The sequence below is a fragment of the Enterobacter sp. kpr-6 genome (assembly GCF_900116015.1).
Classification (GTDB): Bacteria; Pseudomonadota; Gammaproteobacteria; order Enterobacterales; family Enterobacteriaceae; genus Enterobacter_D.
Map to the genome: position 1 here is coordinate 110,282 of NZ_FOYH01000002.1, position 56,340 is coordinate 166,621.

The window sequence follows — 56,340 nt, forward strand, 5'->3', positions numbered from 1 at the left end:
CCCAGCACCACACCGAGCGTGTAACCCGCCACCACGCGGCAACCCCACATGCCGAGCATGGAGACCCACATCGCATAGCGGGCATCACGTGCGCCCTTCTGCCCGGCGGGTAATACCCACGAGGCCGCCCAGATAGGCATAAACGCGGCATTCAGCCAGAGCAGCACCTTAACGACGTCCTGCACATCCTGCTCCGGGGTATAAAACGAGGCCAGCAGACCTGCAAACGGCGCAGTGCCCCAGGCAATAATCGTCAGGCCAATCGTCGCCAGCCAGAACACATGGCGAAGCTGGCGCTCAGCCTGATAAATTTGCCCTTTGCCCAGACGCTTACCGGTGATGATGGTCGACGCCGATCCCAGCGCGTTCCCCGGCAGGTTGATTAAGGCCGCCACCGAGAAAGCGATAAAGTTACCCGCAATCACATTCGTGCCCATCCCGGCGACAAACATCTGCGTCAGCAGTTTGCCGCTGTTAAACAGCACGGACTCAATACTGGCAGGGATCCCAATGCCCATCACTTCCCAGATAATGGCGAAGTTAAGCGGCTTAAAATAACTTTTGAGCGTGATGCGCAGCGCCGGGTTAAAGCCAATCATTAACACCCAGATAATCGCCACCGCACCGATATAGCGTGAAATGGTCAGCCCTAAACCGGCACCGGCGAAACCGATACCCGGCCACGAGAACAGGCCGTAGATAAGAAAGCTACTGATAATAATATTGAGGATGTTCATGCCGCCGTTAATCAGCAGCGGAATTTTTGTGTTACCCGCTCCGCGCAGCGCCCCGCTGCCAATCAGCGCAATGGCTGCCGCCGGATAGCTCAGAACCGTTAATTCAAGATAGGTCAGCGCCAGCGCTTTCACTTCCGCCGTGGCTTCACCCGCCACCACGTTAATAATCTGCTCACCAAAATAGTGGATCACCGCCGCCAGCACCACGGCAAAGAGCGTCATGATCACCAGCGACTGCCGCGCCGCCGCCCTCGCCCGCCGCCGGTCACGCTTGCCCAGGCTGAAGGCGACCACCACGGTTGTACCCAGATCGATAGCGGCAAAAAACGCCATCACCACCATATTAAAGCTGTCAGCCAGCCCGACCCCCGCCATCGCTTCTTTGCCCAGCCAACTGACCAGAAAGGTACTCAGCACGCCCATCAGCAGGACACAGGTGTTTTCAAGGAAGATAGGCACAGCAAGCGGGGTGATTTCACGCCAGAAAAGAACACGATAGCTTTTTCTTTTAGCGCTCCAGGGCGTTCGGTTGGCGGCCTGGCGTAAAGCGGCAGTGACGTTCAAAATTAACCTTACTGAGAAAGTGAAACTTCATTTCAAATGATGAGGGAGAAAGCGCAAACCTGCAAAGTTTTTTCCACACATTTTGTCGGCAAATTCGACAAATCGCTGACGGATTCAGCAAACAAACCGCGCCGGGTAAAATGCCGTTTGACAAACCATTTTTCGCCGCTAGTATTAGCCCCGTTCACACGATTCCTCTGTAGTTCAGTCGGTAGAACGGCGGACTGTTAATCCGTATGTCACTGGTTCGAGTCCAGTCAGAGGAGCCAACTTCTTGTATTCCCCCCCTTCTTGCTTTCACTCGCTTCCTTCTAGCTGTACCCGTTCATTGCCCTCTTTTTTATGATTCTCTTATTCCACAACCGTCATCACAGCATTATTTATTAATACGTTAAGATTCATCTGTAGCTCTGAAATAAACCTGTCAGCCATCCTGCCCTATAAAAACCTCATAAAAACTGCACATCAAAAGAATTGCATATAAATTCGTGTCATTTACATTTATCTAATCAATACCAAACACACTTAATTATGAATTAAATAAATCTAACGAGAGCAAGCTGCTGTTTTCCATGGTTATGTTTTGAAGTGGTTTATTTTAAGGTTTACTTTTCAGATATAAGCTCATACTTTCCATACAAATTTTTAATCGAGATAATTTACGGCATCTATTTTAACTGGCAAAAATTAAGCTCCTCAAACAGTTAGCATTTAAAAGGAATTAATAATGTTAAAACGTTTATTAACAACGTCAACTGCACTTTCATTACTCTCTTTTTCAGCGACAGCCGCCAATACGGGCGTGATCGACATTAGCGGCGTCGTTGCAGATAATACCTGCATAATTGCAATTAACGGCGGAACGCCAACTGCAGGTACCAATGTTGCCAGGGGTTCAGTCATGCTACCCGAGACCTATAGTGCTGATTTTGAGCCCGGCCTGAAGGGGAAAGGAAGCAGTGTCACATTCGATATTCACTTTTCTGGCTGTAATCCTGCCGGAATGAGCGTCTCAACAAAATTTAAGCCAACGATTCTTGATCTCACATTTAGCGATAGCACCGTACTGAAAAATACCTTAAGTGGTAACGGGGCCGCCGAGCATGTGGGCGTGATGCTTTACCGTGGTGATACTATCGCTACGGGCCAGGAAGTGACGTTCGATAACACCGCGCCTAAAGCGGCTAACCTTGCAGACTGGGCCTTTCTCACGAATGGTGCAGGCAGTTTGACCTATACCGCCGCTGTTGTGCGTACCAGCGCGACCCTCGCCCCTACGGTAGGCAGATATGCCGCCAGCGCCGAATTTGAGCTGACCTATAAATAACCTTTTTATTTCAATTCCCGGAATGGCGACAGCTATTCCGGTTTATCAGGGCCTATTATTTTATGAAATTAATTCCTGCCATTCTGCTGGTTGGTTCCTTATTAACTTCTGTCACCGCGTGGGGAGGCATTGTTGTCGGAGGCACGCGGTTAATTTACCCCGACAATAAAAATGAAGTGCAAATTTCCCTGAGCAATAAAGACTTACATTCCCGGCACCTGGTGCAATCCTGGGTAAATAATACCGATGACAGTAAAGCGCCTTTTATTGTTACCCCACCGCTTATTAAACTCGACGAAGGGAAAGAAACCTTACTGCACGTTATTTATGCCGGAGATTCCGGCGCGCTGCCGCAAAATAAAGAATCGCTATTCTGGCTCAACGTTAAATCCGTCGCAGGTGTGCCGGATGAGCTGAAAGATAAAAACCGTTTACAGCTTGCCGTCCATACGCGCATAAAACTGTTCTGGCGGCCCAGTGGATTAGATCATCACGATGCCAGCAGTGCCTATGAGAAATTAACCTTTACCCGCGCGGGCAACACATTACATGTTAATAACCCTACCCCTTTTTATGTCTCTTTCAACGCGCTGAAAGTCGGCGACCGGGACGTGACGCCTGCGGATAAATCCGTTGCCGAAGCTGCAGCGATGATGGCCGCCCCTTTTGCCAGCGCCTCCTTTGTGATTCCGGCTGGTGCCTCAGGCGCGGTGACCTGGTCGGCAATAAACGATTTTGGCGGCGTCACGAAGGTCGCACGTCAGCCGCTGTAAATCTGGCTCTTCAGAACAGGGATGTTTAACGATGAGCCATGGCAAGCAGTTTACCTGGTCGTATCTGGCGCTGGCGGTGATGATTTATTGCGCGCCTGCATGGGCAGATGAGGAATTCGATCTGCAGGCGCTGGGGGCGTTAACCCCACTGGAAAACAGCGAAACGCTGCAAAACTTCATTGATAATAATGCGTTGCACCCCGGCACCTATCTTTCGGTCATTGTTATCGCCCGCGAAGAGGTGGATAAGCGCAACATTCGCTACGTGCTTTCGCCGGATCGTAAAAAACTGCTGCCGGAGCTGACCAAAGCCGATCTGCGTGAGCTTGGCGTCAAGGTGGATGCCGTGCCGGGCCTTCGCAGCCTTGGCGATGAAGCGCTGGTCACTGATATCAGTCAGTACATCGACCAGGCCAGCTATCAATTTGACATCCACTCCCATCAACTGACGATCCGCGTTCCGCACCTCTGGCGCGACGCGCAGGGAATGGCAACGGTCAGCGAAAAATACTGGGATGACGGCCTGCCCGCCCTGCTGCTGGGGTATTACTACAGCGGTTCACGCGATCGTGATGATAAATCGGGCACCAGCGCCGGTCACTATTTCAATCTCTCGCCCGGACTGAACGTCGGCGCATGGCGGCTGCGAAATAACAGCAGCTACAGCGAGGACACCGGCTGGCAAACCATGAGTAGCTGGTTACAGCGTGATATCCGCACGCTGAAAAGCCAGTTCACGCTGGGGGAAACCTGGACCAACGGCGAGCTTTTTGACAGCGTGCAATTTACCGGTGCGAAGCTGGAAACCGACACCAGTATGCTGCCGTACAATCAGCAGGGTTTTGCCCCCACTATTCGTGGCATCGCCAACAGTGATGCCAGAATTACGGTGAAGCAAAATGGTTACACCATTTATCAGACCTGGGTATCGCCCGGCGCGTTTGAGATTAACGATTTAAATCAGGTATCGGCTGGTGGTGATCTGGATGTCACCGTAACCGAGGCCGATGGTAGCGAACATACGTTTACCGTCGCCAGCGCCTCCGTGCCGGTCTTGCAACGGGCAGGCGCGATGAAATACAGCCTCGCCGCCGGGCGATACCGCAGCAGTAGCGACAGCGCCTACGCCCCTGATTTTGCCCAGGCGACGCTTGTGTACGGCCTGCCAGCGGGCCTCACTGTCTATGGCGGTGCGCTGGGGACCAACAGGTATCAGGCCGGTTTGCTGGGAATGGGTAAAGATCTCGGCACATGGGGCGGCTTCTCTTTTGACGTCACGGCGGCGGGTGCGGAACTCGGTGACAGAGACGGAAAATCCCGCGGAACCTCTTACCGAATGCAATACGCAAAAAACATTCTTGCCACCAATACCACCCTGACGCTCGCCAGCTATCGCTACTCCACCGCCGGGTTTTATACCTTTCAGGAAGCGATCGATCACCAGGCGCAGGCGGACGATAACGACGATTTTTACCGCTATCGCCGCAGCAATAACCGCCGCAGCCGCATCCAGGTGAATCTCAATCAGGCGCTGGCAGACTGGGGATCGATCTACTTCAATGCCTGGCAGCAGGATTACTGGGATCTCGACGGCCAGGAGCGTAATCTGAGCGCCGGGTACAGCACCAGCTGGCTGGGCATGTCCTGGTCATTTAACTACAGCCAGACGCAAACCCCGAACAGCGACACCGACCGGCAGTTATCTCTGAATCTCAGCATCCCGCTGAACCAGTGGCTGCCTGATACCAGTGCAAACTACAGCATGAACAGCGCACCGCATAACACCACCAGCCATCAACTGGGTCTCTCCGGTACCGCGCTGGAAAACCACGCGTTGAGTTATGCCCTCCAGCAAAGCTACAGCAGCCAAAACAGGCAGTACAACGCCAGCGTAAGCGGGAATTATCACGCCTCATGGGGACAGTTAGGCGCGGGTTATAGCTACACCCAGGAGAGCCAGCGTTTAAATTACAGTTTGCAGGGCGGCGTGCTGGCGCATCCCTATGGCGTGACCCTGACCCCGTCGCTTAACGGCGCGGTGGCGCTGGTTCACGTCGAGGGCGGCAAAAACGTGAAAGTTCAGTATGGCCAGAGCCTCTACACCGATTATTTTGGCAATGCGGTTGTCCCCTGGATCTCAGAGTACCGGCGTAACCGCATTACGGTGAATACCGAAAGCGCAGAGAATGTTGAGATCCCCGAAGCCACCAGGCAGGTTGTTCCCACCGATGGCGCGGTCGTCCTCGCTGAGTTCGCATCCCATGTCGGCGCGCGTGCGCTGGTGACGCTCATCTATCAGGGTAAGCCCGTCGGATTTGGTGCCATGGTCAGTTACGGCAGCAACAACAGCGCGATAGTGGGCGATCAGGGTGAGGTTTACCTGGTGGGCATTAATGGCGATACCCCGCTTTCCGTGCAGTGGGGCACGAAACCGGACCAGCGTTGCACCGGCCTTCTTCCCGAACCCCAACTAGCGAAAAAGATCATGACCGCAACGGTGCAGTGTCATCAGGGATGACGTGCACCTGAACCGGCGTTGCTCACTTTACAGGCGTAAAAAATGAAACCAAAACACCTAACCTGGCCGGTTATTATTGCCGGTCTGCTTTTCAGCCCCCTGTGCCATGCCTGTTATTACATCAATGGCACTACGGAAAATGACGCCTGGGTCAATATCAATTTAAGTGCTGTCAATACGATGGCGACCGAAGAGAGTCATGCCACTACTTCATCCCGGCGGGTTTTAGCCTTCAGGCAGGTGATGATCCCCGATAAAATGCACATCAGATGCGGCATTAATGAAGGCGGTAAACCCGCGACAGGCGCTAAAGGCTACCGCGATATGTCACTGATGCCGGTTTCCGCTGAACATCCTCACTACTATCAGCTTAAAGACATCACCACCGGGAAAGTTATCGATAATTTAGGTCTGGCCGCCGGGTGGAGTAACAGCCCCACCACAATGACGATCGCTGATTATCCGGTAAAACCCTATGCCCCTTCCGATCTCAGCGGCATTGCCGCCGGTGATTACCGTTTAACGCAGAATGTGGCAGTGGAAATTGCCGCCTTCGGCCCGCTGAAGCCTGGCCGTTACCTGGTGGATTTAAGTCGCTTTAATGCAGACTGGTTTTATGGGGATAAGGGGAAATTCGCCGCCCATACGGTGCCATTTATCTACCTGCGGTTTAACCCGCTCACGATTAATGTCAGCGTCACAGGCTGCGATTTGATCACGGAAAATCAGCAGGTGAAGCTCGATACCCTTTCAACATCGGACTTTACCGGCAACTATTCGACCAGCAACGTTGGGCATTTTTCACTTGATTTCAGCCATTGCGACCGGAATATCGGCATCTATTATCGTTTCACCAAAGCCCGATCCAGCGACGTAGAAAACGATCCCGCAGGCCTCGCCAGTTCCGTCCTCAAAAATCAGGACGGCGATCAGTTTGCCAAAGGGCTGGGCATTCAAATTTTACCCAAAGACAGCAACACCCCGGTTATCTTTGATGGGGCAGAAAGCGTCGGCGTCGCCAGAACCACCGGCGATCTCGCCTCTGTTCCGTTCGAGCTTCGCTATGTAAAAACCGGTGGCAAAGTGGAAGGCGGAATGGTGAAAGCGACCGCCGCGTTTGAGGTGTATTACCGCTAAGCCCCGTTACAGTTTCGTGGCGATAAAACTGTCCAGATCGATAGGCTTGCTGAACAGATACCCCTGTAAATAATCCACCCCAAGCTGTTGCAGGCGCTGATGCTGCTCCGGGGTTTCGACGCCCTCGGCGATGGTCTTCATGTGGAGATCGTTGCTGCACGAAATCATATTGCGGATGATGTATTCCGAGGTTTCATCCACCAGCACTTTTGAGACGAAACAGCGATCTATCTTAAGCAAATCTACCGGCAGCGTTTGCAGCGCGCTCATGCCGGAATAGCCGGTGCCAAAATCATCAATGGCAATTAACGTCCCCAGCGCTTTCAACTCTTGCACCCGCAGGGCCACCTCATCTTCCATCAGTCGTTTATCCCGCTCGGTAAGCTCCAGCACCAGCGTCACCGGGCAGCCTTCAAAACGGGAAAGAAAATAGCGGCAGGCATCATCCAGCGTCGGAGCCAGAAGATGCGGGGCGGTGACGTTAATGCTGAAATGGAACCCCTCCGGCAGCCGGTGCTTCAGCGCGGCAAAACGGTCCACCACGGTTTTAACCAGCGCTTCGGTCATGGGAATGATTAACCCGCTCTCTTCGGCCTGCGGAATAAACTGCATCGGGGAGATCACGCCACGAACCGGATGCTGCCAGCGCATCAAAATCTCGCAGCCTTTTATTTTACCGGTACGACTGTCGTTAAGCGGTTGCAGATAAGGCACAAATTCGCCCCGCGCCAGACCGTTTCTCATTTCTGCCAGCGCGGAATTGTACCGGGAGAGATAACGGTAAATCAGGCGATACGCCACCACGCCAATGGCGATAAGCGCAATAATAAAGCCCTTCGAATACTGCCAGACTACGCTCCACGCCGGGAACCAGGGCACCACGGTGGCGATGCGAAAACCGTATTCCGCCGACACCAGCTCAATCTGCGTGCCGCTCATTGCTGACAGCGGATTCGTTGCAAGACGGTTGCCTGCCGCATCCATCCATAACTCCCCGCTGGAAAAATAGAGCGCAGAATGCCCGTCAAGGGTGGTCAGAATGTGAGCGATATGCCAGACCCCAAAGACGCCCATCACCTGCTGATGTTGCTTAGAGAGCGTGTATAACCCAATCGGCGTGTGGGGCGGGAAATACCCGCTTTCCGGGAAAGAGAGCATGGCTGGCTGACTTTTGCCTACCGGCACCGAGACCGCCCCGTGCTGGACGGAACAATAAATCATGCCGTCACGGGCAAAGAGAATGTTACGCACGTAGGGGAAGCCCGCCATTCGTAGCTGTAGCTCGCGCAGACTGTTTTTAGAGCAGTCGGTCGGCGCGTCCTGCAACTCCTGACTGACAAAGGTTTCCACGTAGCGGATTTGCTGGTCGAGCTGTTCAACGCCAAAACGCACCCGCTGCCGGCCATCGTTACGCAGATCCGACTGCACCTGCCAGAAAATAGCCAGGCTGCACAGCAGCAGCGTGACGAACAGCGCGCTGAGGCTTAACAGCAGCAGGCGGTGGCGCAGCCAGAAATTCATCACTTCACCTCTTCCTCATCAGGAACCCCGGAAAAGGTGACGACACAGTTACGTCCCTGATTTTTTGCCCTGTACAGCGCGCGATCGGCGAAATCCGCAAAGGTTTCTACCGCAAGGTTGCGGTCTGTTGAGCAAAACACGCCGAGGCTTATGGTGATCGCGCGCGGAAAATCGCCCCCGGTGGAATCCGGCGTCGCCCCTTCCACCTGTCTGCGCATCCGTTCGGCAATCTCCGTCGCCGTTTGCGCATCGGTATCAGGCAGCAGAACCGCAAACTCCTCGCCGCCAATGCGCGCCACGATATCCGTGCTGCGCACCGCGCTCAGCATCATTCCGGCGAGCTTAATAATCACCCTGTCGCCCTGAATGTGGCCCCAGGTATCGTTCACGGATTTAAAATGGTCGATATCGCAAAAAATCAGACTCAGGGGGTGAGCATCATCAACCCCTTTCAGGGTGCTGCCGAGGCCGTTATAAAAGTAGCCCCGGTTATAAAGCCGGGTCATGGGATCGCGGACGGAGTTTTCATAAGAGAGTTCATAGGCCTGACGGGATGCCTTGTAACGGCGGAAAATATCGGACATCAGGGCGATCATCACCGCCATGGCGCTCAGACACTCGATCCCCCGCGCCAGATACCAGCCAACAGAATCCATCCGCGCATAGCGCAACATAATGACCAGGCTGACCAGATTAGCCAGCGCGACGAGAGACATACTGAACCAGAACTGATTTTTCAGGCGCGTCTGTTTAATCAAACAAAAAACAATGCCCGTCCACAGCACGATCAATAAAAAAATAAGCGCCCCATGCCAGATGAATACCCACTCAGAAGTTTGATTATTAATGGGGAGGGGAATATTACCGCAGCAGAATACGGCTACGGCAAACACACTTATGCAGCCGGTTAACAGGCCAAAGAACAGTCGTCGCGCGGCCTGCTTTTTAATTTCCTCTTTACGATAAAGATACAAGGCGGCCATAAATAAAAAGGTTAATAAAATGTGGCGAAAGAAATACAAAATAGCAATGTCGTGATAAAGCGTCGTGCGAACCGCATCGTTGGTGTAGTAAATATCCAGCGCCATAAAAAGAAACAGGCTGGAAAACGTGAACGCGCACGCCAGCGGAAGCAGGTAGCTTTTATTGCGGTAACACCAGTAGTTCATCACCATAAAGCAGCCGATCTGGAGGTGCAGCACCCCGGTAAAGGTGACAATCACCGGGTAAAGCGAGAGGTCATAGTGGTCATTGTTATGCGGTACGCGCCATAAAAATATCATCATGATCAGAACAAGCAGCAAAAAAGCCACTATATTCACCGTGTGAATCTTTTTATTCGAAAGTATCATTTTGGCAATTTATTCGCACTTAATATTCAGGTGAATTATTAATTAACCCGTAATACATTCACCTTAAAAATAAATAACGCACATCAGAATTATGCGTGAGAGAGACGACAGCAGGCTGGCGTGATTAACACGTGAGTCATGCTTACGAAAGACCCCGAATAATACACTCAAGCAGCAGGACAACCTATAAATTTAATAACCGTTTCGCCATTCACTTTCGCATTACGGCCAGACCATTCCGCTACGAAATTCGCTGACGATCCTGCCAACATATTGATCCAAAAATAAATGCCGGGGCGATTTACACCGCTCCGGCACGCTATTATCCGCATGGTGAAGTTACCTTCACTTAAGCATTATGCGCCCCCCAGATAAGCCCGGCGCACTTCGGGGTCCACCAGCAACGCCTGTCCGCTTCCGGTCAGACGAATTTCACCGTTCACCAGCACATAAGCACGATCCGACAGCCTGAGCGCGTGATTGGCATTCTGCTCCACCAGAAACAGCGTCATCCCCTGCGCGGTCAGCGTTCGCAGCGTGTCGAAGATTTGCCTGACCACCAGCGGGGCCAGACCCAGGCTTGGCTCGTCGAGCAGCAGGAGTTTTGGCCGACTCATTAACGCGCGGGCGATCGCCAGCATTTGCTGTTCGCCGCCGGAAAGGGTCATTGCCCGCTGTGCGCGCCGCTCCTCCAGGATAGGGAAAAGCTGATACATGCGCGCTTTATCCTCTTTTTGATAGCGATCGCCAATGGGGATCGTGCCCATCAGCAAGTTTTCCTCGACCGTCATATCCGGGAAAATACGCCGCCCCTCCGGGGCCTGGGCAATGCCGTTGCTGGCAATAAAATGGGTCGATTTGTGGCTTATCGCCTCGCCCCGGTAAAAGATTTGCCCGCGCGCAATGCGCGGCTGGCCGAAAATAGACATCAGCAGGGTGGATTTCCCCGCGCCATTAGCGCCAATCAGCGCCACGGTTTCTCCTTCATTCACGGTCAGCGAAATGCCCTTTAACGCCTGAATGGGGCCATAAAATACGTCCACATCGCGAAACTCCAGCAGCGGCACACTCATCCGGCGATCTCCTCTTCGTCAGTCCCCAGATAGGCGGCGATCACCCGTGGGTCATGCCGGATCTGCACAGGCTCCCCCTGCGCAATCACATCCCCGTGATCCAGCACAATCACATGGTCAGAAATCTTCATCACCATGCTCATGTCATGCTCGATAAGCAGCACCGTCACCCCGTGCCGCTCGCGCAGCACGCGCACAATATGGCTTAACGCTTCGGTTTCGACCGGGTTAAGCCCGGCGGCGGGTTCATCGAGACAAATCATCTCCGGGCCCGTACACATGGCGCGGGCGATCTCCAGCCTGCGCTGCTGCCCGTACGAGAGCGTTCCGGCAAGACGGTTCGCGCAATCCACCATATCCACCACCTCCAGCCAGTAAAACGCGCGATCCAGCGCCTGATTTTCAGCCCGCCGGTAGCCGGGCGTATTGAAGATCCCGGCCAGCAGATTGCGATTGGCCTGCATATGCTGCGCCACCATCAGGTTTTCAATCACCGACATTTCACGGAATAAGCGGATGTTCTGAAAGGTGCGGGCGAGCCCGGCGCGGTTAACCAGATGCGTGCCGCCGAACATTTTGTAGTACAGGCGCGAGCCGAAGCGCGCAGGGTTGAGAAAGTCGCCGCGCTCAAAATTCTGCCCCAGCACCTGAATCACATCCGTGGAGCCGGAGCGGGCGTTGAGCCGGATCGCGCCGCCGGTCGCCCGGTAAAAGCCGGTCAGACAGTTAAAAACGGTGGTTTTACCCGCGCCGTTCGGGCCGATTAACGCGGTAATCGATCCCCGCTCCACGCTCAGATTGACGTCGTTAAGGGCTTTGATACCGCCAAAGCGCATCATCAGATGCTCAACACGTAAAATCGCGTCACTCATGGCGAGACTCCCTTACGCACGGCGACACCCATGCGGCTGGTGCGCACCAGTCCCCGGGGCCGCCAGATCATCATCAGCACCATTAACATGCCAAACAGCAGCACCCGGTACTCGGCAAAATCGCGCAGCAGTTCCGGCGCGACGGTCAGGACAAACGCCGCCAGCACCACACCGAGCGTCGAGCCCATTCCGCCCAGCACCACAATGGCGAGGATCAGCGCAGATTCAAAAAAGGTGAATGACGTGGGGTTCACAAAGCCCTGGTATGTGGCGAAAAACACCCCGGCGATCCCGGCAGTGGACGCCCCGAGCATAAACGCCGACAGCTTCACCAGCACATGATTTAACCCCAGCGAGCGGCAGGCCACTTCATCTTCACGCAGCGCTTCCCAGGCGCGTCCGATGGGCATCCGCGTCAGCCGGTGCTTAATGAACAGCACCAGCAGCACCACCAGAACCAGCACCGTATAGATAAAAATAAACTTCAGATTGGGGTTATAGCTCAGGCCGAAAAACTCATGGAACGGTACGCCGCCATCGCGGGCGCGGCGGCCAAACTCCAGGCCAAAAATCGTCGGCGCGGGCACCGAGACGCCATTCGGCCCGCCGGTAAAACTGAGCCAGTTATTGAGCACCAGCCGGATGATCTCCCCGAAACCGAGGGTCACAATCGCCAGATAATCGCCGTGCATGCGCAGCACCGGGAAACCGAGCAACGCCCCGGCGAGCGCGGCGAGGATCGCACCGGCGGGCAGCATCACCCAAAACCCCAGCCCCAGATACTGATAGCCCAGTGCCAGACCATACGCACCGATGGCATAGAACGCCACATAGCCCAGATCCAGCAGCCCGGCGAGGCCAACCACAATGTTAAGCCCCAGTCCGAGCAGCACGTAAATCAGTCCCAGAATGGCGACGGTGAGAAAATATTTGGTCGCCACAAACGGAAAACAGGCGGCCAGCACCAGCAGCAACGGGATGATCCAGCGCAACCGCGAACGGTAGCCTGGCGCACGCACATACACCCCGTCGTCTGAGCGTTCAAAACGCCCGACGAAGCGCCGCCCGGCAGGGGTTTGCAGCGCCAGGCTTAACAAAAATCGCCCGGCCATGACCGCTAATACCAGCCACGCCACGCGCGTTGGCTCCAGTGTGAAGCTATACCCTTTTAAAACGACGCCGACAATCGGCCCGAACACCACCAGCGCGCACAGTCCGGCTAATAGCGTATCCAGCAGGCATTGTTTGATATCAATGCCCGGTTTTATTCCCGCATCTGCCATTGTTAACCCCTTAAACTTTCACCACCATCGGACGTCCCAACAGCCCCTGCGGGCGGAAAATCAGAATGACCACCAGCAAAGCAAACGAGAACACATCCTTGTAATCGGAGTTAACCAGGCCCGCGAACTGCGCCTCCGCCACGCCCAGCAGCAGGCCGCCGAGCATCGCGCCGGGCAGCGAACCAATCCCGCCCAGCACTGCGGCAGTAAAGGCTTTAATGCCGATAATAAAACCGGCGTAAAAATCAAAGGTGCCGTAGTTCATGGTGACCAGCACCCCGGCAAGCCCGGCCATGGCAGCTCCCATCACAAAAACCAGCGAGATCACCCTGTCGGTATTGATGCCGAGAATGGACGCCATGCGCCGGTCCTGCTGTGTCGCGCGGCAGATGCGCCCAAGCCGCGTAAACTGGATGATCCAGGTCAGCACCGCCATGCCCACCAGCGCGGCAAACAGAATGAAGATTTTGGTCCAGGTGATTTGCACCAGTCCGTCGCCCACATCAAAGCGCAGCACGCCGCTCATCAGCGTCGGGATGCCCTGCTGATTCGGCCCCTGGCTGATTTGCACATAGTTTTGCAGGATCAGCGACATGCCGATGGCAGAGATTAGCGGTGCCAGGCGCGTGGAGTTCCGCAGCGGCCGGTAAGCGATGCGCTCAATCACCCAGCCATACACGCCCGTGATGATGACGGTAAAAATCAGGGTGCCGAAAATCAGTAAGGGAAAGGAGTGAATACCAAAGAATGAGAGCAACCCCAGGCCAATGGCGCAGAGGTAAGCGGAGATCATATACACCTCGCCATGGGCGAAGTTGATCATCCCGATAATGCCATACACCATGGTGTAGCCAATGGCGATAAGGCCATACACCGCGCCCAGCGTCAGGCCGTTGACCAGTTGTTGTAGAAAAAATGCATCCATCAGACCGTCCCGCAAGTGATGAGGCGGCCGGGCAATCCGGCCACCTCCAGTGTCAAGTCAGTATCCGTTCACGCTGTTAAAGCTGGTGATACTTGCCTTTGTCATCCCACTGATAAACCACATAATCGGAGACTTTCAGATCGCCTTTGCCGTCCCAGGATTTGGGTCCCATCACGGTATCGACGCTGTTTGACTTCAGCCATTCGCTGGCCTTTTCGTTGTCCTTCCCGGCGGCGTTATAGGCTGCTGCAATGGCCTGAATTGAAGCGTAGGCGTAAAGGGTATAGCCCTCTGGCTCAAAGCCGCCGGCGCGGAATTTTTCAATGACCGATTTGCCGGCCGGAATGGTGCGCGGATCGCTGCCAAAGGTCATCAGCACGCCGTTGGTGTATTGCGCGCCGCCCGCTGCGGTCACCATCTCTTCCGTCACCACACAGTCGCCGGAGAAGAATTTCGCCGTCACGCCCTGCTCCCGCATCTGGCGCACCAGCGGCCCGGCTTCAGGATGGCAGCCGCCGAAATAGACGACATCCGGCTTCAGCGCGCCGATTTTGGTCACCAGCGCGTTAAAGTCTTTTTCACCCCGCGACAGCCCTTCGTAAATCACCTCTTTGACGCCGCGCTTGCCCAGTTCCGCTTTGGTCGCGTCCGCCAGCCCCTGGCCGTAGGTATCTTTGTCGTGAATGATGGCGATTTTTTTCGCTTTCAATACATCGAGCATATAGTTTGCTGCCACCACGCCCTGCTGATCGTCACGGCCGCACATGCGGAACATGCCTTTCATGCCGCGCTCGGTGATCAGCGGATTGGTGGAACCGGGGGTGATGGTCAGCACGCCCGCTTCGTCATAGACCTCAGACGAGGGCATGGTGGACGACGAGCAGAAGTGGCCGACGACGGCGGAGACCTTGGATTCATCCACCAGACGGTTGGCGACGCTCACCGCCTGTTTTGGCTCGCAGGCGTCATCGCCCTGCACCAGCACGATTTTTTCACCTTTGATGCCGCCTGCCGCGTTGATATCGGCGGCGGCCTGCGAAGCACCTTTCCAGTACTGCGAGCCATAGGTGGCATTCGGCCCGGTAAAGGGTCCCGCCACGCCAATCATGACATCCGCCTGCGCATAAAACGCAGCACACAAACTTCCGAGAACGGCAACCTGAAACGGCAACTTCATTATTTTCAAAGACATTCGGATATTCCTCAGCACAGTTAAGAACCAGGCACCTTGCGGTGCGGGAAAAATCACGGACTTCGACAGAACGTTGGGTTTACGAGCGAACCGGGAACGGCTGCTCTGGTTCAAGCAATAATCAGGCCTGATTCGTTGTTAAGGGGGAAGTTTTTGCCATCACGTGGCTGGCTGGGAAACGCGGTATCCGAACCGTCCAGAAATTTAAACATAGCTGGCGGCGTGCCGGGATGCGCACCCTGCTGGTGCAAAATTGCGGAGAAGATCACCAGCGGGCGTGAGTTTTGCACTGTAACCCCTCACCCCGGCCCTCTCCCCAGGGGAGAGGGGGAAGGGCAAGTCGGTGCACCAACCGTCCCCTCTCCCTAAGGGAGAGGGTTAGGGTGAGGGTGCTTTAATCCCCTCTCCCTCAGGGTGAGGGTGAAGGTATTTTAGTCCCCTCTCCCTGTGGGAGAGGGCCAGGGTGAGGGGAAAACTACGACTTCGTACGACTGGCGATAATCGCCTCGGCCACATTGCGCGGCGCTTCGGCGTAGTGGTGAAACTCCATGCTGTAGGTCGCGCGGCCCTGGGACATCGAACGCAGCGTGGTGGAGTAGCCAAACATTTCCGATAGCGGCACATCGGCCCGGATAATCTGGACACCAAAACGCTCTTCCATGCCCTGAACCATGCCGCGACGTGATGACAAATCGCCCATGATATTTCCGGCATAGTCATCCGGCGTTTCCACCTCGACGTGCATCATCGGCTCCAGAATCACCGGATCGGCACGGCGCGCGCCCTCTTTAAAGCCAAAAATCGCCGCCATGCGGAAGGCCATTTCTGAGGAGTCGACGTCATGATACGAGCCAAAGGTCAGCGTCACTTTAACGTCCACCACCGGATACCCGGCCAGCACGCCGCTGTTCAGCGCTTCACGAATCCCCTTTTCCACCGACGGAATGTATTCGCGCGGAACCACGCCGCCTTTGGTGGCGTCTTCAAACACAAAGCCTTTGCCCGCCTCAAGCGGTTCAAGCGTCAGCACCACATGACCGTACTGACCTTTACCGCCTGACTGACGCACAAACTTGCCTTCCACCTCTTTCACCGTTTTGCGCAGCGTTTCACGGTAGGTCACCTGTGGCCGTCCGATATTCGCGTCAACGCTAAACTCGCGCTTCATGCGGTCAACGATAATTTCCAGATGCAGCTCACCCATACCCGAAATAATGGTCTGCCCGGACTCTTCATCCGTATGCAGGCGGAACGACGGATCTTCCGACGCCAGCCGTTGCAGCGCGATGCCCATTTTTTCCTGATCCGCTTTGGTCTTCGGTTCAATCGCCAGTGAAATCACCGGTTCCGGAAATTCCATGCGCTCAAGGGTAATGATGGCCGACGGATCGGTCAGCGTGTCGCCGGTGGTGACATCTTTAAGCCCCACGCAGGCGGCGATATCTCCCGCGCGCAGTTCATCCACTTCCAGCCGATCGTTGGCCTGCATCTGCACAATGCGACCGATGCGCTCTTTTTTCCCTTTGACCGGGTTGTAAACCGAATCGCCTTTTTTCAGCACGCCGGAATAGACGCGGATAAAGGTCAACTGGCCGACGTACGGGTCGGTCATCAGTTTGAACGCCAGCGCCGAGAACGGCTCGCTGTCATCTGCATGGCGCTCAATGGTTTCGCCTTTTTCGCCCACGCCTTTAATCGACGGAATGTCGAGCGGAGACGGCATCAGTTCAACCACGGCGTCGAGCATGCGCTGCACGCCTTTGTTTTTAAACGCGCTGCCGCACAGCATCGGCTGAATTTCACCGGCAACGGTGCGCGCACGCAGCCCGGCGATAATATCGGCTTCGCTGAGTTCACCGGTTTCCAGATAGCGATCCATCAGTTCATCGGTGGCTTCGGCCGCCGCAGAAACCATTTTCTCGCGCCACTCGGTTGCCGTTGCGAGCAACTCTTCCGGCACCGGCGCATAGCTGAACGTCATGCCCTGCGTCGCGTCGTCCCAGATAATGGCGCGCATCTTAATCAGATCGACCACGCCGCTAAAATGCTCCTCACTGCCAATCGGGATAACAATCGGCACCGGGTTGGCTTTCAGGCGATCAATCATCATCTGCACTACGCGGAAGAAATCCGCGCCGGGGCGATCCATTTTGTTGACGAATGCCAGCCGTGGCACGTGGTATTTATTCGCCTGACGCCAGACAGTTTCCGACTGCGGCTGCACGCCGCCCACGGAGTCATACACCATCACCGCGCCGTCGAGCACACGCATGGAACGTTCCACTTCAATGGTGAAATCAACGTGTCCGGGGGTGTCGATAATATTGATGCGATGCGGCTCAAAGCTGTGATCCATGCCGGGCCAGAAGCAGCTTACCGCCGCCGACGTAATGGTAATTCCGCGTTCCTGCTCCTGCGCCATCCAGTCTGTAATTGCTGCGCCATCGTGAACCTCACCCAGTTTATGGCTCACGCCGGTATAAAACAGGATGCGCTCGGTAGTAGTGGTTTTGCCTGCATCGATGTGGGCAGAAATACCAATATTGCGATAGCGTTCAAGGGGGATGGGTCGGGGCATGATGCGTCCTTAGTCAGTTTGACAGTAAGCGACCCGAATGGCCGCGTTAAGATAACAGGAATATCTTAGTCCAACTGTACGAGTATATTCGAACTATTTTAGCTATAGTTATAGTTGATAATCCCGCGGCACGGGCGCATGGCGTAACCCGTTTACTTTAAGTATATTACCCGGCCCGTCCGTCAGCCTTTAAAGGAGCACTATGATTGCCCATCACCCCGACCGTGAACAAATCCGCCTTGAGAATGTCCTCTTCGCGCTGGGAAACCCCCTGCGACTCGACATTGTGAAAACGCTGGCGGATGAGGGCGAACAGGCGTGCGGCGGACTGCGTAAAGATGTGGCGAAATCCACGATGACCCACCACTGGCGCGTACTGCGCGACAGCGGTGTGATCTGGCAGCGTCCACAAGGCAGGGAAAATCTCATCTCACTGCGCCGCGACGATCTCGACGCACGTTTTCCGGGCTTAATGGATATTCTGCTTAACGTGATGCACGCGGAGTAAAACGCGGCTCAGAGACGAAAGCCATAGTGGGTGCCGTCCGGTAATTCAATGTCCAGGTGCAGCTTGCCCCCTGCCGCTTCAACATAGCGCTTAAGCGAGGAAAGTTTCAGATCGCGCCCCGGTTTTTCCATCCCGGCAACCGTCGGCTGTTTTATGCCAAGTGCCTGTGCCATTTCATTTTGCGTTTTCTGAACTTTTTCGCGCAGTTCGGCAAGGTGGATATTCAGCAGAATGTCCGCCGCCTGAGCCTCAGCATTGGCGACGACATCAGGATTTTCCTGCGCCAGGATTTGCGCCAGCGTTCTTCCCATCAGATCACTCCTTCTTGTTAATTCGCTTAAGATGGTCAGCATATTCCTGCTCTGCAATCGGTAGCATCACATCGTAAAATCGCTTCTCACACACTGACTTGTCGCCCGCACAGAGAATGATGCCGGTGCGTTGCACGTCAAAAGCATAAAAAGCGCGTATCGGTTTCCCCCTACACTGAATGCGTAATTCTTTCATGTTGGGATAGCGGGAACCTTTGATCGTATCAGCCCAGGGTCTGGGCAACTGAGGCCCTTTAACACCCAGTACCAGCAACGATGCCAGCACACATTCCCGTTCCGTCGTATTTAATGCACTGTACCAGGCATCAAACCTGTCCGTTGTTTCAATCCGCCACACATTTGCTCCTCAGTAATATAGGTTAAAAGCAATATAGGTGCAAACCTATATTCAGGAGTGTGCAAAAAAAGACATTGCAATGCAGCAGGGAGAATGAGGGATGGCGAGAAGGCTTCAGAAAAATATCAGCGTATTGCAGCCGTGGCAGAAAAATGTGGAAGCACGATCGCACCCCGTAAATCCGGGGTGCGGTTGCTGATTACTTCGCTTCCGGCAGCACGATATTACTCGCGGCCAGCGTACCCATCTGATTGTGCATCGCGCAGGCGGCTTCCACTAACTGCATGGCCAGTGCCGCGCCGCTGCCTTCACCGAGGCGCATGTCCATATTCAGATACGGCTCCAGACCCAGGTGCGCCAGCGCAATTTTCGCCCCCTTTTCCGCAGAGAGATGCGAGGGAATGAGATACGGCTTCACGCCTGGTGCAATGCGACAGGCGGCCAGCGCCGAGGCGTACGAGAGAAAGCCGTCCAGCACCACCGGCAAGCCGCACGACGCCGCGCCCAGCATCACGCCGGTCATGCCGAGCAGGTCAAATCCCCCCACTTTGATCAGCACATCCAGGCCATCGTTAGCGTCCGGCTGATTAACAGCAATCGCCCGGCGAACCACATCGGCTTTATGCTGCAACTGCGTGACGGGCAGATTCGCGCCAATCCCCACCACCTCTTCCGGTGGCGCGCCGGTCAGGACGCTGACCATTGCCGCCGCAGGCGTCGTGTTCGCCATACCCAGCTCGCCAACGCCGAAAAGCGTCACCCCTTCGGCCACACGTTCACGGGTATAGCGCACCACTTCCAGCAGCAGTTCCTGCGCCTGCTCCAGACTCATTGCCGGTTCAACGGCGATGTTGCCGCTACCGTGCGCGACCTTCATCGCGATCAGACCGTCGATGGGATCGCTGTCGATGCCTACGTCAATCACATGCACATCAGCCCCGGCCTGCGCCGCAAACACACAGACGCCGGTGTTTTTGCGCGTCATGTTTGCCGCCTGGATTGCGGTGACAATTTGCGGAGAAACCGACACACCTTCATGCCAGACGCCGTGATCGGCGCACATCACCATAATCGCTTTTTTGCACACATCCAGTCGCCCTTTCAGGCCGGGCATACCCGCAAGCTGCACCGCCAGCGATTCCAGTCGCCCCAGGCTCCCCACGGGTTTGAGTAAACCGTCAATGTGCTGCTGGGCCAGGCGCATGGCGTCCCGATCCGGTTCCGGTATTTCACTTGCTAAAAACGCTGTCAGTGTCTGCATGTTATTTCTCATCAATCAGGGCTGCCAGAGCAGCGCCAGCAGGAATATCACTTCACCCAGTTCAATCGCCGCCCCCAGCGTGTCGCCGGTTTGCCCGCCCAGCGTGCGTTTTAAGAGCAGGCCAAGCAGATAAATAACCAGTATCGTCACGCCCGTTGCCATCAGGCCGTGCATCCCCAGGAACGCCGTAGCCAGCACTGCCGTGAGGCCCAGCGTAACGGTGGTTTGCCAGAGGCTGATTTTGCCGATAAACAGGTTGCCCAGCCCCTCTTCGCGGGCGTAGCGATGACCGTACATCAGCAGCGCGGCGCATCCACGCCCGGCGGCACAGGCGCTCGCCATCACCGCAATCATCGGTAATCCGCGCAGAGAGAGTTCACTGATTGCGAGGATTTTGGCCATCAGCACAAACACCAGCGCCAGCCCGCCGTGAGTGCCGAGGCGACTGTCGCGCATAATCTCCAGCATCCGCTCGCGGGTTCGCGCAGAAAATACGCCATCGCAGGTGTCCGCAAGGCCGTCGAGGTGAAAGCCACCGGTCAGCAGCGCCAGTGCCAGTACGCTAAACAGCGCCGCCAGCGGTGCGCCGAAACCGCTCTGTAAACCGAGAAAAACCAGCCCGCTGAGTACGCCCAGCACCACGCCGACCAGCGGAAAACAGACGATGCCGCGCACATACCGATCGATAGAAAGCCCCTGCACCCAGCGCGCCGGAACCGGCAGGCGGGTAATGAATGACAGGGTGGCGAAGAAGATTTTGCTCATTTAATTTTGACTCCAATCCCCGATACCACCAGCCAGACCTCGTCTGCCGCCTGCGCCAGCCGCTGATTCACCCGTCCGGCGATATCGCGAAAATGCCGCGCCAGCCGGTTCTCCGGCACAATGCCCATTCCCACTTCGTTAGTCACCAGCACCACCGGCGACGGGCAGCGCTGGCAGGCGCTGATCAGCCCGGCAATCTCCTGCTCCACGGCGGATTCCAGCGCGGCGTAATCCCAGTCGTCGGGATCGCTGTCGCCGCCATATGCAAACAGCAGGTTGGTGACCAGGGTGGTGATGCATTCCAGCAGGATCGCCTCCTGCGGATCGTTATTCGCGGTGATGATCGCATCCAGTTTTTGCCAGCGCTCCTCGGTGCGCCAGTGCGCCGGGCGGCCTTCCCGATGGTGCGCAATCCGCGCCGCCATCTCCTCGTCAAAAATCTGCGAAGTGGCGATGTAAAGCACGCGCGGGCAGGCGTTGACCAGCGATTCGGCGTGGCGGCTTTTCCCGCTGCGCGCGCCGCCGGTCACAAGCGTTATCATGCTGGCTCCTTATGCTCACGCATAATCTGGTAAAGTTTTTCAATATCAATGTGTTCACGCATGGCGTCAGCCAGCAGGTCAAATTGCTGCGCTTTGTAGCGGGCATAGTTGACCGTTGCGTCATGGGGCGGTAACCCTTTGCGGACGCGCAGAGCGTTGATCACCGTGCGGGTAAAGCGATCGCTGTCAAACAGCCCGTGCAGATAGGTGCCGAACACCTGCCCGTCGTCGCTGACCGCGCCATCGGCTACCCGCAGCCCCTCTTTTTCCAGCCACAGCGCCGGGCGGCATCCGGCGTTCAGCGTGGTTTCACCCATATGGATCTCATAGCCGCGCAGGGGAATGTCGCCTGCACCGGCCAGCCAGCCCGGTAAATCCGCCTGCATCGCCGCATCCACCAGCGTGGTGGTTTTTGACGGCGCAAACCGGGTCACCACGTTAAGTAATCCCAGTCCCGGCTGAGTACCTAGGCCGGATTCCACCTCGTCGATAATGGTTTCACCGAGCATCTGGTAGCCACCGCAAATGCCAGCCAGCGGCACGCCCGCGCAATGCGCCTGTAACAGCGCCTGCGCCAGCCCGCTTTCACGCAGCCATTGCAGATCGCCCAGGGTATTTTTACTGCCGGGAAGGATAATCAGATCGCTGTATTGCAGCTCGTCAGGGTGACGCACATAGTGCACCCGCACGTCTGGCTGGGCGGCGAGCGCGTTAAAATCGGTGAAGTTGGAGATGTGCGGAAGCTGGATCACCGCGATATCAATTTCTCGCGCGCCGGTGTGCAGATACTTTCCGCGCTGCAAAGCCACGCCGTCTTCATCTTCCAGATCGACCTCAAGCCACGGCATCACGCCCAGCACCGGCACGCCGGTCAGTTCTTCAATCTGCTTAATTCCCGGCGTTAACAGCGCCACATCGCCGCGAAATTTATTGATAATGACGCCTTTCACCCGCCAGCGTTCATGATCCTGTAGCAGCGCCAGCGTGCCGTAAATAGCGGCAAACACCCCGCCGCGATCGATATCCGCCACCAGCACCACCGGGCAGGCGGCCATCTCCGCCATGCCCATATTCACAATATCGCGATCGCGCAGATTGATTTCCGCCGGGCTGCCCGCCCCTTCCAGCACCAGCACGTCGTACTCGCTCGCCAGACTCTGATAAACGCTGATGATCTGCTCGCGCAGGCGCGGTTTGTACTCGTGATAACTGACGGCGTCCATGCTGGTGGCCACTTTGCCCATCAGCACCACCTGCGCTTTGCGATCGCTGGTGGGTTTGAGCAGCACCGGATTCATGCGCACATCCGGCGTGATGCCTGCGGCTTCGGCCTGGAAAATTTGCGCCCGGCCCATCTCCTGGCCGTCCGGCGTGATACCGGAATTGAGCGCCATATTTTGCGATTTAAAGGGCGCGGTGCGCTGACCATCCTGATAAAAAATCCGGCACAGTCCCGCCACCAGCACGCTTTTACCCACGTCCGACGCAGTGCCCTGCACCATAATCGCCAGCGTCATGACGCCTCCTTAATTTGCGTTGCCCTTATCCGGGCGAAGAATTCAGCCTCGCTTTTGCACAGCGGCAGGCCCGCTTCCGTGTGCAGCTTCACCAGCCAGGGCTGCGTCAGCCCCGCCTGAGCCATCGTCGCTTTCTGGCTAAACACCGCCTGCGGCGTGCCTTCGGCCAGCACCTCGCCCCGATCCAGCACATACAGGGTGTCGCACACTTCGTACATTAAATCGATGTCGTGGCTTGAGATCACCACATGATTTCCCTGGGCGACAATGCGCGCAATTATCGCGATCATTTGCGTCCGCCCGGAAGGATCCAGCCCGGCGGTCGGTTCGTCCAGCAATAAATAGCTCGTCTGCATCACCAGCGCACCGGCAAGGGCGACGCGCTTTTTTTGTCCGTGACTCAGGCACTGGATTGGCTGATGGCGAAACCCCTGCGCATCCACCAGCGTTAGCGCGTCGTCAACGCGCCGGGCGATCTCATCGGCGGCCACACCGAGATTGCGCAGGCTGAACGCGAGATCGCTGTCGATATCGGTGTAAAAAATTTGCTGATCGGGGTCCTGAAAGACCGTCGCCACCTCCTGACGCAGCGCCAGCAGCCCGCGCTTACTGTAATCGAGCGGCTTGCCCTGCCACAGCACCGCGCCTTTTTGCGGGCGCAACAGGCCGTTGAGATTCATAAACAAAGTGGATTTTCCGCAGCCGTTCGCCCCCACCAGCCCGGTGACCGGCTGGCGGGAGAAGTCGAGCGTCAGGCCCTTCAGCACCGGTGCATCCTGGTAGCGAAACCAGAGCCCTTCGGTTGCCAGCATGGTGATCCTTACAGGTGAAAATCACCCTGATAAAGTTTGATATCCAGCGTCGTCGCCATTTGCTGATAGCGGATCAGCACCCGGTTAAAGAGCAGCCCGACCAGCATCGCCAGCGAGCGGTATCCGATCGGCACGCTACGATAACCAAATCGCAGCGTTTGCGCGCGATGGATAGCCATCGCCTCGTCCAGCAGGATAAAAATAAAGCGCCAGGTGAGCAGCACCTGCTCGGCGATCAGACGCGGAACGCGGGCGCGGCGCAGCAACATAATGAGCTGCGGAAACGGCAGATTCAGCACCAGCCAGAAGGTGGCCGCCAGCGCCGCCAGGCTTCTCCAGAAGGTTTCATTCGCCGTGGTCACGCCCGCCTGGGTCACGCCAAACCAGTAGCCGCCCACCGGCACGCCCGCCAGCAGCGCCTGCGGATCGTCGGTGAGGCTAAAAATAATCGTCAGCACGCCAATCAGCAAAAACGAGAAAGGGATCGCCATCCAGCGCAGCCAGCGGATAAGCGATATGCGCGCGGTCCAGCAGGTCAACGCCGCCAGCCCACACAGCAACATGCCCTGCCCCAGAGGAGGCAGTGAGAAGGCGAGGATCATCATCGTCAGCCAGAGAAAAAACTTCCGCTCCGGGGCCACGCCATACCAGCGGCTCTGGTAACTCAGGCGATCAAGGCCGTTCGTCACGCTGTCTGCCTTTCATGTAGCCGAGAATGTAAAAAATGACCGCCGCGCCCAGCGATCCCTGCAACGTAAAAAGCAGGCTTTCGATCTCGCCGCTGGCCGGTTCATAGAGCGGCTGGAACCAGGGCTGGTAATCGGGTGCCACTACCTGAATCTGGCTTTCGGCTTCGCCATCCGATCCGCCATATTCCCCGCCGTGATTGATGAAGAACGGCAGGATCACAAGCGCAATCACCATGGCGAGTAAGATCAGTGTTTTTTTCATTGGGCGTGTCCTGGGGTGGTAATCAGTTGCCGTTTGCTGAGCTGGTCGTAAATCATCACCGTCAGCAGCCCTTCGGCAATGGCAATCGGGATCTGCGTCAGACAGAAAATACTCATAAATTTGACCACGGAACCGGCTGCCCCGGTTGCGGGGTCCGGGAAGGCGACGCCCAGTTGCACCGAGGTCACAAAATAGGTCACCAGATCCGCCAGCATCGCGCACAGAAAGACGCAGACATCCCGGCGCAGACCGGCGCGGGTCGCCATTTTCCACACCAGGTAACCGACTACAGGCCCGATGACCGCCATCGACATGCCGTTCGCACCAAGGGTGGTCAGCCCGCCGTGCGCCAGTAACAGCGCCTGAAAGAGCAGCACGATTGCGCCGAGGATCGCCACCACGCCCGGACCAAAGAGGATCACCGCCAGCCCCACGCCGGTAGGGTGAGAACAGCTTCCGGTGACCGACGGAATTTTCAGCGCCGAGAGCACGAAAATAAACGCCCCGCACAGCGCCAGCAGCACTTTCTGATGGCTGTCGTCCTGTACGATCTGGCGCAGTCTGACCAGCCCGTACCACAGGCACGGCAGGAACAGCACCCACCACGCCAGCGCCCACAGCGGCGGTAAAAAGCCTTCCATGATGTGCATGGCAAATGCCTCCTGCGGGACAACCATCAGCAGCAAGGCTGCCAGCAGCCCGCTCAGTGACAGCCGTTTAAGCTGTTGCTCCCGTTTCATCCCCTCTCCCACGCTTTATTAATCAGAATCGTTGAAAAATAGGGCAGCGGCTGAGTGTCGCTCACCTCACTTAACTGCCGCCAGCACTGCTCGCCGGGCAAGGTCGCCTCGACCATCATCAGCGCGTGGTCGATAACGCCCGCCTCGGTCAGCAGCGCTTTGATGCGGGCAAAACGGCCATAAACTTTCATCAGCACCAGGCTTTGATGCTGCGCCAGGGCCTGGCGGATCTCCTCTTCCGGCGCGGTGCAGGAGACAATCGCCAGCGACTGTTGCTCCACCGCCAGCGGCGTCAGGGCGCGCGCGGCAATCGCCGCAAACGAGGTGACGCCGGGGACGATCTCAAGCCACGCCGGGCGACCCAGCCGTTGCAGCAAATAGACCCAGGTGCTGAAGAGCATGGCATCGCCAAGGGTGATGAACCCGACCTGTTTGCCCGCCGCGACCTCAGCGGTCAGCGCGGTGGCAACCTCATCCCACACCGCCTCTTTCTCGGCGTTGTCGGCGCTCATCGGAAAGTGGCAGCAGCGCACTTCGGTCTGCGCCCCCAGGTATTCGCGCACGATGGACAGCGCCAGGCTGTCACCGCCCTTGCGTCCTGCCGGGGCGTACAGCACATCAAGCTGGCCTAAGATGCGCGCCGCGCGCACAGTGATTAAGTCGCTGGCTCCGGGTCCGGTGCCCAATGCGTAGAGTTTGCCGCTCATGCCGCCACCTCCAGTTGTTGCGCCAGCGCCTGGTGCAGATGGCTGACGAACATCGCCCGGATCGCCGGGTTTTCCCCCAGGCCCTGCAAATGCGGCGTGGCGCGAATGCCCACCTGCTGGAACTGCGTTTTCCAGGAGTCGTCTTCGTCGGACGCCATGTCGTTGATCGCGTGATCGCCCGCCACCAGCATCAGCGGCATCAGGTGCACGTGGGTGATCGCTTCCCGTTGCAGGCTTTCAATCACCAGGTCAACTTCCGGGTAGCTTTCTACCGCCCCGACCCGCGCCGGGAAGCGGTGTGCCGCCATCATATGATCGAGGCAGGCGTAGGCGGCGAAGGCGTGATGGCTCGCGCCGTGGCCCATAAACACCACTTTTTCCCCTGCCGACAGCACCGGCATTTGCCACGCCAGCGCCTGCATCAGATGCTCATAATCCGCGTGACTGCTGAGTAGCGGTGCGCCGAGGGTGAGACGGGTAAACAGGGGGCGCAGGCTCTGCACCTCGCGGACGATTTTCTCGTACTCATCCCCGTTGATAATGTGCAGCGACTGGATCGCCACGTCCTGATAGCCCTGCTCCGCCAGCTTTTTCAGCGCGACGAGCGGGGTGTCGATGTGCAGGTTATCGCGCTGTTTCAGCTTGCGAATGATCATCCCCGAGGTGAAGGCGCGAAACAGCGTGCGATCCGGGCAGCTTTCCGCCAGCGCCTGTTCGCAGGCAACAATGTTTTTCTCACAGGTATCGGGATAGCTGGTGCCGAAGCTCACCACCAGAAGTGCTTTTTTCATCTTCTTCTCCTTTATTGGGCGGCAAGCCAGCGTGCCAGCCGCTGGCTGAAGGCCTGTTGGCTTTCCAGTAATTCGTCCCCCGCCACCGCTGGCGCAGGGCGGGCGATCACGATGCAGGGAATACCGGCATCAAGGCAGGGCTGGACTTTTTCCTGATAGCCCCCTTCCGCACCGGAGGCTTTGGTGATCACCACGTCGGCCCGGCACTGGCGGTAAAACGCGGCGTTAAATTCCGCGCTAAACGGGCCGCAGAGGGCGAAAATCTCGCCCACGCCAAAGCCCAGTTCAGCGCACTGCGTCATTACCTCCGCGACCGGCAGCACACGCGCCATCAGCACTTTTTCAGGAAGCCCCGCACGCCAGGCCGCCAGATCTTTACTGCCGGTGGTCAGCAGGATGCGGTCGCCCAGAGGCCGCGCCACTTCGCAGGCTTCGCCGATGGAATGCACGTAATGCAGCAGCGGGTGCGTCAGGCCCGCAAGCTGCTCCGGGCGCTGGTAGCGGCTGAGCAGAACGCCCGCCTGTTCGCAGGCGCGCTGAATATTGCGGCTCACCACCTCGGCGTAGGGGTGCGAGGCATCAATCACCCAGCGGGTTTGCCCCGATTTAAGCCAGGCCACCATCTCATCCCAATCCAGCCGACCGCAGCGCACCGCGCCGCGAAGCGTGCCCGCCAGTTGCTCGCCGGTTGGCGTGGCGACAGAAAGCGTGTAGCTCACCTGCGCCGCATCAAGCTGCTGGCAAATCGCCCGCGCGTCGCTGGTACCGCCGATGACCAGCACGTCAGTCTGGCTCACAGTACGTAACCACGCGGGGTGATCATCAGGCCGTCCTGCACATAGGTGGCGCGGTTGCCGACAATCACCAGGCTTGTCATGTCCACCGGCGTAAAGTCCATCTCGCCCAGCGTGGTCACCCATTTTTCCTCTTTTTTGCGCCCGGCGGATTTCACCACGCCCACCGGGGTTTGCGCGCTTTTGCTGGCCGCCAGCAGTTCGAAAGCGCGGGCCAGATGCCCTTCGCGGCCCCGGCTGCGCGGGTTATAGAAGCAGATGACAAAATCCGCCTCGCCTGCGGCAACAATGCGTTTTTCAATCACCGGCCACGGGGTTAAAAGATCGCTCAGGCTGATGTGGCAGAAGTCGTGCATCAGCGGCGCGCCTAACAATGCGGCCGCTGCGATGCTGGCGGTCATGCCCGGCACCAGACGGACTTCCACATCGATGTTTTGTTTGCCGACCAGCTCCAGCACCAGCCCGGCCATGCCGTAAATCCCCGCGTCGCCGCTGCTGATCAGCGCCACGTTATGCCCGGCCTGCGCCAGTTCAATCGCCGCCTGGCAACGCTCGATCTCTTTGCACATGCCGGTTTTGATCACCTGCTTATCGCCGGTGAATGCCTTGACCAGATGGGTGTAGGTTTTGTAGCCCACCACGTATTCCGCCGCCTGCAACGCTTCAACGGCTTCCATGGTCATCATCGCCTGCGAGCCGGGGCCAATTCCGATAACAGTTAACATCAGTGTGAAACTCCCAAAGTTATGGTGACGCCCTGCTCGCGCAGCGTGTCGCCCACCAGTTGCCCCTGGCTCATCAGCCAGGCGGCGGGACCGGATACGCTACCCACCCCGGCGGTCTGACGGACAAACGCCGACGCGGGAAAATGGTGCTCATGCTGGCGCAACGCGTCAGCGCTAAAAATCTCAAAGGCGACGTTCAGGTTTTCGGCTAACTGAAGCAGCGCTTTTTCATCCTGTTTTAAGCTGATGCTGCCGATGGCCCGCAGCGCCAGCGGATCGAACTGCTGCGCCCGAAGCTGCCTGTCGAGCAGGGACGACACCACCGCATACGGCGTATCGCGCCGACAGCCGATCCCGGCGACCACGCGCCGGGGCACCAGTTTGTACACCGGGACCGGCAGCGCGGGCAGTTCAGCGCGCATGCTGATGCACACCAGCGCATCGAGCGGCGGCAAGGCAGTGAAATCGTCGACCGGAATAAATCCGCGCGTGTCACAGCGCGCTGCGTCATCACGCAGGTTTTCGTCGCACCACAGCCCGATGCGCTGCCCGCTGACCAGCATCTGATTGATGCGTTTGACCGCCGCGCGAAAATGTTCCATCCGCGCATCAAGCTGGCGCGCCAGCACGTCCAGCGCCGCCAGACCGTTAACGTCGGTGGCGGTGGTAATCACCGGATCGGCCCCCAGAAGGCCCGCCAGGTAAACCGCCATCGCATTCGCGCCGCCCAAGTGACCGGAGAGCAGGCTGATCGCGTGCTGCCCGTGCTCATCGATCACAATGACCGCCGGATCGTGCAGTTTGTCGTTGACCAGCGGAGCCAACACGCGCACGGCAATGCCCGTCGCGCCGATAAACACCAGCGTGGAATAGCGGCAAAAGGCATCGCGCAGCGCGTCCGCAAAGTTGCCGTCGAAGGGTGAGAACCCGTCGGTGACCAGCTTTTCGCTGGTAAAACAGCGCACCGGGAGCGCCGTTTGCAGCCGTTTCGCAAGCTGTACGCCGCCCGGCGTCAGGCAGAACAGCGCAATGGCGTCAGGCTTTACGGTATTCATGGCTGAAATCCGCCGCGTAGAGGCGCGAGTAGTGGTACTCCTCGCCAAGAAATTTCCCGACCAGGATCAGCGCCGTTTTGCGAATGCCCGCCTCGCGGACTTTGTCGGCGATGTCTGCCAGGGTGCCGCGCACCGTCTGGCTTTCCGGCCAGGTGGCTTTATAAATCACCGCCACCGGGGTATCCGCCGGGTAACCCCCTTCAATCAACCGCTCCGCCACGCGGTGAATGCGCTGCACGGAGAGGTAGATCGCCATCGAGGTCTGATGCGCGGCAAACGACTCCAGTTGCTCCAGCGGCGGTACCGGGGTACGGCCCTCAAGACGGGTGATCACCAGACTCTGCGACACTTCCGGCACGGTGTATTCCACGCCCAGTTCGGCGGCGGCACCGAGAAAGGCGCTGACACCCGGCACCACTTTCCAGGCGATGCCGCGCGCGGTGAGCACTTCGCCCTGCTCACGCACCGATCCGTAGAGCGAAACGTCGCCCGTTTGCAGTCGCACCACGGTTTTCCCCGCTTTCACTCCGGCTTCCATCAGGTCGATGATCTGCTCAAGATGCAGTTCAGCGCTGTCGTGGCACTGGGCATCGGGTGGGCAATAGTCCAGAAGCTCGGTGTTGATCAGCGATCCGGCATAAATCACCACCTGCGCCCGCTGCAACAGCCGGTAGCCCTTCAGGGTGATCAACTCCTTATCACCCGGCCCGGCCCCCACAAACCAGACGGTTTGCGCCTCAGTTGTGTCTGGCATCGCTGGTCTCCTTCTCGCAGGAAATCACAAAGACGGGGTTATTTGGCTTGAAGTAATGGCCTGTGCCGAGTGCGGTGAGGGTGGAAACCTGCAACTGCTGGCAGTCCAGCGCTCTGACCCGGCACAAAGCCAGGTGCGTAAGCGCGGCGCTGAGGTTTTCCTGCAAAATAAAGGTCATCACCAGACGCCCGCCGGGGTGCAGTTGCGCCAGCGACCAGTCGATAAGCTGGGTGAGATTGCCGCCGCTGCCGCCGATAAACACCGCGTCGGCGAGTCTTGGGATGGAGACAGGCGCAACGCCTTCGAGGATGGTGATGTTCGGGCAGTCAAAGCGCAGGCGGTTATCTTCCAGCAAACGCAGCGCCGCCGGGTTGCGCTCCACCGCAGTGATGGCGAGGGAGGGATTAAGCAGCGCCGCTTCGATGGAGACGCTGCCGGTGCCCGCGCCGATATCAATAAAATGCGTGGCGCGGTGCAGCGCCAGCCGGGAGAGCGCCAGCGCCCGGATCGGCTCTTTGGTCATCGGCACTTTTTCACCGCGTAAAAACAACTCATCTTTCATTGAGGATCACCACCACGTTCATGTCGTATTGCTCCCGCACTTCAGTGGCCCGCAGCCAGTGAATGCGTTCGTTGTCCTGGGCGAGGTTTTCGCCAATCACCAGCCAGCGGTGGCCTGCGCCGCGCGTGATCAGTTCAGCGGCGATTTCACGCGGGCCGCAGCGGGCGTCGGTCACCATCGCCACTTTGTCGTGACGGACGATCGTGTCGAAATCCACTTCGCGCCCGTGGCTGCTGGTCAGCCAGATATCATTCATGTCGATGCCGGTTTTCGCACACAGATACTGCACTGCGCTGATGCCAGGAATGACGCGCACCTGCGCAATGCCAAAATGCGCCACCAGCCGTGTGCCAATGCCAAAAAACAGCGGATCGCCGGAGGCCAGCACCACGATATGTCGATGTTGCTGGTCGGCAAGCCACGCCAGCAGCGCCGGAATATCCGCGTCAAGCGCGCGGATTTCACCTTTAAAAGCGACAAACTGGGCGAGGTGTCTTTTGCTCCCCACCAGCGCATCGGCGTACTGCACGGCCTGCAGTGCGGCGGGCGTCATCAGCGACAGCGTGCCAGGCCCCATTCCCACGACGGTCAGCATTGCAGATCCTCCGCAATGGCGGTGAGAGGACGGTTCACGCCCAGCACCTGGTTATCAAACGAGAATAAAATGGCGTCGCACTGGGGCGGATTCTGGCTAAAGCGCAGCGTCTGCCCCACGCGCTCGCAGATCCGCCGGGCGAGGTGATCAAACAGATGGCTAAATCCGGCGGCCTGAACAGGTTCCAGCGCCGCTTCGGTGGTGTCGCACTCGCTTACCGCCAGCAGCAGATCGTGCGGCGCGCCGAGAAGCGCCAGGTGCGCCACCAGGATTTCCATGCGTGCATCGGCGATGTGGCTGTGGGTGTGAAAGATCCCGGCGGCAACTTTCACCAGTTTGCCGGGGTGCCCCACCAGTACGATTTGCGTAAAGCCCAGTCGCACCGCCTCTTCAATCATGTAGCCGACGAAGTTGCTCATGGTCACTACCGCGTCTGTTGAGACGTTAAGCTGTTCACGCACAAACCGCTCGCCGTGATTACCGGGCACCAGAATGACGCGGCGCAGCCCGGCGGCGTGTTTGATCTCAAGCTCCAGCGCCAGCGAGCGCTTCCAGCTCTCCTCAGACATGGGCGTGACAATGCCGGTGGTGCCGATAATCGAAATGCCGCCCACAATGCCTAATCTGCCGTTATAGGTTTTTTGCGCCCGCGCCTCGCCTTCCGGGGCGAAGATTTCAACGTCAGCCCCGCGCGCCGGGCCGATGGCTTCCCGCACGGCGGCTTCGATGGTCTGGCGCGGCGTGCGGTTGATGGCCGCGCTGCCAATGGGTAAGCCGATGCCTTTACGGGTGACGGTGCCGACGCCTTCCCCTCCGCGCAGCACAATCTCCGGGCTGTCGGTCAGGGTGACACGGGCAAAAATCAGCATTCCGTGCGTGGCGTCCACGTCATCGCCGCCGTCTTTACGGATCGCCGCGATAGCCTGCTGGCCCTCGATGTGCGGCGACTCGACGTTCAGACACAGGGTGACGCCGGACGGGGTGACAATCGACACCTGATGGATCAGGTGCTGGCGCAGCACCATCAGCGCGGCTACTTTCGCCGCCGCCGTGGCGCAGGAGCCGGTGGTGTAGCCTTTGCGTAAGGCTTTACCGTTATGCCAGACCGGGGCGTCAAAGGCGGAATCGCTCATTGCGCCTCCCGCAGGTGGTAGAGCATGGCGTTAATAATCGCCGCCGCGACGTTGCTGCCCCCTTTGCGCCCGAGGGCTGCAATCGCCGGAAGCTGACTGGCCGCCAGCGCATCTTTTGACTCTTCGGCCCCGACAAAACCCACCGGTACGCCCACCACGCCGCGCACGTCGCATTTATGCTCCAGCAGGCGGAACAGCGCGGTAGGCGCGTTGCCAAAGACAAAGATTTTGTCGCCCGGCTCGGTGAGCGCCAGATCCACCGCCGCCATGGAGCGCGTGATGCTCTGCGCCTTCGCCTGGCGCACCACGCGCGGATCGCTGATAAAACAGCGCACCTCACTGCCGAAGTGGGCGAGCAGGGTTTTATTAATGCCTGAGAGCGCCATGGTGGTATCGGTGTACAGCGTGCAGCCGTTGCGTAGCGCGGCGCACAGACTGGTCAGGGCGGTGTCGGAAAACCACAGAATATCCAGCCAGTCGAAATCGGCGGTGGTATGGATAACGCGCTTGATCACCGCCTCATGCAGCGGGCTGGCAAAAACATAGTCGGGCCGCGTCTGGCGAATAATGTCGCTGATGATGACAAAACTTTTGGCTTCAATGGCCTGAGGTTGCTGCAAATACTCCATGGTTTTCATCCTGTGAACGTGCCCGCAAGCGCGATGTGCACCAGCGCAAATAAGATCAGCGCCAGCGTCGAGGCGACCCACATCAGTTTCAGGGTTCGGGAAATGTCATCGATATGGATCGCGCGGTGCTCATCGCCGATCCACGGCTTGTCCACGCGCTGTCCGAAATAGTCATTCGGCCCGCCAAGGCGCACGCCGAGCGCGCCAGCGACGGTTGCCTCCGGCCAGGCGCAGTTCGGACTGCTGTGATTGCGGCGATCGCGAAAGCCAAGCCGGAATGCCCGTTTAGCATCGAAACGGCACAGCCAGGCGGCGGCGGTGAGAAGCAGCCAGCTCAGGCGCGCCGGAAGGTAATTCGCCACATCGTCCATGCGTGCGCTGACCATGCCGATGGCGCGGTATTTTTCATGTTTGTAGCCGACCATCGAATCGAGGGTGTTCACCGCTTTGTAGGCCATCGCCAGCGGCGCACCGCCGATCAACAAGAAAAACAGCGGGGCAATGACGCCATCGACGGTGTTTTCGGCGACGGTTTCCACGACCGCGCGGCTGATTTGCGCGGGCTCCAGCGCCGAGGTATCGCGCCCGACAATCCACGACAGCTTTTCTCGGCTTTCCGCCAGCGTGCCGTGACGCTGGGCATTTTCGACCGCGCGGGCGCTGTCATCCAGGCAGCGCGCGGCAAGCAGCGTGTAAATCATCCACACTTCAACGCCGAAGCCGATCCAGGGGTGAATGGCGCGGGCCAGAGCGAGAAGACCCCAGGCCACCCCGCCGGTGGTACCGACCACCACCAGCCACATCACGCCACCGCCGATTTTTAGCGTCGCTTCACGCTTGCACGCCTTGCGCACCAGACGCTGCGTCAGATTAATCAGCGCGCCGATCCAGCGCACCGGATGCGGCCAGTGGGGAGGATCGCCCAGCCAGCGATCGAGGAGCCATGCGGTAAACCAGGCAAGCAGCGTCATCGGGCGCTCCTTGCGGCGGCAAACCAGTGGTTGAGCATCGTTGGGCGCTGGGCAAAATGCAGGTGCAGGTAGCTGCCGAAGGTGTTACCCACCTGCCAGCCCCCTTGCCAGCGCTTAAGCATTTGCCCGTCGCGGGTTTTATGGCAGTCGAACGCGGCCTGGCGCGCCGGGGTGAAATCGGAATAGTGAAATTCATGGCCGCGCAGCCGCTCGCCTGGGGCGGTAAACAGGGTGTGCTCCCGCGCCTGCGCCTCGCAGTAGCCAAACCGGGTGAGCGTTTTACCCATCTGGCTGTGGCCGGGAATAATGTCGAGCATGTTGTGCACCGCGCCACGGGCATCGGTCAGCGTGGTGCCGAGATACATCAGCCCGCCGCATTCGCCATAGATCGCCACGCCACGCTGATGGGCGGCGCGGATTTGCGCCCGCATGGTGTGGTTTGCGGCAAGCGCCGGGGCGTGCAGTTCCGGGTAGCCGCCGCCGAGCCACAGCATCTGGCACTCTGGTAAGTGGCTGTCGTGAAGCGGGCTAAAACGCACGATGCGCACGCCCGCCTGCTCAAGCAGCATTAAGTTATCGGGATAGTAAAAGTTAAAGGCTTCGTCATCGGCCAGCGCCAGGGTTAACCCTTCGCCGGACGCGGGCATCTCAGGCCATTGACCGGGCGGCAGCGTTTGCAGGCGCGTCAGGTCGAGCAGGCGGGCGATATCCAGGGTCTGTTCTAAACGTGCGGCAAAATCCTGCCAGGCGTCGGACTCCACGACGGACTCCCGCGCCGTCACCAGGCCTAAGTGTCGCTCTGGCAGCGCCACGCCCGCACTGTGCGGAACATAACCCAGTACCGGCAGCGGGCAGTATTTTTCGACAGCCTGCTTAAGCAGTTGAAAGTGCCCTTCGCTGTTGACCCGGTTGACGATTACACCTGCGATATTCAGCGCCGGATCAAAGTGCCGGAAGCCCATCACCGTGGCGGCAATGGAGGTGGAAACGGCTTTGCCATCGACCAGCAAAATCACAGGCACGCCCAGCTGTTTTGCCAGCGCAGCGCTGCTGCAATAGTCAGGATCGGTGCCGTAGCCGTCATACAGTCCCATTACGCCTTCGATGACGCCTATATCGGCCTGCTCCAGGTGCGCAGTAAACAGGGCATTGAGGGTGGCGGTGGGGAGCATAAAACTGTCGAGATTGCGGGAAGCAACGCCGGTCACCGCCGTATGCCAGGCGGTATCCAGATAGTCAGGGCCGACTTTGAAAGGCTGAATGCGTAAGCCGCGCTGCGTCAGGGCGCGTAACAACCCAAGCGTAACGGTGGTTTTGCCACACCCGCTGCCGGTGGCGGCGAGGATAAAGGCACTACGCGCTGCTGACATATCCGTTCCCGTTGCGGGCGGAAAAAGGATGCAGTCAGGCTGTACGCGCAGCCCGGCTGCACGTTGCTGACCAACCCACTTCCCACCGAAGTTGTTGGTGATACCGTAAGGTCGGTCTTCTGGCTTAGCGTCGTCCTCGCCCGTCCTTCCCGATCGGATGATCAGTGGTAATACGGGGTTGTCAGCATTACAGCAGCGGGGGCTGCGGGGGATTCACACCCCCTTCCCTGCCACATTTTCTGTGGCGAACCTGTCGGTATTATTTGGTTTTATGCCTGATGAGCCTAAAACGGGTAATTCAAATTCTTACTCTATCGCATCTGATATATAAAAACGGAGGCAGTTTATCCTGCCTGAGAGATTATTTTGTTGCGCTATAACAATTTCTTGCGTGAGCTACGCCAGCGCCCGTGGATCCACGCTTTCAGATAAAAGAATAAAAAATTGCGAATAACAAAATATTGCCGTTTGAGATTGAGCCTATGCGCCCATTTCATTTCTTTTTCCGAATGGTGTTAGCGGCAAGCCTGGCGTTTGCCGCGCGGCGGTGACACTATCTGCTTCCCGAACACCGATAAGGAAAAACCGTGGCGCTGGCAACCTGTCCCGCATCCTGCGGCGAGATTATTCAGGGCTGGATTCTGGGCGGTGAGAAATTAGTCTCCTGTCCGGTCAACTGGTACAGCGCCGTTGAGATATCAAGCGGTACCCCCCTGCCTCAGGAGCGCCCGCTGGTGCGCGCGATGGTCGATCAATTGCTGGCGTTCTGGCACCTGCCGCCGGCACTCAGCCGTGAGATCCGCATCGACTGCCATTCAACGATCCCGGTGGCGAAAGGGATGGCCAGCAGCACGGCGGATATTGCCGCCACCGCCGTGGCCACCGCGCGGCATCTCGGGCACGCGCTTGATGAAGCGACGCTGGCAACGCTCTGCGTGGCGCTTGAACCGACCGACAGCACCGTGTTCCGCGCACTGACCCTGTTCGATCATCACGCCGGGACTACGCGTATCGCCTGCGAAGCACCGCCTGCGGTGGATATTTTGCTGTTAGAAAGTCCGCTGACTCTGCGCACCGCCGACTATCACCGGATGGCGCGTGAGCGGGCGTTACAGGATAACGCCAGCACGCTCGATCGGGCCTGGCAAAAGCTCCAGCTCGCCTGCCAGCAAAAGAGTGCGGCGTTACTGGGTGAAGCCGCCACCTTAAGTGCGATTGCCAGCCAGACGGTGTTACCGAAGCCAGGTTTTACTGCGCTGCTGGATATCGTGATGCGCTGCGATCTGTATGGCATAACGGTGGCGCATAGCGGCAGCGTGGTCGGTCTGCTGTTAGATACCCGGCGTCACGATGTGGAACAAATCAGTGGGTGGGTGAAAGAGAAAACGGAGGCGGAACAGTGGCCGGTGCAGCATCTGCTGCGAATGGTAGAAGGTGGGGTAACAGAACGGTGAGAGCAAGGCCCTCACCGTCAGAGAATTACTCGCCTTTCGGCTCGTGGGTTTTCATCTCACCCATGGTTTTGAGCTTTTTAGAAATCTCGCGGCGCTCTTTGGAGATCTCAGCATTCTTGATGATGTAGTCATCAACGCGATCTTCGTAATCGCTTTTCATGCTGGCAATGATGCCCTGGATGGCTTCAACGCTCATACCCGGCTTGATGTAGTCGCTCAGGTTGTCCAGCAACAGTACGCGCTTTTGGTTATCACGGATCTTTTTCTCGACGTCCTGGATTTCGCGTTGCAGCTTGTTTTTACGACGGAACAGACGGACAAATTCCAGTACATCCTGGAACGAAGGCTTAGTGATTTCCATTTTTACACCCCTGCTAATATAAGATTCGGATTCGTTAAAGCAATCGCCGCGGACTCAACATTACTGATAGCGACGACTGATGACAATGGTTTTATCCTTTACGGTATCATAACCCTAAATCGTGCTGAATCGAAACAACGCGCTGAATTTGCCCGTACAGGTGCGGCTTATTTGCGCAGCGCCCGGCAGATTAAATGCGACAGAATTTCAAGCTGGCGGGCAAGTTCCAGACTTAACCACACGTAGCTGTGAATGGGCGTTTCAGCGAGCGTCTCCCCTTTATGATCCTGAATCAACTGCCGCAGTTCAGCGACGATTTCATTCAGCTTTTCGTTGTTCGCCAGCACCGGCTGCGGATTGCCTTCGTACAGCGCATGGGCAATCGTCAGCAACGTTTGCTGGGTCATGTTTTGCGTTTCACGTAGCGTTTGCGCGTTCAGCATGACGAAGTGGCTGGCACGGGACGCCCAGTAAGCGTTGATTTGCAGCTCCAGCATACAGACCAGGTTGCGGTTCACCGTCTGGATCGCCTCAAAAATCGCCTTCTGGATGTGGGTCTCTTTACTGGCAGGCACAATCAGCCCGCGCATTTTTACCACGTCATTGAGTATTTTTTGCAGGTGCTTTTCAAGGCGCGGGCGTTCGACAAGATTAGGGGAAAACCCGGCCTGATAGACGCGGTTAAACGCCGTGACGTAATTCGCCATCTGGATGCGCCAGTGCAGAAACGCCCGCTGCGGCCAGATACCGGTAAACAGCATCGCCAGCAGGGAGCCCAGGATCACATCGCCGCCGCGCCACAGTGCGATATGCATGTCGCCCGCGGGTGCGCCGACCACAACCGACAGGGTGATACCGATTAACAGCGCCTGATAAGGTTTCTTGCCCAGCGCCAGCCAGCCGCAAAGGAACATGGCGGCGAAACACCACAGCAGCATCAGCGGCAGCGATATCAATTCCAGCCTGAGCGCAATCAGGCCAAGCAGGGAGCCAAAAATGGTGCCGCCAATACGATCGAAGGCGCGGGGGACGACGTTGCCCCAGAAGGAGATCGGCCCCATGATCACCACCAGCGTGATCAGCGGCCAGGTCCCTTCGGGAATATTCAGTAAGCGCACCAGTAAAAAGGTCAGGATAAACGCCAGCGCAATGCGCACACCATGCACAATGCGGTAGTGGCGATAAAGGCGAATTTCAAAAGGACTGAGTGATTTGTCGGGACGCACACCCGCTCTCCGGCTAAAACGACAAAGGCGCAATTGTATCTGTTTTTCTGGCCGGGGCATCGGGATTGTCGCCTGCGCCCCGGCGAAAATGCGCATTTATTACACAAACAGCAGCATCAGCCCATCAGGATCAACTCTGCGCGTCCTCAGAGCGTTTTGGGTTCGACCGGGATATACATCTCAATATCCCAGTGGCCTTCCCCGCTGTCGGCATTGAGGTAAAGCTCAAAACAGGGGCGTAAGGCGATCTGATGGTCGGGATCAGCCAGAAGGCTGCCGAAAAAGGAATCCCACGCCTGCTGGAAGGCTTCGTTTTCTACGTGCGCACGGGCCACCGCGTAGGTGCCACCGGGCAGTTCACTGAGCATCACGCCTTCGCTGTTTTCAGGAATGGTAAAACCGTCGGCCACGGTGATAACCGTATCGGCCCGCAGTTTTTCTGCCGGCACTTCATCCGGGTTATCGTAATAGACCGCGAGCCATTCCTGCGGCTGGATCTGCTTGCTTTTCACCCACATCGTCAGTTGTTCAAATCCCTGTTTAACCGTTTTTTCCCACGGCCCAACCAGATGAAACCCGGCAATCTTACGCTTGTTTACTTCTCTGATGCTGTAATCCATAGGAGCCTCCGTTGGTGATGATTATCTACAGTATGTGAGCAGGCTGGCTGACTCGCCAGCCAGCCTGTGGCAAAAGGTTATGCTTTATGGTGCAGGTAATCAGACAGTCGCGAGAACATACCGCCCTTCCCTACGCTTTCGAGGGTGACCAGCGGCCACTGCGCGATGACCCGGTCGCGATCGTAAAGCTCAATTTCCCCTACCTGCTGATGGGCCGCTATCGGTGCTTCGAGTGATTTTTTGGATAACGTGTATTTTGCTTTGATATGCGGCATTTCACTTTTCGGTAGCGCCAGCCAGTAATCCTGCTCGATACCGAGCGAGATTTTTTCTTTGTCGCCGTACCAGATGCGCTCGCTGCCGACCTGCTTACCTTTACGCAGGATTTGCACCGTATCAAAGTTCTGCTGGCCCCAGTGGAGCAGTTTGCGCGCCTGATCCTCACGCGCTTTCGGGCTTTCAGCACCCATGATCACCGCAATTAAACGCCGCTGACCGTCAACGCTTGAGGCGATGAGGTTGAAGCCCGCACCGGAGGTGTGCCCGGTTTTCAGACCGTCGACAGCCAGCGATTTGTCCCACAGCAGGCCGTTACGGTTCTGCTGGGTAATGCCGTTCCAGGTCAGGCTTTTCTCACTATACATATGATAAAACGCAGGCTCGCCGTGGATAATCGCGCGGGAGAGCACCGCCAGATCGTAAGCTGAACTGTGCTGGCCAGGCGCATCCAGCCCGTGCACCGTTTCAAAATGGGTGTCGCGCAAATTCAGCTTTTGCACGTAATCATTCATCATCGCCACAAACTGCGGCTGACCGCCCGCCACATAATCGGCGAGTGCCACACAGGCGTCATTACCGGAGTCAACAATCAGCCCCCGGCTTAAATCGCGCACCGTGACCCGGTCGCCCGGCTTGATAAACATCAGGGACGATCCCTCAAACACCGGGTTCCCCTTCGCCCACGCATCTTTGCCAACGGTAACAACATCGTCCGGCGTAATGCGATGGCTGTCGATGGCCCTGTCCACCACATAACCGGTCATCAGCTTGGTGAGGCTCGCCGGGTTACGTTGTTGATGTTCATTGCCCGCCGTTAAGAGTTGCCCCGTGGTGTAATCCATTAAAACCCAGGCACCGGCCTGAATTTGCGGCGGCTGCGGGGTATAAGGTAGATCCTGGGCCTGCGCTAAATTCACGCAAACAGCAAGAAGTGAAGTGGCAATAAACAAACGGCGTTTCAACGGCATATCCTCTAAGTCATATAAAATCGATGCCCTTTGTACGGAAATTCTTATGTCGTAACCTGGCATAATTGCAAAGAAATGTGACAGCGGGGGATCAGGACAGGAAGAACGCTCGCAAAAGCAGCGTTAAAAAGGCTTTTATTTCGGAAGAGAGCCTGGGATGGTTTACCATAGGAGGGTGACTTTAAAACAGGATGATCTCTGGTGTCTGAAACCGCTGCGTTGCCTACCTTTCTCTTCCACGACTACGAAACCTTCGGTACCAGCCCGGCGCTGGATCGTCCGGCGCAGTTTGCCGCCCTGCGCACTGACGCCGACTTTAACGCCACCGGTGAGCCGGATATTTTTTACTGTAAACCTGCTGATGACTATCTGCCGCAGCCGGAAGCGGTGCTGATTACTGGCATCACGCCGCAGCTTGCCCTCGAAAAAGGCGAGAATGAGGCCGCATTTGCCCGGCGTATCCATGCGCTGTTTACCGTTCCGGCCACCTGCGTGGTGGGCTATAACAACGTGCGCTTTGATGACGAAGTGACGCGCAATATTTTTTATCGCAACTTTTACGATCCCTATGCCTGGAGCTGGCAGAACAACAATTCACGTTGGGATCTGCTTGATGTGATGCGCGCCTGCTACGCCCTGCGTCCGGAAGGGATCAACTGGCCGGAAAATGATGACGGCCTGCCGAGTTTTCGCCTTGAGCATCTGACCCGCGCCAATGGCATCGAACATGCCAACGCGCACGATGCGATGGCCGACGTGTATGCCACTATCGCCATGGCGAAGCTGGTGAAAGAGAAGCAGCCGAAACTTTTCAGCTATCTGTACAACTACCGCAGCAAGCACAAGCTCGCTACGCTCATCGATGTGCCGCAAATGAAGCCGCTGGTGCACGTCTCCGGGATGTTTGGTGCCGCGCGTGGTAATACAAGCTGGGTCGCGCCGCTGGCCTGGCATCCTGAAAACCGCAACGCGGTGATTATGGTCGATCTGGCGGGCGATATGACGCCGCTGCTGACGCTTGATGCCGATGCGTTGCGTGAACGGCTGTATACCGCCAGAACCGATTTAGGTGATGATGCCGCCGTGCCGGTGAAGCTGGTGCATCTGAATAAATGCCCGGTGCTGGCGCAGGCCAATACGCTGCGGGCAGAGGACGCCGAACGTCTGGGCATTGACCGCCAGCGCTGTCTGGACAATTTAAAAGTGCTGCGGGAAAACCCGCAGGTGCGGGAAAAAGTGGTGGCGATTTTCGCCGAAGCCGAGCCGTTTGTGCCTTCAGAGAATATTGATACCCAGCTTTATAACGGCTTTTTTAGCGATGCGGATCGCGCGTCGATGAAAATTGTACTGGAAACCGAGCCCCGCAATCTGTCGGTGCTGGATATTACCTTTGCGGACAAACGCGTTGAAAAACTGCTGTTTAATTACCGGGCGCGTAATTACCCCGGCACGCTCGATGAGCAGGAGCAACAGCGCTGGCTGGCGCACCGGCGTGAGGTATTTACCCCGGAGTTTTTAGAGGCGTATGCGCAGGAGCTTGAAGCGCTTTATCACCAGCACGAGGGAGACGGCGGGAAACAGGCGTTGCTGAAAGCGCTGTTTCAGTATGTGCAGGAGATTGTGTGATTGACCCTCACCCCGGCCCTCTCCCTCAGGGAGAGGGAGAAAGGCAGGTGAACCCCTCTCCCTGAGAGAGAGGGAGAAAAGCGGGCGATCCCCTCTCCTAGGAGAGAGGGAGAAAAGCGGGTTATCACCTCTCCTGAGGGAGAGTCTGCGCACAATCGATCCCCTCTCCTGGGGGAGAGGGTTAGGGTGAGGGCGAAAGTTTAAATCCAGCCCATAAAAAAACCGGAGGCTGATGCCTCCGGTTTTTTATTACCGCTCGCAGGGATTACTGGGCGATATCTTCGTACTGTGGTACCGGGTTGCGGAAACTTTTGGTCACGCAGGCCAGATACAGCAGACCAATCGCACCCCAGATGAGGCCCAGAATCATGGAGCTCTCTTCCAGGTTCACCCACAGCGCACCTACCGTCAGCGCGCCACACATTGGCAGCACCAGGTAGTTGAAGTGGTCTTTCAGCGTCTTGTTGCGCTTCTCACGGATCCAGAACTGCGAGATCACGGAGAGGTTAACGAAGGTGAAGGCCACCAGCGCACCGAAGTTAATCAACGCCGTCGCGGTTACCAGGTCAAAGTTAATCGCCAGCAGCGCAATTGCGCCAACCAGCAGCACGTTCCATGCCGGGGTGCGCCATTTCGGGTGCACATAACCGAAGAAACGGGTCGGGAACACACCATCACGGCCCATCACGTACATCAGACGAGAAACGCCCGCGTGTGCCGCCATACCGGAAGCCAGCACGGTAATGGTGGAGAAAATCAGCACGCCGAACTGGAACGCTTTACCCGCAACGTAGAGCATGATTTCCGGCTGAGACGCGTCCGGCTCTTTAAAGCGGGAGATGTCCGGGAAATAGAGCTGCAGGAAATAGGACGCCATGATAAACACCAGGCCGCCGATCAGTGCAGTCAGGAAAATCGCTTTCGGGATCACGCGCTCAGCGTCTTTGGTTTCTTCAGACAGCGAAGAGATGCCGTCAAAGCCCAGGAACGAGAAGCACAGGATGGTTGCACCGGTGATCATCGGCACCACATGCGCGCCTTCAGACCAGAACGGACGGGTGCTGGTCAGCGTGCCCGCGCCTTCACCGTGCGCCACACCGTAGATGATGAGGCCCACAATCACCGCCACGATACCCATTTGCAGGATCACGATCAGGGTGTTGAAGTTCGCCACCGACTTGATGCTGCGCAGGTTAGAGATGGTCATAAAGGCCACCAGCGCAACCACGAACAGCCATGACGGCACGCCCGGCACCAGCGCTTCAAAATAGATTTTCGCCAGCAGAATGTTGATCATCGGCATGAACAGGTAGTCCAGCAGTGATGACCAGCCCACCATAAAGCCAACAACCGGGCTGATGGATTTCTGGGCGTAGGTATAGGCGGAGCCAGCGGACGGGAAACGACGCACCAGTTTACCGTAGCTCAGCGCAGTAAAGAGAATGGCAACCAGCGCAAAGGCATACGCCGTTGCAACATGGCCATCGGTTAAACCAGAGACAATGCCGAACGTATCGAACAGCGTCATCGGCTGCATATAGGCAAGACCCATCATTACAACCGGAATCAACGTAAGGGTTTTACGCAATTCCACGCGAGAGGTTTTTGGAGTAACGTTATGCGACATGGTTAAACCCCCATTACGGCGAATGCCGTCGCAAAAGCAAAAAATTGCCCCATCTGTTTTCTTTCCTCAGCGACAACGACTGTCGGTTTTTAAATGTGTATCTATCCGGTACGAAGCCCGGCCTCTTTGATTTAAATGGCGTTTTTGTTGCAAAAAAATAACCGACGCAGTGAGCGTCGGTTAATATCATTTTTTGCAGGCGGCATATTTTGCACCAAACTAAGGCGCGATGACAAGACAGTGAGAAGCCGATCACGAGAAATTTTTCATAAAGCGCGCGGTATTGCGGCATCTCCGGAATTGTAAACGTTAGCGATCGCACGATTTGTTAATATTTCCTGGCACCACCAGGCGCTTGCCAGCCCCGCCGTTTGCTCGTTCCAGCCAATCCAGACCGACTCCGGCGAGCTACCGACGACCACGCGTTTTTCCACCAGCGCCCCGCTTTCCAGAAACCGCTGCGCCAGATAGCGCGGCAAATAACCGCAGCCGAGGCCGCCCATTTGCAGTTCCAGTTTAGTTTTAAAATCAAAGACGGTGATCGCTTCCCGATCGTCGGTAAGCGGCTGCGATAACGCGCCTGCGGCGGTGCCGCTGCCAACGATAATGGCGCGATGGCTTTTGATTTCGCGGCGGGAAAGCGGCTCGGCCTCTTTCGCCAGCGGATGATGAGGAGCGACGGCAAACACCTGCTCCAGCGTGCCCAGACGGGCGAAACCGAAACCACTCATCATCGGCGGATCGCGCAGCGCGCCAACGATCATATCGGCCCGCCCTTCCGTTAACGCCTCCCACGATCCGGACATCACGCCGTTGATAAACTTCAGCCGGGTGACGCTGTGATCTTTATAAAAGGCTTCAATCAGCGGAACGAGCAGCGAAAACGGGAAGGTATCATCCACACCGATCACCAGATCGTTTTCCCACCCCTGATGAAGTTTGACCGCCTGCTTTTCCAGTTCCCGCACGGAATGCAGCACTTCGCGCCCTTTTTCCAGCAGTAACTGGCCGGTTCGGGTGAATTTCGCCCGATGCCCACTGCGGTCAAGAAGCTGAATATTGAGGTCGCTCTCCAGTCGGTGAACGGTGTAACTCAGCGCCGAGGGAGTTTTGTACAGCTTTGCCGACGCCGCAGCAAAGCTCCCCTCTTTTTCAAGCGCATCAAGAATGACAAGAACATCCAGCAATGGTTTCATGCTCGCTCCCTCGCGGTGCGCGACCAGTCCCCCCTGCTGACGCCTCTATTCCATCGGCATGAGCAGTGGATCGGGATATTGATAGTCAAATCCCAGCTCTTTGGTGATTCGACTGCCGTCTATGATTTTCCCTTTGTCATCATGGCTGGCATCAAGAAAATGCGGGGCCGCTAAATTCAGCTGACGGGCCATGACAGGGTAAAACGTTGCCCGCGCCGGGTGTAGCGGCGCACAGATATTATAGATGTGCCCGCCTTTCGGGGCCTGCAACAATAGGGTGATTGCGTTAACCACATCTTCAAGATGCACAAGGTTAACGCCGTGCTGACCGTCAGGTGCGGTTTTCCCGGCAAAGAAGCGCCCGGGATGACGCCCCGGCCCGACAAGCCCGGCCAGGCGCAGAATATCAACAGAGGTTCCCGGCAAATTATGCAGCCAGTCTTCAAGCTCCTTGAGCACGCGCCCGCTGGCGGTGACCGGATTGCGCGGCGTGTTCTCTTTGGCAATGCCGTTAAATTCGCCATAAACCGAGGTGGAACTGGTGAAAATAATACGCGGAATGCGATGCGCCAGCGCGCTGTCGACAATCTCCTGCATCGCCTGCAAATAGAAGGTTTCCCCCGGCCCGGTGCGCCGCGCAGGTAGCGTAATCACCAGCGCATCGACGTTCATCAGCTCATCCAGATCGTCGGCATCGCAAATAAGTTCGGGTTCCAGACGCAACAGATAGCTGTTTATGCCGCACATGCGCGCCGCCTCTACCCCGTCCTGTGTGGTTTTACTGCCCGTGACCTGCCAGCCTCGTGCCGTTAATGACAATGCCAGCGGCATCCCCAGCCATCCCAGTCCGACAATGGCGACCTTCTTCATGCGTTTTCTCCCGACGTTCACGCGTAAGCTTTAAGGCTACGCCAGGCTCGCGTAACTGACAATTCATACGATGAATATGAAATGAATTAATGATTAAAAAAAGCCCTTGCCTTCGGTAGTCAAAGTGGTTTAGGTTAATTGCCAACATATGAATAATCATTCATCGAGAATTTTATGACACGCGTTCAATTTAAACACCACCATCATCACCATCATCCTGACTAGTCTTTCAGGCGATGTGTGCTGGAAGACATTCAGATCTTCCAGTGGTGCAAGAACGCATGAAAAAGCCCCCGGAAGATCGCCTTCCGGGGGCTTTTTTTTGAACCAAATTCAGGCAGGTTAAGAGGATAAAAAGAATGTTAGATAATACCCGTTTACGCATAGCTATTCAGAAATCCGGGCGTTTAAGCGATGATTCACGCGAATTACTCGCCCGCTGCGGCATAAAAATCAACCTGCACACGCAACGGCTGATCGCGCTGGCGGAAAACATGCCCATCGACATTCTGCGCGTGCGTGATGATGACATTCCGGGCCTGGTGATGGACGGCGTGGTCGATCTGGGGATTATCGGGGAAAACGTGCTGGAGGAAGAGCTACTGACCCGCCGCGCACAGGGCGAAGATCCGCGCTATTTCACGCTGCGTCGCCTGGACTTCGGCGGTTGCCGCCTGTCGCTGGCAACGGCGGTCGATGCAGTCTGGGACGGCCCGGCCGCGCTGGATGGCAAGCGTATCGCCACCTCTTACCCGCACCTGTTAAAGCGTTATCTCGACAAAAAAGGCGTGTCGTTTAAATCCTGCCTGCTGAATGGTTCTGTCGAAGTCGCTCCCCGCGCGGGCCTTGCCGATGCGATTTGCGACCTGGTCTCCACCGGTGCGACCCTTGAAGCCAACGGTCTGCGTGAAGTGGAAGTGATTTACCGCTCGAAAGCCTGTCTGATCCAGCGCGACGGCGAGATGGACGAGGCCAAACAGCAACTCATCGACAAACTGCTGACCCGTATCCAGGGCGTGATTCAGGCGCGCGAATCCAAATACATCATGATGCACGCGCCAACCGAGCGTCTGGAAGAAGTTATCGCCCTGCTGCCGGGCGCTGAACGTCCGACCATCCTGCCGCTGGCGGGCGATCAACAGCGTGTCGCTATGCACATGGTCAGCAGCGAAACCCTGTTCTGGGAAACCATGGAAAAACTGAAAGCGTTGGGTGCCAGTTCGATTCTGGTGCTGCCGATTGAGAAGATGATGGAGTAAGGCCATGAGCTTCAATACCGTAATCGACTGGAACCGCAGCACGCCTGAGCAACAGCGCGATTTGCTGATGCGCCCGGCAATCGCCGCCTCGGACGCCATCACCCGCACGGTGGTGGAGATTCTGGACAATGTGAAGGCCAACGGCGACGCGGCGCTGCGTGAGTACAGCGCGAAGTTTGATAAAACCACCGTGACTGAACTGAAAGTGACGGCGCAGGAAATAGAAGAGGCCAGCGCGCGTCTGGGCGATGACCTCAAGCAGGCGATGGCCGTGGCGGTAAAAAATATTGATACCTTCCACACGGCACAGATTCTGCAAACCGTTGATGTGGAAACCCTGCCCGGCGTGCGCTGCCAGCAGGTGACGCGTCCGATTGCGTCGGTCGGCCTGTATATTCCCGGCGGCTCCGCGCCGCTGTTTTCCACGGTATTGATGCTGGCCACGCCTGCACGCATTGCGGGCTGCAAAAAAGTGGTGCTCTGCTCTCCCCCGCCGATTGCCGATGAGATTTTGTATGCGGCGAAACTGTGCGGCGTGCAGGACGTTTATAAGGTTGGCGGCGCGCAGGCGATTGCCGCCCTCGCGCTCGGCACCGAATCCATCGCCAAAGTGGATAAAATTTTTGGCCCCGGCAACGCGTATGTCACCGAGGCGAAACGCCAGGTCAGCCAGCGTCTTGACGGTGCGGCGATCGACATGCCCGCCGGCCCGTCTGAAGTGCTGGTGATTGCCGACAGCGGCGCGACGCCCGATTTTGTCGCCTCCGATCTGCTCTCCCAGGCCGAGCACGGCCCTGATTCACAGGTGATTTTACTGACCCCGGATGCGGCAATGGCGCAAGCGGTCGCCGACGCGGTTGAGCGCCAGCTGGCCTATCTGCCGCGCGCTGAAACCGCCCGCCAGGCGCTGGCGGCAAGCCGTCTGATCGTGGCGCGCGACCTGGCGCAGTGCGTGGAGATTTCCAACGCCTACGGCCCGGAGCATTTGATCATTCAGACCCGCGATGCCCGTTCGCTGGTGGATGACATCACCAGCGCCGGTTCCGTCTTCCTCGGCGACTGGTCGCCGGAATCCGCCGGGGATTACGCGTCAGGCACCAACCACGTTCTGCCGACCTACGGCTATACCGCCACCTGCTCAAGCCTCGGGCTGGCGGATTTCCAGAAGCGCATGACCGTGCAGGAACTCTCCCGTGAAGGCTTCGCCTCACTTGCCGCGACCATTGAAACCCTTGCCGCCGCTGAGCGTCTGACGGCCCACAAAAATGCCGTTACCCTGCGCGTTAATGCCCTTAAGGAGCAAGCATGAGCATTGAAGAATTAGCGCGCGAGAACGTGCGCAATCTGACGCCCTATCAGTCTGCGCGTCGTCTGGGTGGCAAAGGGGATGTGTGGCTCAACGCCAACGAATTTCCAACCGCCGTTGAATTTCAGTTCGGTCAGCAAACGCTGAACCGCTACCCGGAATGCCAGCCGAAAGCGGTGATTGAGAATTACGCTCAATATGCCGGGGTCAAACCGGAGCAGGTACTGGTCAGCCGTGGCGCAGATGAAGGCATCGAGCTTTTGATCCGCGCGTTTTGCGAACCGGGCAAAGACGCAGTGCTGTTCTGCCCGCCGACTTATGGCATGTACAGCGTCAGCGCCGAAACCTTCGGCGTGGAAACCCGCACCGTGCAGGCGCAGGAAGACTGGCAGCTCAATTTACAGGGTATTGCCGATAAGCTCGACGGCGTGAAACTGGTCTACGTGTGCAGCCCGAACAACCCGACCGGGCAGATTATTAACCCGCAGGATATGCGCACCCTTCTGGAAATGACCCGCGATAAAGCGCTGGTGGTGGCCGACGAAGCCTATATTGAGTTTTGCCCGCAGGCGACGCTGGCGGGCTGGCTGGCGGAGTATCCGCATCTGGTGGTGCTGCGTACCCTGTCGAAAGCCTTTGCGCTGGCGGGTTTACGCTGTGGCTTCACGCTGGCGAACGAAGAGGTGATCAACCTTCTGCTGAAAGTGATCGCCCCTTACCCGCTTTCCACCCCGGTTGCTGATATCGCGGCGCAGGCGTTGACGCCGCAGGGCATCGTAGCAATGCGCGAGCGCGTGGCGCAAATTCTGGCGGAACGTCAGTATCTGGTGGCGAATCTGCGTGAGATTGCCTGCGTGGAGCAGGTGTTCGATTCGGAAACCAACTATATTCTGGTGCGCATTACGGCATCAAGCGCCGTCTTTAAATCTCTGTGGGATCAGGGCATTATCTTACGCGATCAGAATAAACAACCCTCTTTAAGCGGCTGCCTGCGGATCACCATCGGCACTCGTGAAGAAAGCCAGCGCGTCATTGACGCCTTACGTGCGGAGCAAGTATGAGCCAGAAGTATCTCTTTATTGACCGTGACGGGACGCTGATTAGCGAGCCGCCGAGTGATTTTCAGGTCGATCGTTTTGACAAACTGGCGTTTGAGCCAGATGCCATCCCGGTACTGCTGGCGCTGCAAAAAGCAGGCTTTAAGCTGGTGATGATCACCAATCAGGACGGTCTGGGGACGGCGAGCTTCCCGCAGGATGAATTTGACGGTCCGCACAATCTGATGATGCAGATTTTCACCTCGCAGGGCGTGGTGTTTGATGAAGTGCTGATTTGCCCGCATTTGCCTGCTGACGAGTGCGACTGCCGCAAACCGAAAGTGAAGCTGGTGGAACATTATCTGGCGGAAGAGGCGCTGGATAAAGCCAACAGCTATGTGATTGGCGACCGCGTAACGGACATTACGCTTGCCGAGAATATGGGCATCACCGGTCTGCGCTACAACCGCGAAACCCTGAACTGGGCGATGATTGGCGAACAACTGACCAAACGCGATCGCTATGCGCATATTGAACGCAACACCCGCGAGACGCAGATCGACGTGAAGGTGTGGCTGGATCGCGAAGGCGGCAGCAAAATTAATACCGGCGTCGGCTTCTTTGATCACATGCTCGACCAGATTGCTACCCACGGCGGCTTCCGCATGGAAATCGCTGTTAAAGGCGATTTGTACATCGACGATCACCACACCGTTGAAGACACCGGGCTGGCGCTGGGTGAAGCGCTCAAACTGGCGCTTGGCGATAAACGCGGCATTAACCGCTTTGGTTTTGTGCTGCCGATGGATGAATGTCTGGCGCGCTGCGCGCTGGATATCTCCGGTCGTCCGCATCTGGAATACCGCGCCGATTTTACCTATCAGCGCGTGGGTGATTTAAGCACTGAGATGGTCGAGCACTTCTTCCGCTCGCTCTCTTACACCATGGCGGTGACGCTGCATTTGAAAACCAAAGGCAAGAACGATCACCACCGCGTTGAAAGCCTGTTCAAAGCCTTTGGTCGCACGCTGCGCCAGGCCATTCGCGTTGAGGGCGATACCCTGCCCTCCTCGAAAGGAGTGCTGTGATGAACGTGGTGATCCTCGACACCGGCTGCGCCAACCTGAACTCGGTCAAATCTGCGATCCTGCGCCACGGCTACGAGCCGCTGGTCAGCCGCGACCCGGATGTGGTTTTGCGCGCCGATAAACTGTTTTTACCGGGCGTGGGCACCGCGCAGGCGGCGATGGATCAGATCCACGAGCGCGAACTGGTGGAGTTAATCAAAGCCTGTACTCAGCCGGTGCTGGGCATTTGCCTTGGGATGCAGCTACTGGGCCGCCGTAGTGAAGAAAATAATGGCGTCGATCTGCTCGGCATTATTGAAGAGGATGTGCCGAAGATCCCCGATGCGGGCCTGCCGCTGCCGCACATGGGCTGGAACCGCGTTTACCCGAAAGCCGGGAATCGCCTGTTTAATGGCATTGAAGACGGCTCCTGGTTCTACTTTGTGCACAGCTATGCGATGCCGGTGAACGCCTTTACCATCGCCCAGTGTCAGTACGGCGAGGCGTTTACCGCCGCCGTGCAGAAAGACAATTTCTACGGCGTGCAGTTTCACCCGGAACGATCCGGGGCGGCAGGCGCGCAGTTGCTGAAAAACTTCCTGGAGATGTGATGATTATTCCGGCTTTAGATTTAATTGACGGCACGGTCGTGCGTCTGCATCAGGGGGATTACGGTCAGCAGCGCGACTACGGCACCGATCCGCTGCCACGGTTGCAGGATTACGCCGCGCAGGGCGCGGAAGTGCTGCACCTGGTGGATTTGACCGGGGCGAAAGATCCGGCGAAGCGCCAGATCCCCCTGATTAAAACCCTGGTGGCGGGCGTGAACGTGCCGGTACAGGTCGGCGGCGGCGTGCGCAGCGAAGAAGACGTGGCGGCGCTGCTCGACGCAGGCGTGGCGCGCGTGGTGGTTGGCTCAACGGCGGTGAAATCGCCTGAAGTGGTTAAGGGCTGGTTTACGCGTTTTGGCGCGGAAGCACTGGTGCTGGCGCTGGATGTGCGCATCGATGAAGCGGGCAACAAACACGTTGCGGTCAGCGGCTGGCAGGAAAACTCCGGCGTGACGCTGGAAGAGCTGGTTGAAACCTATCTGCCGGTGAGCCTGAAGCATGTGCTGTGCACGGATATTTCCCGCGATGGCACGCTGACAGGCTCTAACGTTTCACTCTATGAAGAAGTGTGCGCACGTTTTCCGCAGGTGGCGTTCCAGTCCTCCGGCGGCATCGGCGGTATTGATGATGTTGCCGCCCTGCGCGGTACGGGCGTGCGCGGCGTGATCGTGGGTCGTGCGCTGCTGGAAGGAAAATTCACTGTAACGGAGGCCATCCAATGCTGGCAAAACGGATAATCCCTTGTCTTGACGTGCGTGACGGCCAGGTGGTGAAAGGCGTGCAGTTCCGCAATCACGAAATTATTGGCGATATCGTCCCGCTGGCAAAACGCTATGCCGACGAAGGCGCGGATGAGCTGGTATTCTACGATATCACCGCCTCCAGTGATGGCCGCGTGGTGGATAAAAGCTGGGTGGCGCGCGTGGCGGAGGTGATCGACATTCCGTTCTGCGTGGCGGGCGGGATTAAATCCGCAGAAGATGCGGCGAAGATCCTCACCTTTGGCGCGGACAAGATTTCCATTAACTCCCCTGCTCTTGCCGACCCGGAGCTTATCACCCGTCTGGCAGACCGTTTTGGTGTGCAGTGCATCGTGGTGGGCATTGATACCTGGTTTGACGAGGCCACCGGGAAATATCACGTTAATCAGTACACCGGGGATGAAAGCCGCACAAAAGTGACGACCTGGGAAACCCTCGACTGGGTGCAGGAAGTGCAAAAGCGTGGCGCGGGTGAAATCGTTCTTAACATGATGAATCAGGACGGCGTGCGCAACGGTTACGATCTGACGCAACTGAAAAAGGTGCGTGAGGTCTGCCATGTGCCGCTGATCGCCTCGGGCGGTGCCGGCACCATGGAACACTTCCTCGAAGCCTTCCGCGACGCCAATGTCGACGGCGCGCTGGCGGCGTCCGTGTTCCACAAACAGATTATTAATATTGGCGAACTGAAAGCGTACCTGGCAGAACAGGGCGTGGAGATTAGGGTATGTTAACAGAGCAACAACGCGCCCAACTGGACTGGGATAAAACCGACGGACTGCTGCCTGCGGTGGTGCAACACGCGGTATCCGGCGAAGTTCTGATGCTGGGCTATATGAATCAGGATGCGCTGGCGAAAACCATTGAAAGCGGTAAAGTGACCTTTTTCTCACGCACAAAACAGCGTCTGTGGACGAAAGGCGAAACCTCCGGGCATTTCCTTAACGTGGTCAGCATGACCGCGGACTGCGACAACGATACGCTGCTGGTGCTGGTGAACCCCATCGGGCCAACCTGCCATAAAGGAACCTCCAGCTGTTTCGGCGACACCAGCCACCAGTGGCTGTTCCTGTATCAGCTTGAACAACTGCTGGCTTCGCGCAAAAGCGCCGATCCCGAAAGCTCATACACCGCGAAACTCTACGCCAGCGGCACCAAACGCATCGCACAGAAAGTGGGTGAAGAAGGTGTGGAAACCGCGCTCGCGGCAACCGTGCATGACCGGGATGAGTTAACCAATGAAGCGTCGGATTTGATGTATCACCTGCTGGTGTTACTCCAGGATCAGGAACTGGACTTAACGACGGTGATTGAGAATCTGAGAAAGCGGCATAAATAAGGCAAAAAAACCGGGCCTGAAAGGTACCCGGTTTTTTTATGTCTGACGTTTAGGTTCTTGGCTGATAATTACGGATGGCGTTTCGTACCAGGACGGCACCTGCTCCGAACATAGCTCCCAACAACGCCGCAATTAACACTGTCAGGGAGCGTTTCGGGCTGTCGCGGAACAAGGGATCAGTTGGTTTCATGACATAACGATATGCATGCATATTTGCCGGATCAGGTTTGATACGCTGAATATCCAACAAATTTTGCCAGGTTCGATAATAATCCCCTGAGAACACCAGCGGTCGTGAGGCTTCGTTCTTGATCATAGACTCAAGTGCATCACTGCCGAGCAGGAATAAGGTATCTTGCGTGACATCCTGGGTTTGCTGCACCTGGGGTTGGTTGATACCCGCATCCTTAGCAAATGTTAGCGCCTGCGTAATCTGCTTGATGCGCAGATTTTTTTGCTCCTGGGCCACTTTTCGCTGGGTCTTCAGCGAGTCCTGAAGCTCTGTGAGACGTGATTTAATGTTGGTTGCCAGATCCTGATCCAACTCATCAGCTATTTGTTCATCAACCTGCTGAATATATTTCGCCAGTTGCTGCTGTGCATGTTTGGCTGAATCACCCTGATAGGTGACCTTAAGCGGTAAAGGCTGGCCTTTTACTGTGGAATCAATGGTCAAGGCTTCTGGTGCTGATTGGTTTTTAAGCGTTTCAGCCAGTGCAGAAAACGCCCCGCTAAAGCGAGTGATTACCCGCTGTTGAATGTCAAGATTGTCGACTTTTCCCCCACCATAAATCAGTGTCATTGCATTGGTATAGCCTGCAATTTGACCGGCATCTGGCATGGTAATAACAGCCGTTGAGGTCCATTTCTCTTTTACTACCGACACATAGATTCCGGCGATCACAACTGCAATCACCATGAAAATGGCAATAAGCCACTTCCCACGCCACAGCTGCATTAAAATATCAATTAAATCAACTTGTTCAGAGTTGTTATTCCCTCTGACAAAATTATTATCGTTGTGCGTCATAGCAACCTTAAGAAGAAGATTCCAGTCTAAGATTAAAAATTCAGTGTAGTGTACACTTTCCATAAAATCCTGGAATCAGAATCCGTTTAATTTTGTTACCACTTGAAACTACACATGAAGGTCATCCACGCTGGTAGCAACGCCACGGCCATCGGCATACAATAGCGGGCATGTTGCACCCCAGGTGAAAAGGACAAGTATGAAATTCTTAGTGACTGGCGCTGCCGGTTTTATTGGTTATCACGTTAGCGAGCGCCTGTTACAGGCAGGGTATCAGGTGACAGGGATTGATAATCTGAATGATTATTACGATGTCAGCCTTAAGCAGGCACGTCTGGATCGTCTCCAGTCGTCAAAGTTTGTTTTTAAAAAGCTGGATCTTGCGGATCGAGAAGGTATGGCACAGCTTTTTAGCGAAGGACAATTCGATCGGGTGGTCCATCTTGGTGCGCAGGCTGGCGTGCGTTATTCGCTGGAAAACCCCCTCGCCTATGCCGATTCAAATCTTATTGGTCACCTAAATGTGCTGGAAGGTTGCCGCCATAACAAGGTGAAGCATTTGTTATATGCATCCTCCAGCTCAGTCTATGGCCTTAACCGCAAGATGCCGTTCTCGACGGACGATTCCGTGGATCATCCGGTCTCGCTCTACGCTGCGACCAAAAAAGCCAATGAGCTGATGTCCCATACTTATTCACACCTGTACGGTTTACCCACCACCGGCCTGCGTTTCTTTACGGTATATGGCCCATGGGGCCGTCCGGATATGGCGCTGTTTAAATTTACCAAAGCCATGGTGGAAGGTAAGAGCATCGACGTATATAACTATGGCAAGATGAAGCGTGACTTCACTTATATTGATGATATCGTCGAAGCCATTATTCGTTTGCAGGACGTTATTCCTGAAGCGGATGCCAACTGGACAGTTGAGTCAGGCTCACCAGCGACCAGTTCTGCACCATACCGCGTTTACAACATCGGTAACAGCTCACCCGTAGAGCTGATGGATTACATCACCGCCCTGGAAGAGGCTCTGGGCATTGAAGCGCAAAAAAATATGCTACCGATCCAACCGGGCGATGTACTGGAAACCAGCGCCGACGCTAAAGTGTTATATGATGTTATCGGTTTCCGCCCGCAAACCTCAGTTAAAGAGGGTGTTAAGAACTTTGTGGACTGGTACAAAGCATTTTATAAAGTTTAAAAAAAAGGCCCTCATTTGAGGGCCCTCTTATCAGTCACTGCCAAACAGGTCACGGGTATAGACCTTATCCGCAACATCCGCCAACTCTTCGGCCATGCGGTTAGAAATAATGACATCCGCTTCTTTTTTGAATGCATCAAGATCGCGTACGACGCGGGAATGGAAGAAATCATCTTCTTTCATCACCGGTTCGTAAATAATAACCTGTACACCTTTCGCTTTAATGCGCTTCATGATCCCTTGAATAGAAGACGCACGGAAGTTATCTGAACCGCTCTTCATAATCAGACGATAGACGCCGACGACTTTAGGCTTACGGGAAAGTATGGAATCCGCGATGAAATCCTTACGCGTGCGGTTCGCATCAACAATGGCTGAGATCAGATTGTTAGGAACAGATTGATAGTTCGCCAGTAATTGTTTGGTATCTTTCGGCAAGCAGTAACCGCCATAGCCAAAGGACGGGTTATTGTAATGGCTGCCGATACGCGGATCGAGACAGACACCTTCAATAATTTGACGTGAATCCAGGCCCAGACTCTCGGCATAGCTGTCGAGCTCATTGAAATAAGCCACGCGCATAGCCAGATAGGTATTTGCGAACAACTTAATAGCTTCGGCTTCTGTAGAGTCCGTGAAAAGCACCTTAATATCTTTTTTGATAGCCCCTTCCTGCAACAGGGAAGCAAAACGCTCCGCACGTTCTGAACGCTCACCAATAACAATTCGCGAAGGATGCAGGTTGTCATAAAGCGCCTTCCCTTCACGGAGAAACTCCGGGGAGAAAATAACGTTA

General features: G+C 56.8%; 58 protein-coding genes, 1 tRNA gene, 1 pseudogene, 1 riboswitch and 1 other annotated feature (2 of these 62 only partly in view). Of the genes and pseudogenes, 18 read left to right on the forward strand and 42 right to left on the reverse strand.

The genetic code is table 11. The annotated features are described in order from the left end of the window. Positions 1-1,304, reverse strand: partial view of an EmmdR/YeeO family multidrug/toxin efflux MATE transporter gene (locus BM373_RS05290; protein WP_090460229.1) — the 5' portion only. Its footprint begins 139 nt before the window's first position; 1,304 of the gene's 1,443 nt are visible here — the first part of the coding sequence; its start codon is at positions 1,302-1,304; its stop codon lies off the left edge, out of view. A 29-nt stretch (positions 1,305-1,333) separates the two neighbouring features. Continuing rightward, the gene (locus tag BM373_RS21930) at positions 1,334-1,489 is read right to left on the reverse strand and encodes a DUF5951 family protein (RefSeq protein ID WP_371261091.1); all 156 of its coding nucleotides are present in this window, start codon (positions 1,487-1,489) and stop codon (positions 1,334-1,336) included. 5 nt (positions 1,490-1,494) lie between these two features. On the opposite strand from BM373_RS21930, the gene BM373_RS05295 reads away from it, so the two are divergent. The 5 genes from BM373_RS05295 to BM373_RS05315 all read left to right on the forward strand — a co-directional run bounded on the left by BM373_RS05295 (position 1,495) and on the right by BM373_RS05315 (position 7,056). Next, a tRNA-Asn gene (locus BM373_RS05295) sits at positions 1,495-1,570 on the forward strand. Between the two features lie 458 nt (positions 1,571-2,028). Next, positions 2,029-2,628: a fimbrial protein gene (locus BM373_RS05300; protein ID WP_090460231.1), complete on the forward strand. Its 600-nt coding sequence runs from the start codon at positions 2,029-2,031 to the stop codon at positions 2,626-2,628. A 62-nt stretch (positions 2,629-2,690) separates the two neighbouring features. Further along, entirely contained in the window at positions 2,691-3,401 is a 711-nt protein-coding gene (locus BM373_RS05305) for a fimbrial biogenesis chaperone (RefSeq protein ID WP_090460233.1), read from the forward strand. A 31-nt stretch (positions 3,402-3,432) separates the two neighbouring features. Beyond that, on the forward strand, positions 3,433-5,919 hold the full coding sequence (locus BM373_RS05310) for a fimbria/pilus outer membrane usher protein (RefSeq protein ID WP_090460236.1): 2,487 nt from the start codon (positions 3,433-3,435) through the stop codon (positions 5,917-5,919). 42 nt (positions 5,920-5,961) lie between these two features. Continuing rightward, a complete protein-coding gene (locus BM373_RS05315; RefSeq protein ID WP_090460238.1) occupies positions 5,962-7,056 on the forward strand; it encodes a fimbrial protein in 1,095 nt (364 codons plus the stop codon). A gap of 6 nt (positions 7,057-7,062) precedes the next feature. On the opposite strand, the gene BM373_RS05320 is transcribed toward BM373_RS05315, so the two are convergent. The 9 genes from BM373_RS05320 to fusA form a co-directional block, all read right to left on the reverse strand. Further along, a complete protein-coding gene (locus tag BM373_RS05320; RefSeq protein ID WP_090460240.1) occupies positions 7,063-8,577 on the reverse strand; it encodes an EAL domain-containing protein in 1,515 nt (504 codons plus the stop codon). Further along, positions 8,577-9,863 (reverse strand): sensor domain-containing diguanylate cyclase, encoded by a 1,287-nt coding sequence (locus tag BM373_RS05325; RefSeq protein ID WP_256214573.1) that lies wholly within the window; start codon positions 9,861-9,863, stop codon positions 8,577-8,579. Before BM373_RS05325 ends, BM373_RS05320 begins: the two co-directional genes overlap by 1 nt. A 422-nt stretch (positions 9,864-10,285) precedes the next feature. Then, a complete protein-coding gene (locus BM373_RS05330; protein WP_090460244.1) occupies positions 10,286-11,002 on the reverse strand; it encodes an ABC transporter ATP-binding protein in 717 nt (238 codons plus the stop codon). Continuing rightward, positions 10,999-11,874 carry an ABC transporter ATP-binding protein gene (locus BM373_RS05335; protein ID WP_090460246.1) on the reverse strand — a complete coding sequence of 292 codons (876 nt, stop codon included), beginning with the start codon at positions 11,872-11,874 and terminating at the stop codon, positions 10,999-11,001. Before BM373_RS05335 ends, BM373_RS05330 begins: the two co-directional genes overlap by 4 nt. Then, positions 11,871-13,157: a high-affinity branched-chain amino acid ABC transporter permease LivM gene (livM, locus tag BM373_RS05340; RefSeq protein ID WP_090460248.1), complete on the reverse strand. Its 1,287-nt coding sequence runs from the start codon at positions 13,155-13,157 to the stop codon at positions 11,871-11,873. Before livM ends, BM373_RS05335 begins: the two co-directional genes overlap by 4 nt. A gap of 10 nt (positions 13,158-13,167) precedes the next feature. Continuing rightward, positions 13,168-14,082, reverse strand: a complete 915-nt coding sequence (locus tag BM373_RS05345) for an ABC transporter permease subunit (protein WP_090460250.1) — start codon at positions 14,080-14,082, stop codon at positions 13,168-13,170. 76 nt (positions 14,083-14,158) lie between these two features. After that, the gene (locus BM373_RS05350) at positions 14,159-15,274 is read right to left on the reverse strand and encodes a branched-chain amino acid ABC transporter substrate-binding protein (RefSeq protein WP_090460252.1); all 1,116 of its coding nucleotides are present in this window, start codon (positions 15,272-15,274) and stop codon (positions 14,159-14,161) included. A gap of 110 nt (positions 15,275-15,384) precedes the next feature. Beyond that, entirely contained in the window at positions 15,385-15,564 is a 180-nt protein-coding gene (locus BM373_RS21600) for a hypothetical protein (protein WP_090460254.1), read from the reverse strand. Between the two features lie 185 nt (positions 15,565-15,749). Then, positions 15,750-17,852: an elongation factor G gene (gene fusA / locus BM373_RS05360; RefSeq protein WP_090460256.1), complete on the reverse strand. Its 2,103-nt coding sequence runs from the start codon at positions 17,850-17,852 to the stop codon at positions 15,750-15,752. A 202-nt stretch (positions 17,853-18,054) separates the two neighbouring features. Between fusA and BM373_RS05365 the strand changes: the two genes are divergently transcribed. Next, positions 18,055-18,360, forward strand: a complete 306-nt coding sequence (locus BM373_RS05365) for an ArsR/SmtB family transcription factor (RefSeq protein ID WP_090460257.1) — start codon at positions 18,055-18,057, stop codon at positions 18,358-18,360. A gap of 8 nt (positions 18,361-18,368) precedes the next feature. Here BM373_RS05365 and BM373_RS05370 read toward each other — a convergent pair whose 3' ends face one another. The 22 genes from BM373_RS05370 to BM373_RS05475 form a co-directional block, all read right to left on the reverse strand. After that, complete coding sequence (locus tag BM373_RS05370) at positions 18,369-18,671, reverse strand: helix-turn-helix domain-containing protein (protein WP_090460259.1); 303 nt, start codon at positions 18,669-18,671, stop codon at positions 18,369-18,371. A 4-nt stretch (positions 18,672-18,675) separates the two neighbouring features. After that, positions 18,676-19,029, reverse strand: a complete 354-nt coding sequence (locus tag BM373_RS05375; protein WP_090460261.1) for a type II toxin-antitoxin system RelE/ParE family toxin — start codon at positions 19,027-19,029, stop codon at positions 18,676-18,678. 199 nt (positions 19,030-19,228) lie between these two features. After that, positions 19,229-20,290 (reverse strand): nicotinate-nucleotide--dimethylbenzimidazole phosphoribosyltransferase, encoded by a 1,062-nt coding sequence (gene cobT / locus BM373_RS05380; protein ID WP_090460263.1) that lies wholly within the window; start codon positions 20,288-20,290, stop codon positions 19,229-19,231. Between the two features lie 15 nt (positions 20,291-20,305). Beyond that, the gene (gene cobS, locus BM373_RS05385) at positions 20,306-21,055 is read right to left on the reverse strand and encodes an adenosylcobinamide-GDP ribazoletransferase (protein ID WP_090460265.1); all 750 of its coding nucleotides are present in this window, start codon (positions 21,053-21,055) and stop codon (positions 20,306-20,308) included. Further along, entirely contained in the window at positions 21,052-21,597 is a 546-nt protein-coding gene (gene cobU / locus BM373_RS05390; protein ID WP_090460266.1) for a bifunctional adenosylcobinamide kinase/adenosylcobinamide-phosphate guanylyltransferase, read from the reverse strand. The genes cobS and cobU overlap by 4 nt, the downstream gene beginning before the upstream one ends. Next, the gene (locus BM373_RS05395) at positions 21,594-23,114 is read right to left on the reverse strand and encodes a cobyric acid synthase (RefSeq protein WP_090460269.1); all 1,521 of its coding nucleotides are present in this window, start codon (positions 23,112-23,114) and stop codon (positions 21,594-21,596) included. Before BM373_RS05395 ends, cobU begins: the two co-directional genes overlap by 4 nt. After that, entirely contained in the window at positions 23,111-23,926 is an 816-nt protein-coding gene (locus BM373_RS05400; RefSeq protein WP_090460271.1) for an energy-coupling factor ABC transporter ATP-binding protein, read from the reverse strand. The genes BM373_RS05395 and BM373_RS05400 overlap by 4 nt, the downstream gene beginning before the upstream one ends. Positions 23,927-23,934: 8 nt before the next feature. Next, complete coding sequence (locus BM373_RS05405) at positions 23,935-24,615, reverse strand: energy-coupling factor ABC transporter transmembrane protein (protein ID WP_090460273.1); 681 nt, start codon at positions 24,613-24,615, stop codon at positions 23,935-23,937. Beyond that, on the reverse strand, positions 24,599-24,877 hold the full coding sequence (locus BM373_RS05410; protein ID WP_090460275.1) for an energy-coupling factor ABC transporter substrate-binding protein: 279 nt from the start codon (positions 24,875-24,877) through the stop codon (positions 24,599-24,601). Before BM373_RS05410 ends, BM373_RS05405 begins: the two co-directional genes overlap by 17 nt. After that, positions 24,874-25,617: a cobalt ECF transporter S component CbiM gene (cbiM, locus tag BM373_RS05415; RefSeq protein WP_090460277.1), complete on the reverse strand. Its 744-nt coding sequence runs from the start codon at positions 25,615-25,617 to the stop codon at positions 24,874-24,876. Before cbiM ends, BM373_RS05410 begins: the two co-directional genes overlap by 4 nt. Continuing rightward, complete coding sequence (locus BM373_RS05420; RefSeq protein ID WP_090460279.1) at positions 25,614-26,324, reverse strand: cobalt-factor II C(20)-methyltransferase; 711 nt, start codon at positions 26,322-26,324, stop codon at positions 25,614-25,616. Before BM373_RS05420 ends, cbiM begins: the two co-directional genes overlap by 4 nt. Continuing rightward, positions 26,321-27,115 (reverse strand): sirohydrochlorin cobaltochelatase, encoded by a 795-nt coding sequence (locus BM373_RS05425; RefSeq protein ID WP_090460281.1) that lies wholly within the window; start codon positions 27,113-27,115, stop codon positions 26,321-26,323. The genes BM373_RS05420 and BM373_RS05425 overlap by 4 nt, the downstream gene beginning before the upstream one ends. Positions 27,116-27,126: 11 nt before the next feature. Then, complete coding sequence (locus tag BM373_RS05430) at positions 27,127-27,912, reverse strand: cobalt-precorrin-6A reductase (RefSeq protein WP_090460283.1); 786 nt, start codon at positions 27,910-27,912, stop codon at positions 27,127-27,129. Further along, entirely contained in the window at positions 27,909-28,634 is a 726-nt protein-coding gene (locus BM373_RS05435) for a precorrin-3B C(17)-methyltransferase (RefSeq protein ID WP_090460285.1), read from the reverse strand. The genes BM373_RS05430 and BM373_RS05435 overlap by 4 nt, the downstream gene beginning before the upstream one ends. Then, entirely contained in the window at positions 28,634-29,689 is a 1,056-nt protein-coding gene (gene cbiG / locus BM373_RS05440; protein ID WP_090460287.1) for a cobalt-precorrin 5A hydrolase, read from the reverse strand. The genes BM373_RS05435 and cbiG overlap by 1 nt, the downstream gene beginning before the upstream one ends. Then, complete coding sequence (locus BM373_RS05445; RefSeq protein WP_090460289.1) at positions 29,670-30,443, reverse strand: cobalt-precorrin-4 methyltransferase; 774 nt, start codon at positions 30,441-30,443, stop codon at positions 29,670-29,672. The genes cbiG and BM373_RS05445 overlap by 20 nt, the downstream gene beginning before the upstream one ends. Next, on the reverse strand, positions 30,427-31,005 hold the full coding sequence (locus tag BM373_RS05450) for a decarboxylating cobalt-precorrin-6B (C(15))-methyltransferase (RefSeq protein ID WP_090460291.1): 579 nt from the start codon (positions 31,003-31,005) through the stop codon (positions 30,427-30,429). The genes BM373_RS05445 and BM373_RS05450 overlap by 17 nt, the downstream gene beginning before the upstream one ends. Continuing rightward, on the reverse strand, positions 30,995-31,600 hold the full coding sequence (locus BM373_RS05455) for a cobalt-precorrin-7 (C(5))-methyltransferase (RefSeq protein WP_090460293.1): 606 nt from the start codon (positions 31,598-31,600) through the stop codon (positions 30,995-30,997). The genes BM373_RS05450 and BM373_RS05455 overlap by 11 nt, the downstream gene beginning before the upstream one ends. Next, positions 31,594-32,733 carry a cobalt-precorrin-5B (C(1))-methyltransferase CbiD gene (cbiD, locus tag BM373_RS05460; protein ID WP_090460294.1) on the reverse strand — a complete coding sequence of 380 codons (1,140 nt, stop codon included), beginning with the start codon at positions 32,731-32,733 and terminating at the stop codon, positions 31,594-31,596. Before cbiD ends, BM373_RS05455 begins: the two co-directional genes overlap by 7 nt. Beyond that, positions 32,730-33,362: a cobalt-precorrin-8 methylmutase gene (locus tag BM373_RS05465; RefSeq protein WP_090460296.1), complete on the reverse strand. Its 633-nt coding sequence runs from the start codon at positions 33,360-33,362 to the stop codon at positions 32,730-32,732. Before BM373_RS05465 ends, cbiD begins: the two co-directional genes overlap by 4 nt. Positions 33,363-33,367: 5 nt before the next feature. After that, positions 33,368-34,333, reverse strand: coding sequence for an adenosylcobinamide-phosphate synthase CbiB (gene cbiB, locus BM373_RS05470; protein WP_090460298.1), 966 nt, complete (start codon positions 34,331-34,333; stop codon positions 33,368-33,370). Next, entirely contained in the window at positions 34,330-35,703 is a 1,374-nt protein-coding gene (locus BM373_RS05475) for a cobyrinic acid a,c-diamide synthase CobB (RefSeq protein ID WP_090461068.1), read from the reverse strand. Before BM373_RS05475 ends, cbiB begins: the two co-directional genes overlap by 4 nt. 92 nt (positions 35,704-35,795) lie before the next feature. Continuing rightward, positions 35,796-35,971, reverse strand: a riboswitch (cobalamin riboswitch). A 319-nt stretch (positions 35,972-36,290) separates the two neighbouring features. On the opposite strand from BM373_RS05475, the gene BM373_RS05480 reads away from it, so the two are divergent. After that, positions 36,291-37,157 (forward strand): GHMP family kinase ATP-binding protein, encoded by an 867-nt coding sequence (locus BM373_RS05480; protein ID WP_090460300.1) that lies wholly within the window; start codon positions 36,291-36,293, stop codon positions 37,155-37,157. Between the two features lie 25 nt (positions 37,158-37,182). Here the strand turns inward: BM373_RS05480 and BM373_RS05485 are convergent, their stop codons facing one another. The 4 genes from BM373_RS05485 to dacD all read right to left on the reverse strand — a co-directional run bounded on the left by BM373_RS05485 (position 37,183) and on the right by dacD (position 40,611). After that, the gene (locus BM373_RS05485) at positions 37,183-37,518 is read right to left on the reverse strand and encodes a DUF496 family protein (protein ID WP_143102628.1); all 336 of its coding nucleotides are present in this window, start codon (positions 37,516-37,518) and stop codon (positions 37,183-37,185) included. A 167-nt stretch (positions 37,519-37,685) separates the two neighbouring features. After that, positions 37,686-38,744: an FUSC family protein gene (locus BM373_RS05490; RefSeq protein WP_090460304.1), complete on the reverse strand. Its 1,059-nt coding sequence runs from the start codon at positions 38,742-38,744 to the stop codon at positions 37,686-37,688. 146 nt (positions 38,745-38,890) lie between these two features. Continuing rightward, the gene (gene sbmC / locus BM373_RS05495) at positions 38,891-39,364 is read right to left on the reverse strand and encodes a DNA gyrase inhibitor SbmC (protein ID WP_090460305.1); all 474 of its coding nucleotides are present in this window, start codon (positions 39,362-39,364) and stop codon (positions 38,891-38,893) included. A gap of 77 nt (positions 39,365-39,441) precedes the next feature. Further along, a complete protein-coding gene (gene dacD, locus BM373_RS05500) occupies positions 39,442-40,611 on the reverse strand; it encodes a serine-type D-Ala-D-Ala carboxypeptidase DacD (RefSeq protein WP_143102629.1) in 1,170 nt (389 codons plus the stop codon). 201 nt (positions 40,612-40,812) lie between these two features. Between dacD and sbcB the strand changes: the two genes are divergently transcribed. Next, on the forward strand, positions 40,813-42,237 hold the full coding sequence (gene sbcB, locus BM373_RS05505) for an exodeoxyribonuclease I (protein WP_090460307.1): 1,425 nt from the start codon (positions 40,813-40,815) through the stop codon (positions 42,235-42,237). Positions 42,238-42,502: 265 nt separating this feature from the next. Here the strand turns inward: sbcB and BM373_RS05510 are convergent, their stop codons facing one another. The 3 genes and pseudogenes from BM373_RS05510 to BM373_RS05520 all read right to left on the reverse strand — a co-directional run bounded on the left by BM373_RS05510 (position 42,503) and on the right by BM373_RS05520 (position 45,930). Next, complete coding sequence (locus tag BM373_RS05510) at positions 42,503-43,864, reverse strand: APC family permease (RefSeq protein WP_090460309.1); 1,362 nt, start codon at positions 43,862-43,864, stop codon at positions 42,503-42,505. A gap of 290 nt (positions 43,865-44,154) precedes the next feature. After that, positions 44,155-45,060 (reverse strand): annotated as a pseudogene (locus BM373_RS05515) (LysR substrate-binding domain-containing protein); the annotation flags it as partial. Positions 45,061-45,105: 45 nt separating this feature from the next. Then, on the reverse strand, positions 45,106-45,930 hold the full coding sequence (locus BM373_RS05520) for an SDR family oxidoreductase (RefSeq protein WP_090460314.1): 825 nt from the start codon (positions 45,928-45,930) through the stop codon (positions 45,106-45,108). 174 nt (positions 45,931-46,104) lie between these two features. Between BM373_RS05520 and hisL the strand changes: the two genes are divergently transcribed. The 9 genes from hisL (at position 46,105) to hisIE (ending at position 53,310) form a co-directional block, all read left to right on the forward strand. After that, entirely contained in the window at positions 46,105-46,155 is a 51-nt protein-coding gene (gene hisL, locus BM373_RS21405; RefSeq protein ID WP_001364200.1) for a his operon leader peptide, read from the forward strand. Next, positions 46,131-46,254: a sequence feature (His leader region), on the forward strand. Its footprint overlaps the gene before it by 25 nt. Before the next feature lie 35 nt (positions 46,255-46,289). After that, complete coding sequence (gene hisG, locus BM373_RS05525) at positions 46,290-47,189, forward strand: ATP phosphoribosyltransferase (protein ID WP_090460316.1); 900 nt, start codon at positions 46,290-46,292, stop codon at positions 47,187-47,189. A gap of 4 nt (positions 47,190-47,193) precedes the next feature. Beyond that, positions 47,194-48,498, forward strand: a complete 1,305-nt coding sequence (hisD, locus tag BM373_RS05530; RefSeq protein WP_090460318.1) for a histidinol dehydrogenase — start codon at positions 47,194-47,196, stop codon at positions 48,496-48,498. Continuing rightward, entirely contained in the window at positions 48,495-49,556 is a 1,062-nt protein-coding gene (gene hisC / locus BM373_RS05535; protein WP_090460321.1) for a histidinol-phosphate transaminase, read from the forward strand. The genes hisD and hisC overlap by 4 nt, the downstream gene beginning before the upstream one ends. Further along, positions 49,553-50,620 (forward strand): bifunctional histidinol-phosphatase/imidazoleglycerol-phosphate dehydratase HisB, encoded by a 1,068-nt coding sequence (hisB, locus tag BM373_RS05540; protein WP_090460323.1) that lies wholly within the window; start codon positions 49,553-49,555, stop codon positions 50,618-50,620. Before hisC ends, hisB begins: the two co-directional genes overlap by 4 nt. Beyond that, positions 50,620-51,210 (forward strand): imidazole glycerol phosphate synthase subunit HisH, encoded by a 591-nt coding sequence (hisH, locus tag BM373_RS05545; protein WP_090460325.1) that lies wholly within the window; start codon positions 50,620-50,622, stop codon positions 51,208-51,210. Before hisB ends, hisH begins: the two co-directional genes overlap by 1 nt. Next, positions 51,210-51,947: a 1-(5-phosphoribosyl)-5-[(5-phosphoribosylamino)methylideneamino]imidazole-4-carboxamide isomerase gene (hisA, locus tag BM373_RS05550; RefSeq protein WP_090460326.1), complete on the forward strand. Its 738-nt coding sequence runs from the start codon at positions 51,210-51,212 to the stop codon at positions 51,945-51,947. Before hisH ends, hisA begins: the two co-directional genes overlap by 1 nt. Continuing rightward, complete coding sequence (hisF, locus tag BM373_RS05555) at positions 51,929-52,705, forward strand: imidazole glycerol phosphate synthase subunit HisF (RefSeq protein WP_090460327.1); 777 nt, start codon at positions 51,929-51,931, stop codon at positions 52,703-52,705. The genes hisA and hisF overlap by 19 nt, the downstream gene beginning before the upstream one ends. Continuing rightward, positions 52,699-53,310 carry a bifunctional phosphoribosyl-AMP cyclohydrolase/phosphoribosyl-ATP diphosphatase HisIE gene (gene hisIE / locus BM373_RS05560; RefSeq protein WP_090460330.1) on the forward strand — a complete coding sequence of 204 codons (612 nt, stop codon included), beginning with the start codon at positions 52,699-52,701 and terminating at the stop codon, positions 53,308-53,310. The genes hisF and hisIE overlap by 7 nt, the downstream gene beginning before the upstream one ends. 49 nt (positions 53,311-53,359) lie before the next feature. Here hisIE and wzzB read toward each other — a convergent pair whose 3' ends face one another. After that, the gene (wzzB, locus tag BM373_RS05565) at positions 53,360-54,340 is read right to left on the reverse strand and encodes an LPS O-antigen chain length determinant protein WzzB (protein WP_090461070.1); all 981 of its coding nucleotides are present in this window, start codon (positions 54,338-54,340) and stop codon (positions 53,360-53,362) included. 199 nt (positions 54,341-54,539) lie between these two features. Here wzzB and BM373_RS05570 point away from each other — a divergent pair, with 199 nt between their 5' ends. Then, positions 54,540-55,544 (forward strand): NAD-dependent epimerase, encoded by a 1,005-nt coding sequence (locus BM373_RS05570; protein WP_090460331.1) that lies wholly within the window; start codon positions 54,540-54,542, stop codon positions 55,542-55,544. A gap of 30 nt (positions 55,545-55,574) precedes the next feature. Here BM373_RS05570 and ugd read toward each other — a convergent pair whose 3' ends face one another. Beyond that, on the reverse strand, positions 55,575-56,340 hold the 3' portion of the coding sequence (ugd, locus tag BM373_RS05575) for a UDP-glucose 6-dehydrogenase (RefSeq protein WP_090460333.1). The gene runs 401 nt beyond the window's last position; 766 of the gene's 1,167 nt are visible here — the last part of the coding sequence; its start codon lies off the right edge, out of view; it ends in the stop codon at positions 55,575-55,577.

What these genes read in the sequence shown, in the direction of transcription:
- fusA (WP_090460256.1), bottom strand. Translation starts at nt 17,852, where the DNA reads ATGCCCCGACCCATCCCCCTTGAACGCTATCGCAATATTGGTATTTCT.
- BM373_RS05330 (WP_090460244.1), bottom strand. Translation starts at nt 11,002, where the DNA reads ATGAGTGTGCCGCTGCTGGAGTTTCGCGATGTGGACGTATTTTATGGC.
- hisIE (WP_090460330.1), top strand. Translation starts at nt 52,699, where the DNA reads ATGTTAACAGAGCAACAACGCGCCCAACTGGACTGGGATAAAACCGAC.
- BM373_RS05325 (WP_256214573.1), bottom strand. Translation starts at nt 9,863, where the DNA reads ATGATGATATTTTTATGGCGCGTACCGCATAACAATGACCACTATGAC.
- BM373_RS05425 (WP_090460281.1), bottom strand. Translation starts at nt 27,115, where the DNA reads ATGAAAAAAGCACTTCTGGTGGTGAGCTTCGGCACCAGCTATCCCGAT.
- hisB (WP_090460323.1), top strand. Translation starts at nt 49,553, where the DNA reads ATGAGCCAGAAGTATCTCTTTATTGACCGTGACGGGACGCTGATTAGC.
- BM373_RS05305 (WP_090460233.1), top strand. Translation starts at nt 2,691, where the DNA reads ATGAAATTAATTCCTGCCATTCTGCTGGTTGGTTCCTTATTAACTTCT.
- wzzB (WP_090461070.1), bottom strand. Translation starts at nt 54,340, where the DNA reads ATGACGCACAACGATAATAATTTTGTCAGAGGGAATAACAACTCTGAA.
- BM373_RS05450 (WP_090460291.1), bottom strand. Translation starts at nt 31,005, where the DNA reads ATGAAAGATGAGTTGTTTTTACGCGGTGAAAAAGTGCCGATGACCAAA.
- hisG (WP_090460316.1), top strand. Translation starts at nt 46,290, where the DNA reads ATGTTAGATAATACCCGTTTACGCATAGCTATTCAGAAATCCGGGCGT.
- hisA (WP_090460326.1), top strand. Translation starts at nt 51,210, where the DNA reads ATGATTATTCCGGCTTTAGATTTAATTGACGGCACGGTCGTGCGTCTG.
- BM373_RS05395 (WP_090460269.1), bottom strand. Translation starts at nt 23,114, where the DNA reads ATGACGCTGGCGATTATGGTGCAGGGCACTGCGTCGGACGTGGGTAAA.
- BM373_RS05465 (WP_090460296.1), bottom strand. Translation starts at nt 33,362, where the DNA reads ATGGAGTATTTGCAGCAACCTCAGGCCATTGAAGCCAAAAGTTTTGTC.
- cbiB (WP_090460298.1), bottom strand. Translation starts at nt 34,333, where the DNA reads ATGACGCTGCTTGCCTGGTTTACCGCATGGCTCCTCGATCGCTGGCTG.
- cobS (WP_090460265.1), bottom strand. Translation starts at nt 21,055, where the DNA reads ATGAGCAAAATCTTCTTCGCCACCCTGTCATTCATTACCCGCCTGCCG.
- cbiD (WP_090460294.1), bottom strand. Translation starts at nt 32,733, where the DNA reads ATGAGCGATTCCGCCTTTGACGCCCCGGTCTGGCATAACGGTAAAGCC.
- BM373_RS05370 (WP_090460259.1), bottom strand. Translation starts at nt 18,671, where the DNA reads ATGGGAAGAACGCTGGCGCAAATCCTGGCGCAGGAAAATCCTGATGTC.
- hisF (WP_090460327.1), top strand. Translation starts at nt 51,929, where the DNA reads ATGCTGGCAAAACGGATAATCCCTTGTCTTGACGTGCGTGACGGCCAG.
- BM373_RS05335 (WP_090460246.1), bottom strand. Translation starts at nt 11,874, where the DNA reads ATGAGTGACGCGATTTTACGTGTTGAGCATCTGATGATGCGCTTTGGC.
- BM373_RS05400 (WP_090460271.1), bottom strand. Translation starts at nt 23,926, where the DNA reads ATGCTGGCAACCGAAGGGCTCTGGTTTCGCTACCAGGATGCACCGGTG.
- BM373_RS05350 (WP_090460252.1), bottom strand. Translation starts at nt 15,274, where the DNA reads ATGTCTTTGAAAATAATGAAGTTGCCGTTTCAGGTTGCCGTTCTCGGA.
- BM373_RS05310 (WP_090460236.1), top strand. Translation starts at nt 3,433, where the DNA reads ATGAGCCATGGCAAGCAGTTTACCTGGTCGTATCTGGCGCTGGCGGTG.
- livM (WP_090460248.1), bottom strand. Translation starts at nt 13,157, where the DNA reads ATGGCAGATGCGGGAATAAAACCGGGCATTGATATCAAACAATGCCTG.
- BM373_RS05420 (WP_090460279.1), bottom strand. Translation starts at nt 26,324, where the DNA reads ATGAGCGGCAAACTCTACGCATTGGGCACCGGACCCGGAGCCAGCGAC.
- BM373_RS05485 (WP_143102628.1), bottom strand. Translation starts at nt 37,518, where the DNA reads ATGGAAATCACTAAGCCTTCGTTCCAGGATGTACTGGAATTTGTCCGT.
- dacD (WP_143102629.1), bottom strand. Translation starts at nt 40,611, where the DNA reads ATGCCGTTGAAACGCCGTTTGTTTATTGCCACTTCACTTCTTGCTGTT.
- cbiM (WP_090460277.1), bottom strand. Translation starts at nt 25,617, where the DNA reads ATGAAACGGGAGCAACAGCTTAAACGGCTGTCACTGAGCGGGCTGCTG.
- BM373_RS05455 (WP_090460293.1), bottom strand. Translation starts at nt 31,600, where the DNA reads ATGCTGACCGTCGTGGGAATGGGGCCTGGCACGCTGTCGCTGATGACG.
- BM373_RS05435 (WP_090460285.1), bottom strand. Translation starts at nt 28,634, where the DNA reads ATGTTAACTGTTATCGGAATTGGCCCCGGCTCGCAGGCGATGATGACC.
- BM373_RS05300 (WP_090460231.1), top strand. Translation starts at nt 2,029, where the DNA reads ATGTTAAAACGTTTATTAACAACGTCAACTGCACTTTCATTACTCTCT.
- BM373_RS05345 (WP_090460250.1), bottom strand. Translation starts at nt 14,082, where the DNA reads ATGGATGCATTTTTTCTACAACAACTGGTCAACGGCCTGACGCTGGGC.
- cbiG (WP_090460287.1), bottom strand. Translation starts at nt 29,689, where the DNA reads ATGAATACCGTAAAGCCTGACGCCATTGCGCTGTTCTGCCTGACGCCG.
- hisD (WP_090460318.1), top strand. Translation starts at nt 47,194, where the DNA reads ATGAGCTTCAATACCGTAATCGACTGGAACCGCAGCACGCCTGAGCAA.
- BM373_RS05445 (WP_090460289.1), bottom strand. Translation starts at nt 30,443, where the DNA reads ATGCCAGACACAACTGAGGCGCAAACCGTCTGGTTTGTGGGGGCCGGG.
- BM373_RS05510 (WP_090460309.1), bottom strand. Translation starts at nt 43,864, where the DNA reads ATGTCGCATAACGTTACTCCAAAAACCTCTCGCGTGGAATTGCGTAAA.
- BM373_RS05410 (WP_090460275.1), bottom strand. Translation starts at nt 24,877, where the DNA reads ATGAAAAAAACACTGATCTTACTCGCCATGGTGATTGCGCTTGTGATC.
- BM373_RS05570 (WP_090460331.1), top strand. Translation starts at nt 54,540, where the DNA reads ATGAAATTCTTAGTGACTGGCGCTGCCGGTTTTATTGGTTATCACGTT.
- cobU (WP_090460266.1), bottom strand. Translation starts at nt 21,597, where the DNA reads ATGATAACGCTTGTGACCGGCGGCGCGCGCAGCGGGAAAAGCCGCCAC.
- BM373_RS05475 (WP_090461068.1), bottom strand. Translation starts at nt 35,703, where the DNA reads ATGTCAGCAGCGCGTAGTGCCTTTATCCTCGCCGCCACCGGCAGCGGG.
- BM373_RS05315 (WP_090460238.1), top strand. Translation starts at nt 5,962, where the DNA reads ATGAAACCAAAACACCTAACCTGGCCGGTTATTATTGCCGGTCTGCTT.
- BM373_RS05320 (WP_090460240.1), bottom strand. Translation starts at nt 8,577, where the DNA reads ATGAATTTCTGGCTGCGCCACCGCCTGCTGCTGTTAAGCCTCAGCGCG.
- sbmC (WP_090460305.1), bottom strand. Translation starts at nt 39,364, where the DNA reads ATGGATTACAGCATCAGAGAAGTAAACAAGCGTAAGATTGCCGGGTTT.
- hisC (WP_090460321.1), top strand. Translation starts at nt 48,495, where the DNA reads ATGAGCATTGAAGAATTAGCGCGCGAGAACGTGCGCAATCTGACGCCC.
- BM373_RS05365 (WP_090460257.1), top strand. Translation starts at nt 18,055, where the DNA reads ATGATTGCCCATCACCCCGACCGTGAACAAATCCGCCTTGAGAATGTC.
- cobT (WP_090460263.1), bottom strand. Translation starts at nt 20,290, where the DNA reads ATGCAGACACTGACAGCGTTTTTAGCAAGTGAAATACCGGAACCGGAT.
- hisH (WP_090460325.1), top strand. Translation starts at nt 50,620, where the DNA reads ATGAACGTGGTGATCCTCGACACCGGCTGCGCCAACCTGAACTCGGTC.
- BM373_RS05520 (WP_090460314.1), bottom strand. Translation starts at nt 45,930, where the DNA reads ATGAAGAAGGTCGCCATTGTCGGACTGGGATGGCTGGGGATGCCGCTG.